We start from the raw sequence: 55,563 nt of genomic DNA on the forward strand, positions 1-55,563 counted from the left end.
AGCCGCGTGCCGATACGGGCCCGGAACCGGGTCTGCGGGAACTGCTGCTGGAGCCGGACGAGATCCTCGGCCTTGAGGTGGCTGACGAACATCGTGTGCAGCGGCAGCCGGGCCGCGCGCAGCCGATCCATCCAGCCGATGACCTCCTCGACCGCGTCCGACCCGTCGGTGCGATCCAGGGGCAGGTGGAGGGCGAAACCCTCCAGCCGGACGTTCTCGATGGCGGCGTGCAGCTGGGCCAGGTCCTCCTCGCCGATGCCGTGCCGCTTCATCGAGGACATCACCTCGATCACCACACGGGCGCCGACGAGGCCGTACACACCGTCTATCGACGAGACCGAGCGGATCACCCGGTCCGGCAGCGGCACCGGCTCCTCGCCGCGCCGGTAGGGCGTCAGCACCAGCAGGTCCCCGCTGAACCAGTCCTTGATCCGGGCGGCTTCGTACGTCGTGCCGACGGCCAGGACGTCCGAGCCCAGCCGCGTGGCCTCCTCCGCCAGCCGCTCGTGCCCGAAACCGTAGCCGTTGCCCTTGCAGACCGGCACGAGGCCGGGGAACTGCTCCTGCACGTGCTTGTGGTGCGCCCGCCAGCGCGCGGTGTCGACGTAGAGCGTGAGCGCCATGGCCGGACCTGGAACCTTTCTCGTGGTCGCCGTGAATCAGCGTTGCGGTGGAACAGCGGTTGCCGTGTGTCAGAGGTATCGAAGCACTGAACGGGACATCAACGGCGCGACATGTAGATGTCGAGCGCCTTGTGCAGCAGCTTGTTGAGCGGGAAGTCCCACTCGCCGAGGTACTCGGCCGCCTGGCCGCCGGTGCCCACCTTGAACTGGATCAGGCCGAAGAGGTGGTCGGTCTCGTCCAGCGAGTCCGAGATGCCGCGCAGGTCGTAGACGGTCGCGCCGAGCGCGTAGGCGTCGCGCAGCATCCGCCACTGCATGGCGTTCGACGGCCGGACCTCGCGGCCGATGTTGTCGGAGGCGCCGTAGGAGTACCAGACGTGGCCGCCGACGATCAGCATCGTCGCCGCCGACAGGTTCACGCCGTTGTGCCGCGCGAAGTACAGCCGCATGCGGTTGGGGTCCTCGGAGTTGAGGGCCGTCCACATACGCTGGAAGTACGACAGCGGGCGCGGCCGGAAGTGGTCGCGCACGGCCGTGATCTCGTACAGCCGCTGCCATTCCTCGAGGTCCTGGTAGCCGCCCTGGACGACCTCGACGCCGGCCTTCTCGGCCTTCTTGATGTTGCGGCGCCACAGCTGGTTGAAGTTCTTGTGGACCTCTTCCAGGGAACGGTTCGCCAGCGGCACCTGGTAGACGTAGCGCGGCTGGACGTCGCCGAAGCCGGCACCGCCGTCCTCGCCCTGCTGCCAGCCCATGCGGCGCAGCTTGTCGGCCACCTCGAACGCGCGCGGCTCGATGTGGTCGGCCTCGATGTCGCGCAGCCGCTTCACGTCCGGGTTCTGGATGCCCGCCTTGATGGACGTGGCCTCCCAGCGCCGGATGATCACCGGCGGGCCCATCTTCACGGAGAAGGCGCCCTGCTGCTTCAGGTGCGCCAGCATCGGCTCGATCCACTCCTGCAGATTCGGCGCGAACCAGTTGATGACGGGGCCCTCGGGCAGGTACGCGAGGTAGCGCTTGATCTTGGGGAGCTGCCGGTAGAGGACGAGACCCACGCCGACCAGCTCGCCGGTGCGCTCGTCGAACCAGCCGAGGTTCTCGGAGCGCCACTCCGCCTTGACGTCAGCCCAGGCCGGGACCTGCATGTGGCTCGCCGACGGCAGGCTCTGGATGTAGGCCAGATGCTGCTCTCGACTGATGGTCCTCAGGGTCAGGCTCATTCGGGGCGCTCCTCGGGCTGGTGTGTCCCCATGGGTTCAGGGGCTCCGGCTCTCGCGCGAAGCCTACTGCGCCGTGGGAGCGCGCCGGTTGGGCGTACGGCACCTGCGCCCCGGCCCGAGGACGGCCGGGGTGCCGTCCGTTGTGCGAGAAGGGGTGCTCCGGCGTCAGCCGATGAGGCCGCCGTGCATCATGCCCAGGAAGAATCCGACGCCCGAGGTGCCCAGGCCCAGGATCAGGCCGAAGCGCTCACGCGTCGTCTCCGAGATCCACTGGCCGTAGGCGCCCGTGAGAATGCCCACCAGGCCGGCCCAGGAACTGAGCACGTGCAGGTCGTCGCTGATGATCGCCGTGAGGAACGAGGTGAGGCCCAGCACCAGGGTCACCGCGAGCAGCGTGTCCTGGAGGGGGTGGGGCTTGCCGTCCGTGGCGAAGAGGCCGCCGGCGGTGTTGGGTCGCAATGCCTGTGCCATAGGGCACCTCCTGCGAAAGTCGGCGCATCGTAGCGCCATACACACCCGATGTGTACAGATTGGCTGCCCTCGCGACCGGATTTCAACCGGAAGCCACCGTGCGGGTACTCTGTACCGTCCGCACCGGTGTCTGCCCATGTCATGGCACGGGCTTCTCCACAGAACCCCTGACTGTCAGTGGTGGCCGATACCGTTGCCTACGCATCACAACCCTCCTGCCACGGAACGACCGTGGCCGCTGAGTCCAAAGGAGGTGGGTTCCACATGCGTCACTACGAGGTGATGGTCATCCTCGACCCCGACGTCGAGGAGCGCGCTGTCTCCCCGCTGATCGAGAACTTCCTTTCTGTCGTCCGTGACGGCGGCGGAAAGGTCGAGAAGGTCGACACCTGGGGTCGTCGTCGTCTCGCGTACGAGATCAAGAAGAAGCCCGAGGGCATCTACTCGGTCATCGACCTGCAGGCCGAGCCTGCGGTCGTCAAGGAGCTCGACCGCCAGATGAACCTGAACGAGTCGGTCCTCCGGACCAAGGTCCTCCGTCCCGAGATGCACTGAGCTTCCACGCTCAGCTGATCCCGGGATTCGAGTAGCAAGCAGCCAGAGCAAACCCGCCGAGAGGTTCCCCCATGGCAGGCGAGACCGTCATCACGGTGGTCGGCAATCTTGTCGACGACCCCGAGCTGCGCTTCACCCCCTCCGGTGCGGCCGTCGCGAAGTTCCGTGTCGCGTCCACTCCCCGCACCTTCGACCGCCAGACGAACGAGTGGAAGGACGGCGAGAGCCTGTTCCTGACCTGCTCGGTCTGGCGTCAGGCGGCGGAGAACGTCGCGGAGTCGCTCCAGCGAGGCATGCGCGTCATCGTGCAGGGCCGGCTGAAGCAGCGGTCCTACGAGGACCGTGAGGGTGTCAAGCGCACGGTCTACGAGCTGGACGTCGAGGAAGTCGGCGCCAGCCTGCGCAACGCCACGGCCAAGGTCACCAAGACCAGCGGCCGAGGTGGCCAGGGCGGTTACGGCGGCGGCGGTGGCGGCGGCCAGGGTGGCGGCGGCTGGGGCGGCGGCCCCGGCGGCGGCCAGCAAGGCGGCGGAGCTCCTGCCGACGACCCGTGGGCGACCGGTGCTCCCGCCGGTGGCAACCAGGGCGGTGGCGGCGGCTGGGGTGGAAACTCCGGCGGCGGCGGTGGCGGCGGCTACTCGGACGAGCCCCCCTTCTAAGGGCGGGCTCGCACCCACACTTCTTGATCACACAGGAGAAACACCATGGCGAAGCCGCCTGTGCGCAAGCCTAAGAAGAAGGTCTGCGCTTTCTGCAAGGACAAGGTCACGTACGTGGACTACAAGGACACGAACATGCTGCGGAAGTTCATTTCCGACCGCGGCAAGATCCGTGCCCGCCGCGTGACCGGCAACTGCACGCAGCACCAGCGTGACGTCGCCACGGCCGTCAAGAACAGCCGTGAGATGGCGCTGCTGCCCTACACGTCCACCGCGCGATAAGGGAAGGGTGACCGACTCATGAAGATCATCCTCACCCACGAGGTCTCCGGCCTCGGCGCCGCGGGCGACGTCGTCGACGTCAAGGACGGCTACGCTCGCAACTACCTGATCCCGCGGAAGTTCGCGATCCGCTGGACCAAGGGTGGCGAGAAGGACGTCGAGCAGATCCGTCGTGCTCGCAAGATCCACGAGATCCAGACCATCGAGCAGGCCAACCAGGTGAAGGCCCAGCTCGAAGGCGTCAAGGTCCGTCTGGCCGTCCGCTCCGGCGACGCCGGTCGTCTCTTCGGTTCCGTCACCCCGGCCGACATCGCGTCCGCGATCAAGGCTTCCGGTGGCCCCGAGGTCGACAAGCGCCGCATCGAGCTGGGCTCGCCGATCAAGACGCTGGGCGCTCACGAGACGTCCGTGCGTCTGCACCCCGAGGTTGCCGCCAAGGTCAACGTCGAGGTCGTCGCGGCCTGAGTGCTGCGCTCGCTGAAGCAGTGAGCGATGGGGTCGTGCCCTGCGGGGTACGGCCCCATCGTCGTGTCCGGCGCCGGTTGGCCTGCCCGGCTCCCGGCTGTCCGGACGGGTTTCACGTGAAACAGCGCGTTCTGTGGAGCAACCCCTGTTTCACGTGAAACCGTCGATGTTTCACGTGAAACGGTCAGCGCGTCGCGCCCGTCACGATCCAGCGTCCCGAGCGGCTACGGAGCCACAGGGTCAGCATCCGCACGGTCATCATCAGCGTCATCGTGGCCCACAGCGCGGTGAGCCCACCGCCCAGCACCGGTACCAGCAGCGCTGCCGGGGTGAACACCGCGAGAGTGAGCAGCATCGCCCAGGCGAGATAGGGGCCGTCGCCGGCGCCCATCAGCACGCCGTCCAGGACGAAGACGATGCCGGAGATCGGCTGGGAGAGGGCGACGATGACCAGCGCGGGCAGAGCCACGTCCATGACCGCGGGGTCGCTGCTGAAGAGGGGCAGGAACACCGGGCGGGTGATGACCACCAGGATGCCGAGAACGACTCCGACGGCGATGCCCCACTCCACCATCCGGCGGCAGGCGTCGCGGGCGCCCTGGGCGTCACCGGCTCCGAGGTACCGGCCGATGATGGCCTGCCCCGCGATGGCGATGGCGTCGAGGGCGAAGGCGAGCAGGCTCCACAGGGACAGGATGATCTGGTGGGCGGCGATGTCGGCGTCCCCGAGCCGGGCGGCGACCGCCGTGGCGATCATCAGAATCGCCCTCAGGGAGAGGGTCCGCACCAGCAAGGGCACTCCCGCCTGAGCCGAGGCCCTGATCCCGACGGCGTCCGGGCGCAAGGAGGCGCCGTGCTTGCGGGCGCCCCGGAGGACCACGACGAGATAGACCGCGGCCATGCCGCACTGCGCGATGACCGTGCCCCAGGCGGAGCCGGCGATCCCCAGGTCGGCGCCGTAGACGAGCCCGGCGTTGAGGGCGCCGTTCGCGACGAATCCGGCGATGGCGACGTAGAGCGGGGTCTTGGTGTCCTGCAGGCCGCGCAGGACTCCGGTCGCGGCGAGGACGACGAGCATGGCGGGGATGCCGAGCACGGAGATGCGCAGATAGGTGGTGGCGTAGGGGGCCGCCGCCTCCGACGCCCCGAAGACGTCCACGAGGTGGGGTGCCGTGGGCAGAGCGACGGCCACGACGGCGGCGCCGAGGAGCAGCGCCAGCCAGATGCCGTCCATGCCCTGCCGGATGGCGGCCTGGAGATCACCCGCACCCACTCGGCGGGCGACCGCCGCCGTGGTGGCGTAGGCGAGGAAGACGAAGACGCTGACGGCGGTCATCAGCAAGGCCGAGGCGACGCCGAGACCGGCGAGCTGGGCCGTGCCCAGATGGCCGACGATGGCGGTGTCGGCCAGCAGGAAGAGGGGCTCGGCGACGAGTGCGCCGAAGGCCGGCACGGCCAGCGCGACGATCTCTCGGTCGTGCTGTCTCCGGCCGTCTCGACGGCGCGCGGGGGCCTGTGTCATGTGCACCAATCTAATCGTCCACAGGTAAGAGATGCAAAGCCTTTGGGACCCTTACTTTGCGTTCCGGGACGCGCACTGCTGTGCACCTTTCGAAGCGATCTTGCGCCGGTTGGGGAAGTTTTTCTTCTGCACAGCCGGTGGATGGCAAAGGTGCAGGTCAGAAAGGTCTCGCTGGGTGAGGGCGCTGCTTGTTCACAGGGCTGTCCACCGGGTCGTGCACAGGTTTCGCCGAGTTCTCCACAGCATCTGGGCCGTCGTCCACATGGCCTGTGGATAACCAGATTGGCTGACGGTGCCGAGAGGCCTACCGTGGTCCGGCGCCCGCTCCGTCCGCCGGTTTTCAAAACGCCGCAAAACCGGCGCCGACCAACCGGAGTTGGGCCTCTCATTTGTCAGTGCCGTGCCGTAGAACAGAGAGGCACGGCGAGGTCTGCTGCGGCGGACGGGAGGAGGTGGCTCGGTGAGCATTTCCGAGCCCTTGGACGACCCGTGGGCCGACAGCGGGCCCAGTGATCGTCTGCCCTCCTCCCGCCGCCGGGGCGACGGCGGCCGGTCCCGTGACGAACAGCACGAGCGCGGTCCGGACAACGGGGCGTGGGACGGCGGTTCGAGCCCGGCGTTCGAGCGGGTGCCCCCGCAGGACATCGAGGCGGAGCAGTCCGTCCTCGGCGGCATGCTGCTGTCCAAGGACGCGATCGCCGACGTCGTCGAGATCCTCAAGGGCCACGACTTCTACAAACCGGCCCACGAGACGATCTACCAGGCCGTCCTGGACGTCTACGCCAAGGGCGAGCCGGCCGACCCCATCACGATCGCCGCCGAGCTCACCAAGCGCGGCGAGATCAACAAGGTCGGCGGGGCCTCCTATCTGCACACCCTCGTCCAGACGGTGCCCACGGCGGCCAACGCGGCCTACTACGCGGAGATCGTCCACGAGCGCGCGGTCCTGCGCCGCCTGGTCGAGGCGGGCACGCGCATCACGCAGATGGGATACGCGGCCGACGACGACGTGGACGAGATCGTCAACCGCGCCCAGGCCGAGATCTACGCGGTCACCGAGCAGCGCACCAGCGAGGACTACCTGCCGCTCGGCGACATCATGGAGGGCGCCCTCGACGAGATCGAGGCGATCGGCTCGCGCAGCGGCGAGATGACCGGCGTGCCCACGGGGTTCACGGACTTCGACTCGCTCACCAACGGCCTGCACCCCGGCCAGATGATCGTCATCGCCGCCCGTCCCGCCATGGGCAAGTCCACGCTCGCGCTCGACTTCGCCCGAGCGGCCTCGATCAAGAACAACCTGCCGAGCGTGATCTTCTCCCTCGAGATGGGGCGCAACGAGATCGCGATGCGCCTGCTGTCCGCCGAGGCACGGGTCGCCCTGCACCACATGCGCTCCGGCACGATGACGGACGACGACTGGACGCGTCTGGCCCGGCGCATGCCGGACGTCTCCGCCGCCCCGCTCTACATCGACGACTCCCCGAACCTGTCGATGATGGAGATCCGCGCGAAGTGCCGCCGCCTCAAGCAGCGCAACGACCTGCGGCTGGTCGTCATCGACTACCTCCAGCTGATGCAGTCCGGCGGGTCCAAGCGGGCCGAGAGCCGTCAGCAGGAGGTCTCGGACATGTCCCGTAACCTCAAGCTGCTCGCCAAGGAGCTGGAGATCCCGGTCATCGCGCTCTCCCAGCTGAACCGTGGACCCGAGCAGCGCACGGACAAGAAGCCGATGGTCTCCGACCTGCGTGAGTCCGGTTCCATCGAGCAGGACGCCGACATGGTCATCCTGCTGCACCGCGAGGACGCCTACGAGAAGGAGTCGCCCCGCGCGGGTGAGGCGGACCTGATCGTGGCCAAGCACCGAAACGGCCCGACGGCGACGATCACCGTCGCCTTCCAGGGTCACTACTCGCGGTTCGTGGACATGGCGCAGACCTGATCCGTCCGCCCACCGGCAGGACGCGCCGGTGAAAAGGAGTCGACTCCCGCGAGCGGGCCGGATGGACTGGGCCCATGACGACACCTCAGGAAGAGCTGCTTCCCGCCACGCGTCGCGCGCTGGTGCACCGGATCGCCGTGGCACAGGCGGAAGGACGAGCGCCGTCGCTGGTCGCGGCCGTCGTCCGGGACGGCAGGGCGGTGTGGCACGGCGCCCGGCCATCGGTGGAGGGGCACGAGCCCGATCACACCGTGCAGTACCGGATCGGCTCGATCACCAAGACCTTCACCGCCGTCCTCGTGATGCGGCTGCGTGACGAAGGGCTGCTCGGGCTCGGTGATCCGCTGGAGAAGCATCTGCCGGGTACGGGCGCGGGGGAGGCCACGATCGCCGAACTGCTCGCGCACACGGCGGGGTTGGCGGCCGAGACGCCCGGGCCCTGGTGGGAGCGCACCTCGGGAACCCTGCGGCCGGAGCTGTCCGACGTGCTCGGCGAGCAGCCCTTCCTGCACCCCGTCGGCCGGCGCCACCACTACTCGAACCCCGGCTACACGCTGCTGGGCGCGCTCGTGGAACAACTGCGCGGCACCTCCTGGGAGGAGGCACTGCGGCGCGAAGTGCTCGAACCCCTGGGGCTGGACCGGACGAGCGTACGGCCGAGTGCCCCGCACGCGGGCGGGTGGGCGGTGCATCCCTGGGCCGACGTCCTGCTGCCCGAGCCCGCCGAGGACCTCGGCCGTATGGCACCCGCCGGGCAACTCTGGTCGACCACCGCGGACCTGGCCCGGTTCGCGGCCTTCCTCGTGCGGGGCGACGAGCGGGTGCTGAGCTCCGCATCGCTGCGCGAGATGCGGACCCCGGCGGCGCCCGCGGAGGCCGTGGACGTCCTGTCCGGTGACGCCTACGGCCTCGGTCTGCAGCTCCAGCGCCGGCACGGCCGCCTGCTGGTGGGGCACAGCGGATCCCTGCCGGGCTTCCTGGCGAACGTCAGCATCAGTGTGGCGGACGACGTGGCGGCGGTCGTGCTGGCCAACTGCACCTCGGGCCCTTCGGTGTCGGCGGTCGCCGCCGACCTCGTCCGGATCGTCGCCGAGGCCGAGCCGCGCATCCCCGCTGCGTGGAGGCCCATGCGCGAGGTGGAGCCGGCCGCGCTGGAGCTGGCGGGCCCGTGGTACTGGGGGACCTACCCCTTCGCCCTGCGGCTCACGGCCGACGGGCTCGCCTCCCTGGAGCCGCTGTCCGGCAACGGGCGCCGCTCGCGCTTCCGCCCGAACGGGGACGGCACCTGGACCGGCCTGGAGGGCTACTACGCCGGAGAGCTGCTCAAGGCCGTACGGAGGCCGGACGGGTCCGTGAGCCATCTGGACCTCGGCTCGTTCGTGTTCACGCGTCAGCCGTACGACGAGACGGCTCCCGTGCCGGGAGGAGTCGACCCCGAGGGCTGGCGCGGGATCGGCTGAGCGAGAAAGGACGGGGTGCCCGTGTTTCACGTGAAACACGGGCACCTGCGACTGCCGGTCAGAGCTGGAGCTTGAAGCCGGTGTGGGAGGCCGTGAAGCCGAGCCGCTCGTAGAAGCGGTGGGCGTCGGTGCGGGACTTGTCGGAGGTCAGCTGGACCAACTGACAGCCCGCCGCACGGGATTCGTCGACGGCCCACTCGATGAGCCGGGACCCCAGACCGCTGCCGCGCTCCTCGGCGTGGATGCGGACGCCTTCGATGATCGACCTGGTCGCGCCGCGCCGGGACAGCCCGGGGATGATCGTGAGCTGAAGCGTGCCGACCACGCGACCCTCGCGGACCGCCACGACCAGGCGCTGGTTCGGATCGGCACGAAGCCGCTCCAGCGCGGTCAGGTACGGCGTGAGGTCGTCCGGTGACTCGCGCTGTGCGCCCAGCGGGTCGTCCGCCAGCAGGGCGACGATCGCCGGGACGTCGTCGGCGCCGGCGGTGCGTATTTCAAGATCTCCCATGGGAGCACCGTACGCAGGCCGGCGCCGGGGCGGGCTATACGGGCACCGGGGCCGTCAGGGTCTCGACGACCTGGACCAGCGGGGCCAGCTCGGGCTTCTTCGCCGCCTCGTCGAGGGCTTCGCGCAGGGCGGCGTCATTGGTCGGCCGTGCCTCCGTCAGCAGCTTCAGGCCCGCCTCGGTGACGTTCGTGTAGATGCCCCGGCGGTCGGTGGGGCACAGGTAGCGCTCCAGGAGCCCGCGGTCCTCCAGGCGCGTCACCAGGCGTGTGGTGGCGCTCTGGCTGAGAACGACCGCGTCGGCGACCTGCTTCATCTGCAGATGGCCTCCTTCGCCGTCGTGCTGCCGGCTGAGCACGTCCAGCAGGGAGTACTCGCGCGCGCTGAGGCCGTGCTTGGCCTGCAGAGCCCGCTCGATGTGGGACTCGATCCTCCCGTGCAGCAGGGAGAGGGCGCACCAGCCCTGGGTGAGGGCGGTGAGCGCGGGGTCCGTCGCAGTCATGGGCGTTTCCTCCGTCCCGGGGCGGCTGACTCCCAGGATAGAGCAATGACGCAATAGACGGCGTTTGCATATAGCCCGCGTCTGCAATTATTGTGGACGCACGCAAAGCGCTCCTGCAATCGTTTGGGAAGGTTACCCCTCCATGCCTCTCGCGCTTCTGGCCCTCGCGATCGGGGCCTTCGGGATCGGAACGACAGAGTTCGTGATCATGGGCTTGCTGCCCGAGGTCGCGGGCGACTACGGGGTCTCCATCCCCACCGCCGGCTACCTGGTCACCGGCTACGCGCTCGGCGTCATGTTCGGCGCCCCGCTGATGACCGTCCTCGGCACCAAGATCTCGCGCAAGCGGATGCTGATGCTGCTGATGGGCCTGTTCATCGCCGGCAACCTGCTGTCGGCGCTCGCCCCCGCTTTCGGCGTCATGCTGATCGGCCGGATCGTCGCCTCGCTGGCCCACGGTGCCTTCTTCGGCATCGGCTCGGTCGTCGCCGCCGATCTGGTCGCCCCGGACAAGAAGGCCGGAGCCATCGCGATGATGTTCACCGGACTGACCGTCGCCAACGTCGTCGGCGTCCCGCTGGGCACGCTCGTCGGGCAGTCCGTCGGCTGGCGGGTCACCTTCGGCATCGTCGCCGCGCTCGGTGTCATCGGCCTGGCCGGCATCGCCCGGCTCGTCCCCGACATGCCCAAGCCGGAGGGCGTGCGGCTGCGGCACGAACTGGCCGCCTTCAAGAACGTGCAGGTCCTGCTCGCGATGGCGATGACCGTCCTCGGCTTCGGCGGTGTCTTCGCCGCCATCACCTACATCGCGCCGATGATGACGCACGTCGCCGGCTTCGCCGACGGCTCGGTCACCTGGCTGCTGGTCCTCTTCGGTCTCGGCATGGTGGGCGGCAACCTCGTCGGCGGCAGGTTCGCCGACCGTGCCCTGATGCCCATGCTGTACGTCTCCCTGGGCGCCCTGGCCGTCGTCCTGGCGCTGTTCACCCTCACCGCGCACGACAAGGTCCTGTCGGCCGTCACGATCGCGCTGATCGGTGCCCTGGGCTTCGCCACCGTCCCCCCGCTCCAGAAGCGGGTCCTCGACCAGGCGCACGGCGCGCCCACCCTGGCCTCCGCCGTGAACATCGGGGCCTTCAACCTCGGCAACGCCCTGTCCGCCTGGCTCGGTGGCCTCGTGATCGCGGCGGGCCTCGGTTACACCGCGCCCAACTGGGTCGGTGCCGCCCTCGCCGCCGGTGCCCTGCTCCTGGCCGTTGCCTCGGCCGCCCTGGAGCGCCGCGCCGGTGCGCCGAGCACGCTCGTCACCGGGTCCGCACCCGCCGAACAGCGGGCCGCCGTCCACCACTGAGCGGTCGGACCACTCCGACCCGTCCCCTCCGCACCATCTCCAGGAGAACCACCCCCATGAGCACCACCACCGCTGTCGCCCCGCTGACCACCCAGGACGCCGACGCCCTCGTCGCCGCCGCGAGCCGTGCCGCCGAAGCCGCCGGGGTCACCGTCAGCGTCACCGTCCTGGACGCGGGCGGGCACCTGCTCGCCTTCCGGCGGGACGACCGCGCCGTGCTGATCTCCGGTGAGACCAGCACCCGCAAGGCCTACACGGCGCTCCAGCTGAACGCGCCCACCGCCGACCTCGTCGACGCCGTGCAGCCCGGAGGCCTCTTCCACACGCTCCCCACCGCGCTCGACCGGCCGCTGCTGTTCATCGCCGGCGGCGTGCCGGTGCACCGCGACGGCCGCCTCATCGGCGCGATCGGCGTCGGTGGCGGAGCCCCCGAGCAGGACCACGCCTTCGCCACGGCCGCCGTGGAAACCCTCGCCTGACCCGGCCGGCCCCCTCGGGGCGCCACGACGCCGGTTCCCCGCCGCTCGGGGAGCCGGCGTTCGGCGTGCCGAGGGCCGTCAGCCCGCCGCGACCGTGACCGGCGCGAAGCGCCGGCTCCAGTCTCCGGGCAACTCGGTGATGCCGTAGGTCATCACCGAATTGAACGCGACGGAGGCCAGACCGCGCTCCTTCACCCAGGCGAGCAGCTCCTCGTGCCGCACGTCGATGTCGGTGCGCAGCGGGCGGTCGGTGTGGGCGGCGAGAGACGCGATGAGAGCCTGGGCCACGGCCGTGTCCCGGGCGATGAGCGGGCCGACGACGTGTGTCGCCATGTTGGGCCAGGCGGCCGCGTAGCCGACGATCCGCCCGCCCTCCTCGGCCACGCGCAACTGGTCCGCGAACGCGGGCAGTCGGGTGACGATGTGGGTGCGGTCGGTCCCGAAGACCTGCTCGTCCAGCCGGAGGATCGCCGCGAGATCCTCGGCGGTCGCGGCACGGGTGGCGACCGCCGGCTCCGGTCCTCCGGCGATGAAGCGCCCCATCACCATCTCCGCCCGTCCAGTGACCTTGAAGCCGAGTTCCTCGTAGAGCGGGCGGCCGTTCGGGGTCGCGTGCAGGGTGAGGGGCGTGGTGCCCATCGCGGAGACCACGTGGCGCATCAGCCGCCGTCCGACGCCCTGCCGGGCGTGCCGTCCGGCGACCAGGACCATGCCGATCGCGGCGAGGGCCGGGCGTTCATGCGGTCCGTACTCGGTGACGACGCAGGCGCTGACCAAGCCACCCTCGGGATCGTCGATGCCCCACCCCTTCCCGGCCGTGAGGAGGAAGCCCCACTTGTGCTCCTCCCGTGGCCACCCCCGGTCCTCGGACAAGTCGGCGCAGGCGGCGAGATCGCGCAGCGTCAGGCGGCGGATGGGAAGAGCGGCAAGGGAAGGAGTCGACACGCAGGTCAGGCTGTCCGACAGGAGCCCCCGGCGTCCACCTGTTTCGGCAGAGTCATACGAGCTTTTGGCCAGTTGCAGTCGCATGCGGAGCGCGCCCTCACGACGTCGCTGTTTCACGTGAAACACGCAAGAACAGCAGGTGGCCGACCGGGAGGGCCAATGCGTCTATTCCGCGCACCAGTTGGCCGGTCGGCGATTCGCGTCGTGCCCTCATTCGTGACGGGGGGAGGGGGGACTTGTGTGCGCCGAGACGGCCGGTAGGGTCGACTCCGGTTCGCGTCAGGGACGGGTGACCCGTTTCCCGCGGACCGCGTGCAAGGCAATGCAGCCTAAAGGGACGGAGAGATCGAAGACCCGCGTTTCCGGTAATGCGACGAGAACCGCCCAGGCGAGTGGGACGCTCGAAGAGAGTGCTGCGGGCAATGTCACACTCTCGCCTTACTTGTCCGTACGGAACCGGATCAACGATTGAATGTGGCCGCATTGGCCGAGACAGGGATGGGCACACAGCCCGTCCACGGGGGAAAGCAGGCACCTTCCGACCAGGAAGTGCGCAGACCGACCGAAAGATGCTCGAGGCGAGGCACACCATGGACGCTCCGACCACCACGCCGGCCGACAACGGCACTTCTGGCGGCGGGGGCGAATGGTTCACGCCCCGCAAGAAGCCGGAGCCTGCCGGCGAGTCCGGCCCGGCGCAACGCACCGGTCCCGCGGCAGGGCGCCGCCCGGCGGCGATACGCCCGGTGGGCCGGCCCACCGCCCCGTCGACGGGTCCCGCGCCCACGGCGCTCACCCCGGCGCCCTTCACCGCGACCCCTGCCGCCGCACCCCAAGCGCCCGCACAGCGGCCCGCACCGGCACCGTCCCCCTCTGCCCCCGAGGCCTCCCCGGACGCCCTCCTCGTCCGCCGTGCCATGGCCGAGATCGCCCCCGTGGCCGACAAGGTCACCTCGTACTTCTACGCCCTGCTCTTCGTCCGCCACCCCGATCTGCGGTCACTGTTCCCCGCATCGATGGACACCCAGCGGGACCGGCTGCTCCGGGCGCTGCTCACGGCCGCCGAGCACATCGACAACACCGACGTCCTCGTCGACTACCTCCAGAACCTCGGCCGGGGCCACCGCAAGTACGGCACCCGGCCCGAGCACTACCCGGCCGTCGGCGAGTGCCTCATCGGCGCGCTGAGCAAGTACGCCGCGGAAGTCTGGGACGAGGAGATGGAGGCCGCCTGGGTCCGGGCCTACACCACCATCTCGCAGATCATGATCGACGCCGCGGCCGCCGACGAACTGCGGGCACCGGCCTGGTGGTACGCGGAGGTCGTCAGCCACGAACTCAGAACCCCGGACATCGCGGTCGTCACCGTCCGGCCCGACCAGCCGTATCCCTTCCTCGCGGGGCAGTACACCAGTGTGGAGACCCCCTGGTGGCCGCGGATCTGGCGGCACTACTCCTTCGCCTCGGCGCCGCGCTCGGACGGTCTGCTGTCGTTCCACGTGAAGGCCGTGCCGGCCGGCTGGGTCTCCAACGCCCTGGTGCACCGGGCACGCCCCGGCGACATCATCCGGCTGGGCCCGCCCGCCGGTTCGATGACCGTCGACCACACCACGGACAGCGGGCTGCTGTGCCTGGGCGGCGGCACCGGCATCGCCCCCATCAAGGCCCTGGTCGAGGACGTCGCCGAGCACGGGGAGCGCCGTCCGGTCGAGGTCTTCTACGGCGCCCGCACCGACCACGACCTGTACGACATCGACACCATGCTCCGCCTCCAGCAGATCCACCCCTGGCTCTCGGTCCGCGCGATCATCGACCAGCAGGCGCACCAGCAGCTCCCGGACGCCGTACGGGCCTACGGACCGTGGAACGAGTACGACGCCTACCTCTCGGGCCCGCCGGGAATGATCCGCAGCGGGGTGCACGCCCTGAGGGACAGCGGCATCCCGTCGGACCGCATACGGCACGACTCGGTCGAGGAACTGGTCTCCGCGGGGGACTGACCCATCGCGGCCTCACCCCAGGTCGGGAGCGTGCATGGCCCGTACGCCCTCGATGTTGCCGTCGAGGTAGTGCCGCAGCGACAGCGGCACGAGATGCACGGAGGCGATGCCGACCCGGGTGAAGGGCACGCGCACGATCTCGTACGTGCCGATGGGCTCGTCGACCTCGGGGCCGTGGCGGAGGGAGGTGTCCATGGACTCCAGCCGGCAGACGAAGAAGTGCTGCACCTTCACCCCGGTCGCGCCGCCGTCCTCCCCGATGTGCTCCACGGTGTCCACGAAACAGGGCACCACATCGGCGATCTTCGCGCCGAGCTCCTCGTACACCTCCCGGTGGAGGGCGTGGACGACGGTCGGATCGTCGGGCTCGACCCCGCCGCCGGGCGTCACCCAGTAGGGATCGATGCCCGGCTTGGTGCGCTTGATCAGGATCAGGTCGTCACCGTCCAGGAGAACGGCGCGGGCGGTGCGCTTGACCACGGGTCGGACGGTCATGGGGGAAATGTGGCCCGGCTGGTTCCACGTGAAACATCGCGACATGTCACCGGCCGGGTGCCCCGCGTGAAGGGTCGCCCCCAGGCGGCCCGGCGCCCCGGAAACCCCCGCACACGAGTCCCGGCCCGCCTGCCTTCGCGACCCTGCCGTGCCCGCTCGCCACGCCCTCAGCACCACTCGCTCGCCGCCCGCTGCAACCACTCGTGGGCCCGCGCGATGTGCGGCATCGCCATGGTCCCGGTCCGGACGACCAGGAAGTACGTCCGCAGGGGCGGAACCGCCGGCTCGTGCAGCGCGACGACGTCACCCCGCTCCAGCGCCTCCGCGCACAGGTAGCGCGGCAGCACCGCCAGGCCCGCGCCCGCGGTCGCACAGGCGAGGACCGCGCGCAGGTCGGGGACGACGACCGTGCCCGGGGCGGCCGGGCGGGAGTCGAAGACCGAGGCCCAATAGCGGGAGACGAAGGGCAGCGACTCGTGCACCTCCACCACGGGCACCTGCTCCAGGGACGGCTCCGGCTTGCGGTCCGGCTCCCCGGCGCCGATCCGCTCGGCCCAGCGCGGGGCGGCGACCAGGACGTGCTCCTCGTCGCAGAGCGCAGTCGCCGTGAGCAGGGAACCCCGCGGACGGGCCGTGCTGATGGCCAGATCATGATGCCCGGCAGAAAGCCCTTCCAGGGTCTCCTCGGCGTTCCCGAAGGAGACGCGCAGCGCGAAGCCCTGCCCGTCCTCGCCGGTGAGTTCCGTGAGCGCGGGCAGGGCTCGTTCGGCGGTGAACTCCGGGGGCCCCGCGAGGTGCAGCGTCCGTAAGGAGGAGTCGTCGTGGAGACCGGTCTGGGCGATCTCCACCAGGGCGTCGAGGTGCGGCGCGGCCTTGTGGGCGAGCTCGTCACCGATGCTGGTCGGGGTCACACCGCGCGCCTGCCGCAGGAACAGGGGGCGGCCGAGCTGCCGTTCCAGGGTCCTGATCTGCGAGGTGACGGCCGGCTGGGAGAGGCCGAGCAGGGCGGCGGCGCGAGTGAAGGAGCCGGCCCGGTGCACGGTCACGAAGGTCCGCAGCAAGGCCAGGTCCACCGGCACTCTCCCCTCGTCGGCCCCCGCTCCCGGCCCCCCGGCCGCGCCCAACTATAAATAAGTCGATAGGCCCCTGTCGCTACGGTGATTGGACACTGACAGAGAGTCAACTAGCCTTGGTCAGGCGGTTCTTGCGCGCGGAACCGGAGGGCGGTCCGAGCCACGAGGGGGGAGGCCCGGACCGCCCGCGGGGGTGGTCAGCCGGCCGACGCGTCCAGGGCGCGCAGCAGGTCCGCCACCAGGTCGTCCGGGTCCTCGGCCCCCACCGACAGGCGGACGAAACCCTCCGGAACGGCGTCCCCGCCCCAGCGTCCGCGCCGTTCGGCCGTGGAGCGCACACCGCCGAAGCTCGTCGCGTCGTCCACCAGCCGCAGGGCGTCGAGGAAACGGTCGGCACGCGCGCGCGTGGGCAGCGTGAACGACACCACGCAGCCGAAGCGCCGCATCTGCTGCGCGGCGACCTTGTGCGAGGGGTCCTCGGGGAGCCCGGGGTAGCGCAGCCCGGTCACCTCGGGACGGGCGCGCAGCGCTTCGGCGACCGTCAGGGCCGTGGCGCACTGCCGGTCGACGCGCATCTGGAGCGTCGCGATCGAGCGGTGGGCCAGCCAGGCCTCCATGGGCCCCGGGATCGCGCCGACGATCTTGCGCCAGCGGCGGACGGCGGCCATGGCCCCGGCGTCACGCCCCACCACGTAGCCGAGGAGGATGTCGCCGTGGCCGGTGAGCTGCTTGGTGCCGCTGGCCACCGTGAAGTCGGCGCCGAGGTCCAGGGGGCGCTGACCGAGCGGGGTCGCGAGCGTGTTGTCGACGGCGACCAGCGCTCCACGCGCGTGTGCCGCCTCGGCGAGCCGCCTGATGTCGCACACGTCGAGCCCCGGGTTCGAGGGCGTCTCGATCCACAGCAGCTTGGCGCCGTCCAGCACGTCGAGCTGGGCGTCGCCCCCGGTCGGCGCGGTGCGCACCTCGATGCCGAAGGCCTCCAGCTGGGCGCGGACCAGCGGCAGCGCCTGGTAGCCGTCGTCGGGCAGGACGCACGTGTCACCGGCGCGCAGCTGGGAGAAGAGCACCGCCGAGATCGCGGCCATGCCCGAGGCGAAGACGAGCGTCTCGGCATCGTCCGCGCCCGGCGCCTCCAGTTCGCCGATGGCCCGCTCCAGCAGCGTCCAGGTCGGGTTCTCGTCCCGGCCGTAGGTGTAGGGGCCGGTCGGGTCGCCCGGCAGGTGGAAGTGGGCGGCGAAGACGGGCCCGGGCAGGGTGGGCTCGTGCTTGACCGCCTCGGGCAGTCCCGCCCGCACCGCGCGCGTGCCGTCGCCGGCGCCCGCGGCCGTGCGGCCCGCGTCGTCCGTCGTTCCGCCCTGGTCACCCGTCACGGAATCGTTCATGCCGCACGTCCCTCCATGTTCTCGCGCACCGCGGCGAGCAGACCGGTGCTCGCCGCCTCCACCATCTCAAGACACTCCTCGAAGCCCTCCGGGCCCCCGTAGTACGGGTCCGGCACGTCGAGGTCGTCACCGGCGGCGGGGTCGTAGGAGCGCAGCAGCTTGACCTTGCGCGCGTCCTGTTCCGTGGGCGCCAGGCGGCGCAGGGCTCCGAGGTGGCCGGAATCGAGCGCGATCACCAGGTCCAGGCGGGAGAACCACGACGGCTGGAACTGCCGGGCCGTGTGGCTCGTGGTGTAGCCGTTCTCCTCCAGGACGGCCACCGTGCGCGGATCGGCGCCGTCGCCCTCGTGCCAGCCGCCCGTGCCGGCGCTGTCCACCTCGACCAGGCCGTCGAGTCCGGCCTCCGCGACCCGCGCGCGGAAGACGACCTCGGCCATCGGGGAGCGGCAGATGTTGCCCGTGCAGACGAAACAGACGCGGTACGTCATGGCGGCTCAGTCCTCGTCGGGCAGGACGACGTGCAGCGCCCAGGAGACGACCGAGATGATCAGGCCGCCCAGGACGGCCGTCCAGAAGCCCTCCACGTGGAAACTCAGGTCGAGCTTGTCGGCCAGCCACGAGGTGAGCAGCAGCATCAGGGCGTTGACGACCAGGGTGAACAGGCCCAGCGTCAGGATCAGCAGCGGCAGACTGAGAAGCTTGACGACCGGCTTGACCAGGAAGTTCACCAGGCCGAAGAGCAGCGCGACGACGATCAGGGTGCCGATCTTCCTGCCCGTGCTGTCACCGGTCAGGGTGATCTTGTCGAGCAGCCAGACGGCGACCGCCAGGGCACCCGCGTTGGCGATCGTCTTGACTAGGAAATTCTTCATGTGTCTGATCGTGGCAGACCTGATCGGACACGGGCACAAGAGGCAGGGGCGGACAAGGCGATGAAGGCATTCCGGCTGGATGAACTGGAGGCGGAGCGCGCCGCCAACGATGGCGCCTACCTGCAGTTTCTGCGGGAGCGGAACATGTCGGTCGGTCTGTACGCGCTGGACGCGGGCGAGCAGGATCCACAGAAACCGCACGATCAGGACGAGGTCTACTTCGTGGTGAGCGGCCGCGCGGCGATCACCGTGGGCATGGAGACCACGCAGGTGGCACGCGGCAGCGTGGTCTATGTACCGGCCGGCGTCGCACACAAGTTCCACCACATCACCGAGGACCTGCGGGTCATGGTGGTCTTCTCCCCGCCGGAGAGCTGAGGGGCCGCCCCCGGGTTCCCTAGGGGATCGGTCAGGGGAGGACAAGGGGTGCGAGGGCCCCGTCGCACCCCGTCCCGGACCTAGCATCGAGTGCAGCACAGCAAGGACCGACAGGACCCGGCACTCGAACGGGCGGAGAGGTAAGGACGAGGGCGATGCGAGAGATCTTCACGGGACTGCCGTGGTGGGTGAAGTGGATCGCGGTGCCGGTCATCGCTCTCGTCGTGTTCGGAGGGCTGATCGCCAGCGTGGTGGGCTTCGTCATCGGACTGCTCTTCAAGCTGCTGGTCTTCGTGGCACTGGTGGGCGGACTGATCTACGTCGTACGGAAGTTCACCGCGGGGTCCTCGTCGCGCAGCGACTGGTGAGACCGGTGGGAAACCGGTGGGGGTAGCGGGAAACGCCTGGAATCACCGGTTCCCTCGGCCGGGGGAAGTTTCCCCTCCGGGCCGTCTGCGTGCGGTGACAGGCGAATAGAGTCCGGAACTCGACGCGGGGACATCCCCGCGAGCGGCGTACACCCCCACCCGTGTTCCCCGCACGGGCTGCCCCCTCGCGCCTCGGGAGTGACCCTTGGTCCCGGCTGACACCGCCCCTGTCCACCTCCACACCGTTCCCGCGCAACCCCGTTCGGCGGCCTCCCCACCCGCGTCCCCGCCACCGGCGACCCTCATCGGATCCGTCCAGCGCGCGATGCGCCTGCTGGAGACGGTCGCCCGGCACGAACACGGCGCCCCGGCCAAGCAACTGGCCCGCGAGACCGGGCTGGCGCTGCCCACGACGTACCACCTGCTGCGCACCCTCGTGCACGAGGGCTATCTGCGCCGGGACAAGGGCCTGTTCTTCCTCGGTGAGGCCGTCGAGCTGCTGAGCAGCAGCGGAGCGCGGCAGAAACGTCGCAGCACGGTGGCCGACGCCCTGGCGCGCTGGCGGGACGCGCTCGGCGTGCCCGTGTACTACGCGGTGTACCGCGAGGGCGAGATCGAGGTCATGTGCGTCTCCGACACCCCCGGCAATCCGGCGGTCGAGGAGTGGGCCGGCTTCCGCGAGACGGGCCACGCGCACGCCATCGGCCAGTGCCTGCTGTCCCAGCTGGACGAGGAGGCCCGCCGCGATCACCTCGACCGCTACCCCGTGCAGCCCCTCACGCCGTACACGGTGCGGGACAACCACAGCCTGCTGAGACGCCTGGAGCGGATCCGCCGGATGGAACCGGTGATCGAGCGTCAGGAGTACGCGCTGGGCACGGTGTGCGCCGCGATCCCGCTGACCCTGGGCACCACGGCCGCGACGGTGGCCATCTCCCTGCCCGCCCACCAGTCGGACCGACTGCTGCCCGCGGCCCGGCAGTTGCAGCACGAGATCGGGCGGCTGCTCGGCTCGCTCGCGCTCTCTATCAGTATGTGAAAACTCACTCCTTGTGATCTGCTGTGTACGTTCAGCAAGATTCCACCAGATGTCAGAGGTTCGTACCCGGCCAGTCGACGGCGAATGACGGGGTTATCGATGCGCGAGTCCGTGCAAGCAGAGGTCATGATGAGCTTTCTCGTGTCGGAGGAGCTCTCCTTCCGCATTCCGGTGGAGCTGCGCTATGAGACCAGTGATCCCTATGCCGTGCGGCTGACCTTTCACTTGCCCGGTGATGCCCCGGTGACCTGGGCTTTCGGGCGGGAGTTGCTGATCGACGGGGTCGGCCGGCCGTGCGGCGAGGGCGATGTGCGGGTCACGCCGGTCGAACCGGACTCCCTGGGCGAGGTGCTGATCAGGCTTCAGGTGGGCAGCGACCAGGCGCTGTTCCGGTCGTCCACGGCGCCGCTGGTCGCCTTCCTCGACCGCACGGACAAGCTGGTCCCGCTGGGCCAGGAGGGTTCGCTCGCCGACTTCGACGCCCATCTCGACGAGGCACTCGACCGCATCCTCGCGGAGCAGGGCGCCGGGTGAGACCTCGCCCGGCGGCACGGTGGAGGAACGCTTCACCGGGTGCCGCCGGGCTGTGCAGGAACGCTTCTCCGTTGCCGCTCCACGCCCCGGGGGATCAGCGCTTGCGGCGCCGGCCCTTGCCCCCGCGCACCGCGACGGGTTCCGCGGCGGACTCCGTGCCCGGGCGGTCGGCCGAGACCACCAGTGCGGCCAGGGCCGTGGTGACCGGCACCGACGCCACCAGGCCGATCGAACCGATCAGCGTGCGCACGATCTCCTCCGCGACCAGTTCGCTGTTGGCGACGGTGCCCACACTGCTCTGCGCGATCGAGAACAGCAGGAGCAGCGGCAGCGCGGCACCCGCGTAGGCGAGGACGAGCGTGTTGACGACCGAGGCGATGTGGTCGCGGCCGATCCGGATGCCCGCGCGGTAGAGCCCGCGCCAGCCCATCGACGGGTTGGCCTCGTGCAGCTCCCAGACCGCGGAGGTCTGGGTGACCGTCACATCGTCGAGCACACCGAGCGAGCCGATGATGACGCCCGCGAGGAGCAGACCGCTCATGTCGATCGTCGGGTAGAGCCCGTGGATCAGACCGGTGTTGTCGTCGGTGTTGCCGGTGAGCGCGGCCCAGCCGATGAACACCGATCCCAGGACGCCGATCAGCAGCAGGGAGACGAGGGTGCCCAGTACCGCCACGGACGTCCGCGCGGACAGGCCGTGACACAGGTACAGGGCGATCAGCATGATGGCGCTCGCGCCCACCACCGCCACGACCAGCGGGTTCGAGCCCTGGAGGATCGCGGGCAGGATGAACAGGTTCAGGACCAGGAAGCTGATGGCCAGCGCGACCAGGGCCATCACCCCGCGCAGCCGGCCGACGGCGACCACCGCGAGCGCGAAGATGCCGGCGAGCAGCGCGAGGGGCATCCGCCGGTTCACGTCCGTGACGGAGTACTGCAGGTCCCGGGGCGCCGAGGGCTCGTAGGCGACCACGACCTCCTGGCCCTCGCGCAGTTGGCGGGACTGGTCAGGCTGGACGATCTCCGTGAACGTGCGGCCCTTGTCCTTGCCGCTGTCGACCCGGATGGTGGCCCGCTTGCAGGTGCCGTTCTCCTGCTGTACCGCGGAGGATCCCTCGGCGGTGGAGGTGTCGCCCGTCGGCGGGACGCCCGAGGCACCGGCCTCCTTGCAGCTGATGTCCACGACCTCGGTGACCGTGGCCTGCTGGGTCTGCCGGTCGAAACCGACGCCGGTGCGCTCGTGCGGCGGGGCGCCGCCGGGCCACAGCACGGCGAGACCGACCAGCACCGCTGCCGCGAACGGGATCAGGATCGCCGCGATGACCTTGCGCAGATGCATCGAGACGGGCGAGGCCGGACCGTGGCTGTGCGCGTGCCCATGTCCGCCGCCGGACGCGGAGCCGTGGCCGTGCCCGTCGCCTCCGCCGGCGCCGTGACCACCGCCGCCCGGACCGGGGCCCTGCCCACCGCCCCCGGGGCCGGAACCCGGTCCCGGGGAGCCCGGGCCGTAGCCGCCACCGGCACCGTCGCCCTGGCGGTCACCGGGGCCCGGACGGAATCGGCCACCGCCACCGTGGCCGTGACCGTAACCGCCACCGGCCGATCCGTAGTCACCGCCGTCGGCCGACCCGTACTCGCCACCGCCACCGCCGCCGGGCGTGGAACGCCTGCCGTCGCCCGGCCCGTAGCGACCATCGTCGCCCGCCCGGAACGGGCCACCGTCGCGCGGCGCGTACCCGCCGTTCTCTCGCCCGGAGGCCGTACCGGAAGGGGTACCGGTAGCCGTGCCGGTAGTCGTACGGGAAGCCGCACCGGAGGCCGCGGCGCCGAAACGGTCATCACCGAAAGCCGAGTCCGGCCCGTACCCGCGCTCCTGACCCCGGGCAGGCCCGCGGGCCGCCCCCTGGGCAGGCCCGTGCCCGGCGGCGGCCTCTCGGCCGTCACCAGGGCCGTTGCCGTGTCCGGCGCCGGATCCGCGGGGCGGTTCGGGCGAAGGGTACGGGGGACGCTGTGTCGTGGTCACCGACCGATCATCGCAAGAACGACGGGGGCCCTCTGTTCACCGCGCCAAGATTGCCGCTAGCGTGGAGGCACCTTTTTGTACACGCGGGAGCTCGGAGCACCGGGCTGAGAGGGCGCTGACCTCCGTCCCAGCGATGTTTCACATGAAACATCACCGAAGTCGAGTGATGTTTCACACGGAACGTCGGCAGACGGAAGCCGCTGCGTCGACCGCCGAACCTGTTACCGGGTAATGCCGGCGTAGGGAGTAGGTCTCATGACCAACAAGGACGTACGCACGCCTGCCTCCATCCAGGACGGACAGTCCGCGGAGGCCGGGAAGTCCATCGGCTGGCACAAGGCATACGTCGAGGGCACCCGCCCCGACCTGCGCGTGCCGGTCCGTCAGGTGCATCTCACCAACGGGCAGTCGGTCACGCTGTACGACACATCCGGCCCGTACACCGATCCACTCGTCGAGACCGACGTCCGCAGGGGCCTGCCGCCGCTGCGCGAGAACTGGATCATCGCCCGCGGCGACACCGAGGAGTACGCGGGCCGCCCCGTCCGCCCCGAGGACGACGGCATCAAGCACACCTCACCCCGTGGCGGCCTGCGCAACCTCGACGCCGTCTTCCCGGGACGGCCGCGCCAGCCGCGCCGCAGCCGGGACGGCAAGGCCGTCACCCAGCTCGCGTACGCCCGCCGCGGCGAGATCACCCCCGAGATGGAGTACGTGGCCATCCGGGAGAACGTCTCCCCGGAAGTCGTGCGCGACGAGATCGCGGCGGGCCGGGCGGTGCTCCCGGCCAACGTCAACCACCCCGAGATCGAGCCGATGATCATCGGCAAGCGGTTCCTGGTGAAGGTCAACGCCAACATCGGCAACTCGGCCGTGACGTCCTCCATCGAGGAGGAGGTCGAGAAGATGACCTGGGCGACCCGCTGGGGCGCCGACACGGTCATGGACCTGTCCACCGGCCGCAACATCCACACCACGCGCGAGTGGGTGCTGCGCAACTCCCCCGTCCCCATCGGCACCGTGCCGCTCTACCAGGCCCTGGAGAAGGTGGACGGCCGGGCCGAGGAGCTGACCTGGGAGATCTACAAGGACACCGTCATCGAACAGGCCGAGCAGGGCGTGGACTACATGACCGTCCACGCGGGCGTGCGCCTGGCGTACGTGCCGCTGACGGCGAACCGCAAGACCGGCATCGTCTCGCGCGGCGGCTCGATCATGGCCGCCTGGTGCCTCGCGCACCACAAGGAGTCGTTCCTCTACGAGAACTTCGAGGAACTCTGCGAGATCCTCGCCGCCTACGACGTCACCTACTCCCTCGGTGACGGCCTCAGGCCCGGCTCGATCGCGGACGCCAACGACGAGGCGCAGTTCGCGGAGTTGAGGACGCTCGGGGAACTCAACCGGATCGCGAAGCGTTTCCACGTGCAGACGATGATCGAGGGCCCGGGCCACGTCCCGATGCACAAGATCAAGGAGAACATCGACCTTCAGCAGGAGATCTGCGATGAAGCCCCGTTCTATACGCTCGGCCCGCTGACCACGGACGTCGCGCCGGCGTACGACCACATCACCTCCGGCATCGGCGCCGCGATGATCGCCTGGTGGGGCACGGCGATGCTCTGCTACGTCACGCCCAAGGAGCACCTGGGCCTGCCGAACCGCGACGACGTCAAGACCGGCGTCATCACCTACAAGATCGCCGCCCACGCCGCCGACCTGGCCAAGGGACACCCGGGGGCGCAGGAGTGGGACGACGCCCTGTCCGACGCCCGCTTCGAGTTCCGGTGGGAGGACCAGTTCAACCTGGCCCTCGACCCGGACACGGCCCGGGAGTTCCACGACGAGACCCTGCCGGCGGAACCCGCCAAGACGGCCCACTTCTGCTCGATGTGCGGCCCGAAGTTCTGCAGCATGAAGATCTCGCAGGACATCCGCCGTGAACACGGCGGCAGCCGGAGCGAGATCGAGGAGGGCATGGCCCAGAAGTCGAAGGAGTTCGCGGCGAGCGGCAACCGCGTGTACTTGCCGATCGCCGACTGACCGGGGCCTGACGACCGCGGCACGGACAACAGCACGGCGGAGCCCGGCCCGGCCCGAGATCCCTGGGGTCACAGCCGGATGGGATCGATGTGGTCGACGGCGTCATGGGCGCCACGCCCGGCATGGTCTCCGCCGTGCTGTTCCAGCAGCCCTTGCCTCCGGCCGCCGTACGGTCGAGCGGGTCGAGGCTCAGGTCCTCCGACGCCGATGAGGACCGGGCTGCCGGGATGACCGGCTCGCGCCTCCGGACAGCTCGCCCCCGCTGGGCAAGCGCAAGCCGCGGGCGCCGGCCCCGGCGGCTACTCCGGCTGGTGCTCCGGTCCTCCGAAGTCCGGGCTGGTGTAGTCCGGGCTGCTGAAGCTCGGCCGCGAGCCGTGGCTGCCCTCGTCCGGGCTGGTGAAGCCCGGACGGTCGTAGCCGAGGTGCGGCATGCGGCTGACCGGCGCGGGGGCGGGCGTGGGGTGCAGCGCGGCGGCCGCGCCCGGATCGGCGAGGGCCTCCCGCAGGAAGGGCAGGATGCCGCGCTCCAGCAGCGCGTCCCGCCAGGCCTGCCTGGCCTGTTCCACCTCCCGCCGCAGTGCGTCGTGCGGACCGTTCTCGGCCGTCGGCTTGTTGCGCAGGGCCGTGAGCAGCAGTCCCACGGCGGCGACGAGGATCGCCACCGCGGTCACGGCGCCGAACACCCAGCCCGTGGTGAGCATGGTCCGGGCGAACCCCTGCTCCGGGTCGAGCATCTGCAGGATGTAGCCGACGAGCAGGAAGATCGCCGCGGCGGTCCCGGCCAGGACCGGCGCGAGAACGGCCACGACGGCGACGGCGCCCGCGCCGGCGGTCTCGGCGGCGACCTCCCCCATGGTGGCGGCGAGCCCGGAGCCGCTCGCGCCCGGCTCGCCGGAACCGGACTCGCGCACGGACGGTGAGCTCGACGACGCCGGCTGGCGGAGTTCGTCGCGGACCTTGACGTAGTGCTGGTACTCGGCCGACGCGGCGGCCGTGATGAGCGCGGTGGCGTTCAGCGCCATGGTGCGCAGCTGTTCGGAGTTGAGCCGCTGTCCGACGGCGGCCAGGTCCGGGCGGTGTGGTGCGGAGCGCAGCGCCTCATCGAGGACCCGCTCGTATTCCTGGCGGTCCTCGCTCAGCAGGTGCTGCGGAACGCTGTTCATCTGCATCCCCCGATGCTCCGTAGGGCTTGTGGCTCGGCATGCTGACGAGCCGTCGGGCAGAAACGGAGGGGAGCCTGCTACGGATAAGCCGATGGTAGAGCGGTGACGGTGGGCGGTGACAGGGGGTTTACCGAAATTGGCCCGTCACCGGTTCGGTCCGGTGACGGGACGCACCTGCCCGGTGAACGTTCACGTGGGGAGCGGCAGTTGCTGGACCAGGAGTTTTCCGGCCATGGTCACGCCGCCGTCCATCGCGATGGCGAGTCCGTCGGCGTAGACGTGCGGTCCCTCGACGACGGGGTCGGTGCGCTCCTCGTCCTCCTCCGAGCCGACCTCGCCCAGCAGATACGGGATGGGGCTGTGGCCGTGAACGATCCGGGTGCCCCCGTACGTATCGAGCAGGGTGCGCACGGCGTCCGCGCCGCCCTCGTCACGGAAGGAGAACCGCTTGGTGAACTTGCGGAACAGGTCCCACACCTCGTCCGCGTCGTTGCGCGTGAGCGTCTCGCGGACGGTGTCGTTGACCTCCTCGATGGAGCGGCCGTAGTCGAGGTAGGCGGTGGTGTCGGAGTGCACGAGCAGGTGGCCGTCGACCTCTTCGACGGCGTCGAGGCGGGCCATCCACTGCAGGTGGTGGTCCTGGAGGCGGTCCATGTCGGTCTTCTGGCCGCCGTTGAGCAGCCAGGCCGCCTGGAAGGTGGCGGTACCGGCGCCGGAGTTGACGGGTGTGTCGCCGAACCGCTTCGCGCCGAGGAGCAGCAGCTCGTGGTTGCCCATGAGCGCCTTGCAGTAGCCGCCGGCCGCGGCGGCCTCGGCGGACAGCCGCATCACGAGGTCGATGACGCCGATGCCGTCCGGGCCGCGGTCGGTGAAGTCGCCGAGGAACCACAGCCGGGCGGTGCCCGCGCACCAGTTCCCGGCGGCGTCCAGCAGGCCCTTCTCCTGGAGGGCGGCCACCAGCTGGTCGAGGTAGCCGTGCACGTCACCCACCACGTACAGCGGGCCCTGCCCGGTGGAGGGCTGTGGGGTGGCGGTGGTCTCGGGGTCGACGGTCACCTGGACAGTGTCGCCCCGGTTGATGACGGGGAGGTCACGCTCGGTCGGCGTGTATCCCTCGGGATAGGTCTCCTCGGGCGGCGGGGTGACGTCACCGGGGTGGACGCTGTGGACGTACGGACCGGTCTCGTGGACGTACGCGGGCACCCGGAAGTCGCGCAACGTCGCCGTCCGCTCCACCTCGGGTCCCTGACCGGCCCCCTGAGTCATCGACCCCTCCACCATCGCGCCGCATCTGCACCGCATCGGACTGCCTGGTCGTAGCGGTCCGCCGGTGTCGTGGGCCCATCATAGGAATGCGGATCGCGCCATGTGATGACCCAGGGGTGGTGAATCGGAGCAAGACTCCGGTTCACCGCGGCTTTCGCCCCGATTGGGCCGGGCTTCGACCACCGTGTGACCGTCCTCGCTCGCCTTCTCTTCGCGAGAACGGTGCCGTCTCTCCGGGGGACCGGCCCCGTTTCTCCCCAGGAGGACGGCCTTTACCCGGCCCGGGCGCGGGTGCTAGGTGCCCTCGGGGGAGCGCGGCGGGCTGACCGTCGTGCGCGGCGGGCGCCGCTGGGACGACGTGCGCACGATCAGCTCCGTCGGTATCACCTGCTCCACCGGATGGTCGGATTCCACACCCTCGATGGCGTCGATCAGCAGCTGGACCACCGCTGTGCCGATGCGGCGCGGCTTCAGGGAGAGCGTGGTGATCGGCGGCTCGGTGTTGGCGTAGACGGTGGACTCGCTGCAGCAGACCAGCAGCAGGTCGTCGGGGACGCGCAGGCCGTAGCGGCGGGCGGCGGCGAGCAGATCGGTGCCGTTCGGGTCGAACAGACCGTAGACCGCGTCGGGGCGGTCCGGCCGGGCGAGCAGCCGGTCGGCGGCGACGGCGCCCGCGCACGGATCGTGCGCCGGGTAGGCCTCGTACACCGGGTCCTGGCCGACGCGCTCGCACCAGCGCAGGTACGCCGTGGTCGACAGGTGGGTGTACGTGTCCGTGGTCGTGCCGGTCAGCAGGCCGATGCGGCGGGCGCCGGCGTCGGCCAGGTGGTCGAGGATGCCGAGGACCGCGGCCTCGTGGTCGTTGTCCACCCAGGCCGTGACGGGCAGCGCGCCGGCCGGACGGCCGTCGGAGACGACCGGGAGGCCCTGCCGGACGAGTTCGCTGACGACCGGGTCCTGGTCGGAGGGGTCGATGACGACCGTGCCGTCCAGGGCGACGTTCGACCACACGTCGTGGCGGGAGGTGGCGGGCAGGATGACCAGGGCGTAGCCGCGGGCGAGCGCGGCGGAGGTGGCGGCGCGCGCCATCTCGGCGAAGTACGCGAACTCCGTGAAGGTGAAAGGTTCATCCCCGTACGTGGTCACGGTCAGGCCGATGAGGCCCGACTTGCCCGTGCGGAGCGTCCGGGCGGCGGCCGAGGGCCGGTAGCCCAGTCGGTCGGCGACCTCGCGGACGTGGCGCCGGGTGGCGTCCGGGAGCCGGCCCTTGCCGTTGAGGGCGTCGGAGACGGTCGTGATGGAGACTCCGGCGGCGGCGGCCACGTCTCTGATACCCGCCCGACCCGGCCGGCTGCCTCGCCGTGAGGTTTCCGCGCGGCTCACCTGGTGCTTCCCTGCTGCTGTCATGGCGAGCCGATAGTAGGGCTCATGCGGTGGGGTAGTGCGGACGCATATGCACGCGTTGACAGGCACGTTTCTGCATGATCATTAAGGCTCAATTGCCTTGGAAAACAAGGGTGTTGAGCGCTTTCATGCCAGGACGTGACGTGTCGGCCCGCACGGGCCTGCCGAGGCGCCGAGGTTGCGAAGAGGTCTCAACTCACCTGCACGGGGGATGCGCGCCACGGCGTGAACCACCGGCGCGTAGATATATGTGAGGCGCTCCCCTGGATTCGTACGCCTTCGTACGGTGATGCCCTTGATGCCGGTGGGGCGCGGGGGGCCGGCGTCCGCCGGTTCGTCGTGGCTATACGCAGCGGCGCCGAATCCTCATAAGGTGAGGAGTATTGGATGTCGGCGGCGGTCAGGGGCCGCCGGTCTTCGCGAGGAGGACTGCGGTGAGCGAGACGAGCCCGAAGCTGCGCGCCGAGCTGGAGGGGATCCCCACCTACAAGCCGGGCAAGCCGGCTGCGGCCGGCGGGCCGGTGGCCTACAAGCTGTCCTCCAACGAGAACCCCTATCCGCCGCTGCCCGGTGTGCTGGAGACCGTGACGGCGGCGGCCTGCTCCTTCAACCGCTACCCGGACATGGCCTGCACGGGGCTGATGAACGAGCTGTCGGAGCGGTTCGGTGTGCCGCTGTCCCACCTGGCCACCGGCACCGGGTCGGTCGGCGTCGCCCAGCAGCTCGTCCAGGCGACCTCCGGCCCCGGCGACGAGGTGATCTACGCCTGGCGGTCCTTCGAGGCCTACCCGATCATCACCCAGATCAGCGGCGCGACCTCGGTGCAGGTGCCGCTGACCGACGGTGACGTGCACGATCTGGACGCGATGGCCGACGCGATCACCGACCGGACCCGGCTGATCTTCGTCTGCAACCCCAACAACCCGACCGGCACGGTGGTCCGGCGGGCGGAGCTGGAGCGCTTCCTCGACCGCGTTCCCCGTGACGTGCTGGTGGTGCTCGACGAGGCCTACCGGGAGTTCATCCGCGACCCCGAGGTGCCGGACGGTGTCGAGCTGTACCGGAACCGGCCCAACGTCTGCGTCCTGCGGACCTTCTCCAAGGCGTACGGCCTGGCCGGGCTGCGGGTCGGCTTCGCCATCGCCCACGATCCGGTCGCGGCGGCGCTGCGCAAGACGGCCGTGCCGTTCGGTGTGACGCAGCTCGCGCAGGAGGCGGCGATCGCCTCGCTGCGGGCCGAGGACGAGCTGCTGGGGCGGGTCGGCTCGCTGGTGTGCGAGCGCACGCGCGTGGTGGACGGGCTCCGCGCCCAGGGCTGGACGGTGCCGGAGACCCAGGCCAACTTCGTATGGCTGCGGCTGGGGGAGCGCACGGTGGCCTTCGCGGAGGTGTGCGAGCAGGCCGGTGTGGTGATCCGCCCGTTCCCGGGCGAGGGCGTGCGGGTGACGGTCGGGGAGGCCGAGGCGAACGACATCTTCCTGAAGGTGGCGGAAGGGTTCCGCAAGGAGCTCTAGCGGCTGAGCGCGGGACGTGAGGGGAGCCGGTCGGCGCTGGGCGCCGGCCGGCTCGCTGCGTAGCGGGCCTCTGTTTCACGTGAAACCGGCGCCCTCGGGCCCGCACGCCGGGGTTGACGAGCGTCACACAGGCCCCCCTCCGCCCGTCGAAAGTACGTGCTGCATAATGGCTTGTGAATGTGAACGCTTTCACAAGCGTAGGTAAGGAGCGGCGACGTGGACCTGGCTTTGGCGCCGGAGACCCTGGCGCGATGGCAGTTCGGCATCACCACCGTCTATCACTTCCTGTTCGTCCCCCTGACGATCTCGCTGGCCGCGCTCACGGCCGGGCTGCAGACCGCCTGGGTGCGGACGGAGAAGGAGAAGTACCTCCGGGCGACCAAGTTCTGGGGCAAGCTGTTCCTGATCAACATCGCCATGGGTGTGGTCACCGGCATCGTGCAGGAGTTCCAGTTCGGCATGAACTGGTCGGACTACTCGCGCTTCGTCGGTGACGTCTTCGGTGCGCCGCTCGCCTTCGAGGCCCTGATCGCCTTCTTCTTCGAGTCCACCTTCATCGGCCTGTGGATCTTCGGCTGGGACAAGCTGCCGAAGAAGATCCACCTGGCCTGCATCTGGATGGTCTCCATCGGCACGCTGCTGTCGGCGTACTTCATCCTCGCCGCGAACTCGTGGATGCAGCACCCGGTCGGCTACCGGATCAACGGCGAGAAGGGCCGGGCCGAGCTCACCGACTTCTGGCTGGTGCTGACCCAGAACACCACGCTCAACCAGGTCTTCCACAGCTTCTCCGCGGCGTTCCTGACCGGCGGCGCCTTCATGGTGGGGATCGCCGCCTTCCACCTGCTGCGCAAGAAGCACATCCCGGTCATGCGGACCTCGCTGCGGCTCGGCCTGGTCACCGTCGCCGTCGGCGGCCTGCTCACCGCGGTCAGCGGCGACACCCTGGGCAAGGTCATGTACGAGCAGCAGCCGATGAAGATGGCCGCTGCCGAGGCCCTGTGGGACGGCGAGAAGCCGGCGCCCTTCTCGGTGTTCGCGTACGGCGACGTCGACGAGGGCCACAACAAGGTCGCCCTGGAGATACCCGGCCTGCTGTCCTTCCTGGCCCACAGCGACTTCGAGTCGTACGTGCCGGGCATCAACGACACCAACAAGGCGCTCCAGGAGAAGTTCGGCCCCGGCGACTACAAGCCCATCGTCCCCGTCGCCTACTGGGGCTTCCGCTGGATGATCGGCTTCGGCATGGCGTCGTTCTCGATCGGCCTGCTGGGACTGTGGCTCACCCGGAAGAAGTTCCTGCTACCGGCGGCGTACCGGACCGGGGACGACGAGGTGCCGCACCTGGTCCTGCTCCGCGAGCCGCTGCGGCCCCGCCTGACCCGCCTGTACTGGCTGGTGGCGGTCTGGACGATGGCCTTCCCGCTGATCGCCAACTCCTGGGGCTGGATCTTCACCGAGATGGGCCGCCAGCCGTGGGTCGTCTACGGACTGTTCCAGACGCGGGACGCGGTCTCCCCCGGCGTCTCCCAGGCCGAGGTCCTCACCTCGATGATCGTCTTCACCGTGCTGTACGCGATCCTCGCCGTCATCGAGGTCAAGCTGCTGGTCAAGTACGTCAAGGCGGGCCCGCCCGAGCTCACCGAGACCGACCTGAACCCGCCCACGAAGATCGGCGGCGACCTCCGTGACGCCGACAAGCCGATGGCCTTCTCCTACTAGGCCGAGGGAGCCGCACCGTCATGGAACTGCACGACGTCTGGTTCGTTCTGATCGCCGTCCTGTGGACCGGCTACTTCTTCCTGGAGGGCTTCGACTTCGGTGTCGGAGTGCTCACCAAGCTGCTCGCCCGCGACCGGCCCGAGAAGCGGGTGCTGATCAACACGATCGGGCCCGTCTGGGACGGCAACGAGGTGTGGCTGCTCACGGCCGGCGGCGCGACCTTCGCCGCCTTCCCGGAGTGGTACGCGACGCTGTTCTCCGGCTTCTACCTGCCCCTGCTGCTCATCCTGGTCTGCCTGATCATCCGGGGTGTCGCCTTCGAGTACCGCGTCAAGCGGCCCGAGGAGAACTGGCAGCGCAACTGGGAGACGGCGATCTTCTGGACCTCGCTGCTGCCCGCCTTCCTGTGGGGCGTGGCCTTCGGCAACATCGTGCGCGGCGTGAAGATCGACCAGGACTTCAACTACGCCGGTGGCGTCCTGGACCTGCTCAATCCGTACGCGCTGCTGGGCGGCCTGGTGACGCTGGCGCTGTTCACCTTCCACGGGACGGTGTTCGTCGGGCTCAAGACCGTCGGTGACATCCGGGAGCGGGCGCGGAAGCTGGCGCTGCGCGTCGGAGCGGCGACCGCCGTGCTGGCTCTCGCCTTCCTGCTGTGGACGCAGTCCGACCGGGGTGACGGGGCATCACTCGTCGCCGTGGTCGTGGCCGTGGCGTCGCTGCTCCTGGCGCTGGTCGCGGCCCGGGCCGGGCGCGAGGGCTGGGCGTTCACCCTGTCCGGCCTCACCATCGTGGCCACGGTGGCGGTGCTGTTCCTGACGCTGTTCCCGAACGTCATGCCGTCCACGCTGAACCCGGACTGGAGCCTGACGGTCACCAACGCCTCGTCCAGCCCGTACACGCTGAAGATCATGACGTGGTGCGCGGCGGTCGCCACGCCGCTCGTGATGGTCTACCAGGGCTGGACCTACTGGGTCTTCCGCAAGCGGATCGGTACGCAGCACATCGCCGATCCCGTGCACTGAGGTGTGTTTCACGTGAAACCAATCGATCCGCGTCTGCTCCGCTACGCCCGTGCCACCCGGGGATTCCTGGTGGCGGTCGTCGCCCTGGGAGCGCTCGGGGCCGGGCTGGTCATCGCGCAGGCGATGCTCATCGCCGAGGTGGTGGTCGGTGCTTTCCAGCACGGCAGGGCGGTCTCCGCGCTCGGTACTCCCCTGCTGCTCCTGGTCGCCGTCGCGGCCGGGCGGGCGCTGGTCGGCTGGCTCACCGAACTCGCCGCACACCGGGCGAGCGCGGCGGTCAAGTCGGAACTGCGGGGGCGGCTGCTGGAGCGTGCCACCCGGCTGGGCCCGGGCTGGCTGAGCGGGCAGCGGACCGGATCGCTGGTCGCCCTGGCCACCCGGGGCGTCGACGCGCTCGACGACTACTTCTCGCGGTACCTGCCCCAGCTGGGGCTCGCGGTGGTCGTGCCGGTGGCGGTGCTGGCGCGGATCGTCACCGAGGACTGGGTCTCGGCGGCCATCATCGTGGGCACCCTGCCGCTCATCCCGGTCTTCATGATGCTGATCGGCTGGGCCACCCAGGCGCGGATGGATCGTCAGTGGCGGCTGCTGTCACGGCTGTCCGGGCATTTCCTGGACGTCGTCGCCGGGCTGCCGACGCTGAAGGTCTTCGGCCGGGCCAAGGCGCAGGCCGAGTCGATCCGGCGGATCACCGGCGAGTACCGGCGGGCGACCATGCGCACGCTGCGGATCGCCTTCATCTCCTCCTTCGCGCTGGAGCTGCTCGCGACGATCTCGGTGGCGCTGGTCGCCGTGACGATCGGCATGCGGCTGGTGCACGGCGAGATGGACCTGTACATCGGCCTGGTCATCCTGATCCTGGCACCGGAGGCCTATCTGCCGTTGCGGCAGGTCGGGGCGCAGTACCACGCGGCGGCGGAAGGGCTCGCCGCGGCCGAGGAGATCTTCGAGGTCCTGGAGACGCCTGTGCCGGTGTCCGGCTCCCGGGCCGTGCCCGAGGGTCCGCTGGCCTTCGAGGGCGTGACCGTCCGGTACCCGGGCCGCTCCGGTGACGCCGTTCGTGCGGTGACGTTCCGGGTCGAGCCCGGGGAGACGGTCGCGCTGGTCGGTCCGAGCGGTGCCGGCAAGTCGACGCTGCTCGCCGCCCTGCTCGGCTTCGTCGGCCCGGCCGAGGGGCGGGTGCTGGCCGGGGGAGTCGATCTGGCCGACGCGGACCTGGACCAGTGGCGGTCCCGGATCGCCTGGGTCCCGCAGCGGCCGCACCTGTTCGCCGGGACCATCGCCGAGAACGTAAGGCTGGCGCGGCCCGGCGCGGACGACGAGGCTGTGCGGCGGGCACTGCGGGACGCCGGGGCGCTGGAGTTCGTGGACGCGCTGCCCGAGGGCGCCGACACCGTGCTCGGCGAGGACGGGGCGGGCCTGTCCGCCGGACAGCGGCAGCGGCTCGCGCTGGCCCGGGCGTTCCTCGCGGACCGGCCCGTGCTGCTGCTCGACGAGCCGACGGCGGCGCTGGACGGCGCCACCGAGGCCGAGGTCGTGGCGGCGGTGCGGCGGCTGGCGGCCGGGCGGACCGTGCTGCTGGTGGTGCACCGGCCGGCGCTGCTGGCGGTGGCGGACCGGGTGGTGCGACTGGCGGAGCCTGAGACGTCCGGGACGCCCGTCGCGCCTGCCGCGATCCGTGGAGCGCGGTCGGCCGAAGCCGGCCCGTCGGTGCCCGCTGCCGCGGCCGAGCCGGTCGGCGTGCCGGCTTCCGGGGGTGTCCTCGCACGGGTCCGTGCCCTGTCCGGTGCCCGGCGCGGACGGCTCGGACTGGCGCTGCTGCTGGGCAGCCTCGCGCTCGGCAGCGCCGTGGGGCTGATGGCCACCTCGGGGTGGCTGATCTCCCGCGCCTCCCAGCAACCGCCCGTGCTGTACCTGATGGTGGCCGTGACGGCGACGCGGGCCTTCGGTATCGGGCGGGCCGTGTTCCGCTACGCCGAGCGGCTGGTGTCGCACGACGCCGTGCTGCGGATGCTGGCGGACACCAGGGTCGCGGTGTTCCGGAGGCTGGAGCGGCTCGCGCCCGCCGGGCTGCGCCGGACCCGCCGGGGTGATCTGCTCTCGCGGCTCGTGGCGGACGTGGACGCGCTGCAGGACTACTGGCTGCGGTGGCTGCTCCCGGCCGGGGCGGCCGTCGTGGTCTCGGCCGCGTCCGTCGGCTTCACGGCCTGGCTGCTGCCCGAGGCCGGGGCCCTGCTCGCGGCCGGGCTGCTGGCCGCGGGCGTGGGCGTGCCGCTGCTCACCGGAGCCGTCGCCCGGCGGGTCGAGCACCGGCTGGCCCCGGCCCGCGGGGAGCTGGCGACACGGGTGGCCGATCTGCTCACCGGCACCGCGGAGCTGACGGTCGCCGGTGCCCTGCCCGCGCGGACCGCTCAGGCCCGTGAGGCCGACGGGGCATTGACCCGGATCGCCTCGCGCGCCGCCACGGCCACGGCCCTGGGCGACGGGCTCACCGCGCTGATCTCCGGCCTGACCGTCACGGCCGCGGCCCTGGCCGGGGCGCAGGCCGTCGCCGCCGGGCGGCTGGACGGTGTCGCGATGGCCGTCGTGGTGCTGACCCCGCTCGCCGCGTTCGAAGCCGTGCTGGGACTGCCGCTCGCCGTGCAGTACCGGCAGCGGGTGCGGCGCAGTGCCGAGCGGGTCTTCGAGGTGCTCGACGCGCCGGAGCCCGTGGCCGAACCGGAGCGGCCCCGGCAGGCGCCCGCGTCGCCGTTCCCGGTGGTCGTCACGGGGCTGGCCGCGCGGCACGCGGGGCAGGACCGGGACGCGCTCGCCGGGCTGGATCTGACCCTCGGCGAGGGCCGCCGGATCGCCGTGGTCGGCCCCTCCGGTTCCGGCAAGACGACGCTGGCCCAGGTGCTGCTGCGGTTCCTCGACGCGCGCACGGGCGGGTACACGCTCGCGGGCGTGGCCGCGTACGCGCTGGACGGTGACGACGTCCGCGCGCTCGTCGGGTTGTGCGCGCAGGACGCGCACCTCTTCGACAGCTCGCTGCGCGAGAACCTGCTGCTGGCCCGGAAGGACGCCGGCGAGGACGACCTGCGTGCCGCGCTCGGCCGCGCGCGGCTGCTGGACTGGGCGGACAGCCTGCCCGAGGGGCTGGACACCCTGGTCGGCGAGCACGGGGCACGCCTGTCCGGCGGGCAGCGCCAGCGTCTTGCCCTGGCCCGGGCGCTGCTCGCCGACTTCCCCGTCCTGGTGCTCGACGAGCCCGCCGAGCACCTCGACCTGCCGACGGCCGACGCGCTCACCGCAGATCTGCTGGCCGCCACCGAGGGCCGCACGACGCTGCTCATCACCCATCGGCTGGCGGGCCTCGAGGCGGTGGACGAGGTGATCGTGCTGGACCGGGGACGGGTGGTGCAGCGCGGGCGGTACGCGGAGCTGGTGGCGGTGGACGGACCCCTGCGGGAGATGGCCGAGCGCGAGGCGGCGTCGGAGTCGCTCGTCGCCGTGCCTTAGAGGAAGCCGCCCTGCCTTGGACGGAGCCGCCGTGCCCCGGACGGAGCCGCCGTGTCCAGGGGGAGCGGGGGGGGGGGGGGGGGGCCCCCCCCCCCCCCCCCGCCCCCCCGCGCCCCCCCCGGGCCCCCCCCGGGGGGGCCCCCCCCGGCCAGCCCCCCCCGAGGCCCCCCCCCCGGGGGGGGGCGGGGCGGGGGGCGGGGGGGGGGGGGGGGGGGGGGGGGGGGGGGGGGGGGGGGGGGGGGCGCGCCCCCCCCCCCCCCCCCCCCGGCCGTACGACATGAGCGCGACCGGGCCCCACCCGTGGGTGACGATCACTGACATGCGCTCACTTCGCCGCCACCGCGTGGTCGTTCCGGTCCTGCTGTGCGTGCTGGCGGTCCTCGGAGCCCGGCCCATGGCCGGGGACGAGGAAGCCGCCGACCCCGCCGCCGGCCCCGGCATGCACAGCGGTGGCGGGGCCACGGGCCTCAGCGCCGAGGTGATGCGGCTGTACGAGGAGGCCGCGGTGGCGACGCAGGTGTACGAGACCGGCCGCGAGGAGGCCGAGGAGCAACGGGCCAAGGCCCGGCGGGCGGAGGAACTCCTCGGCATCCAGCGGCGGCACATCGCGGCCCTGCGCGAGGACCTGGGCCGCATCGCACGCGCCCAGTACCGCACGAGCGGAGGCCTGCCGGTGGCCGCGCAGATGATCCTGGCCGGCAGTCCCGACGGCCTGATGCGCGGTCACCACGCGTTCGCCCAGGCCGATCTCGCCGTGAACAACGCGATCTCCAAGAACCGCCGGGCCGAGGCCCGGCTCGCCGAGGACGAGGCGAGGGCCGCGGCCGAATGGCAGGCGCTGGAGAAGCGGAACACACAACTGGCCGCGCTGAAGGCGGACATCGAGCAGAAGCTGGAGTCGGCCCGCTCACAGCTCCAGGGACAGGCGGACGCCGTCGTCGCCGCCGGGGCCTGCCGGGGAGCCGTCCGGCTCGACCAGCCGGAGACGGCGTTCACGAGCGCGTGGGTCGCTCCCGTGGAGACGTACACGCTGTCCTCGTCCTACGGCAGCGGCGGTGCCCGGTGGGCGAACCGGCACACCGGGCAGGACTTCGCGGTGCCGATCGGCACGCCGGTGCGGGCCGTCGGGGCGGGGCGGGTGGTGAGGGTGTCCTGCGGCGGGCCCTTCGGCATCGAGATCGTGCTGCGGCACGCGGGCGGCTACTACACGCAGTACGCCCACCTCGCGTCCGTCGCGGTCGATCAGGGCGAGCACGTCGAACCGGGCCAGTGGATCGGCCAGTCGGGCACCACGGGCAACTCCACGGGGCCGCACCTGCACTTCGAGACGCGGGTCACGCCGGAGTCGGGTTCGGCGGTGAACCCGGTCTCCTGGCTCGCGGCGCGTGGCGTGTCGCTCTGAGCGGTCAGCCCCGCGGCCGGAGCCGCTCGGCCACCAGCCGCTCGATCACGACCGCCACCCCGTCCTCGTTGTTCGCGACGGTCCGCCCCGAAGCGGCGGCGATGACGTCCGGGTGGGCGTTGCCCATGGCGAACGACCGGCCCGCCCAGGTGAGCATCTCCACGTCGTTGGGCATGTCGCCGAAGGCGACGACCTCCTCGTGCGAGATGCCGCGCTCGGCGCAGCACAGGGCGAGGGTGCTGGCCTTGGAGACCTCGGGGCCGCTGATCTCCAGCAGGGCGCTGGGGCTGGAGCGGGTCACGTTGGCGCGCTCCCCGATGGCGAGCCGGGCCAGGGTCAGGAAGGCGTCGGGGTCGAGTTCGGGGTGGTAGGCGAGGATCTTCAGCACGGGCTCGCCGGCCGCCGGGTGATCCGCGGAGAGCAGTTCCTCGGCGGGGGCGAGGCTGTCGGGTATCTCCATGTGCAGCTTCGGGTACGCCGGTTCCTGGTAGAAGCCGTACGTCTGCTCCACCGCGTACACCGTGCCCGGCGCCGCCTCGCGCAGCAGCCGCACGGCGTCGAGGGCGTTCTCCCGGGCCAGCTCGCGCACCTTGACGAAGCGGTGGGCCCCGGGGCCGCCGTGCAGGTCGACGACGGCGGCGCCGTTGCCGCAGATGGCCAGGCCGTGGCCGTGCACATGGTCGCTGACGACGTCCATCCAGCGGGCCGGCCGGCCGGTGACGAAGAAGACCTCGATGCCCGCCTCCTCGGCGGCGGCCAGGGCGGCGACCGTGCGCGGGGACACCGACTTGTCGTCGCGCAGCAGGGTGCCGTCGAGGTCGGTGGCGATCAGCCGCGGGGGCAGGGTCTCGGCCGCGGTCTCGTGCTGTCGGGTCGCTGAGGTCACCCGGCCATTGTCCCGCATATGCCTGCACGGGCGTGCGGGGCCGTGCACAGGTGAGTGGATGCCGTTCGTCACCAGGCCTTCCTGCCCCCCGGGGCTGCGCCGGTGAGATCAGCGCAACTGCGCCGGTGCCTCCATGGCGATCTGCTCGAAGACCTTCTCGTCGGCCGCGAAGTCGGAGTCGGGGATCGGCCAGTGGATCACGAGCTCCGTGAAGCCCAGCGCGGCGTACCGTCCGGCGAAGTCGACGAAGGCGTCCAGCGACCGCAGCGGTCCGGTGCGTTCCGGGGTGAACCCGGTGAGCAGGATCCGCTCGAGGCCGGTCATGTCGCGGCCGGTCTCGGCGCAGATGTCGGCGAGCCGGTCGGCCTGGGCGCGGATGGCCCGAACCGACTGTTCGGGAGTGCCGTTCTCGTAGAGCTTGGGGTCGCCGGTGGTCACCCAGGCCTGTGCGTACCGGGCGGCGAGGCGCATCCCGCGCGGCCCGGTCGCCGCCACCGCGAAGGGCAGCCTGGGGCGCTGCACACAGCCGGGGATGTTGCGGGCCTCGTGGGCCGCGTAGAAGTCACCCTCGAAGGACACCGCGTCCTCGCTGAGCAGCCGGTCGAGGAGCGGGACGAACTCGGCGAAGCGGTCGGCGCGCTCACGCGGCGTCCACGGTTCCTGGCCGAGCGCGGTGGCGTCGAAGCCGGAGCCGCCCGCGCCGATGCCCAAGGTGACCCGGCCGCCGGAGATGTCGTCCAGCGAGATCAGTTCCTTGGCGAGGGTCACGGGGTGCCGGAAGTTCGGCGAGGTCACCAGCGTGCCCAGGCGCAGCCGGTCGGTGACGGTCGCGGCGGCGGTGAGGGTGGGCACGGCACCGAACCACGGGCCGTCGCGGAAGGTGCGCCAGGAGAGGTGGTCGTAGGTGTACGCGGTGTGGAAGCCGAGCTGCTCGGCACGGGTCCAGGCCGCACGGCCGCCTTCGTGCCAGCGGCGGTACGGGAGGATCACGGTGCTCAGACGCAGACTCATGCCCACGAGCCTAAGCGAGCCCGGCGCCTCCCCGGTGTTTCACGTGAAACGGTCACCGTGGGCAGCCGCAAGGAAACGGCAGGTCAGTGGCGCTCGGAGAAGCGGAGATAGCGCGGCGGCACGGTCTCGGTCAGCCATACGCCGTTCGGGCTGACGTGGAAGACGTGACCGTCGCGGTGCATGGCGCCCGCGTCGACGGTCAGCACGACCGGCCGGCCGCGGCGGGCGCCGACACGGGTCGCCGTCTCACGGTCGGGTGAGAGATGCACGGCATGCCGGTCCATCGGCCGCAGCCCCTCGGCGCGGATCGCGTCCAGATGACGGGCGACCGTGCCGTGGTAGAGCCACGCGGGCGGCTCGGCCGGCGGCAGCCCGAGGTCGACGTCGATGCTGTGGCCCTGGCTGGCACGGATCCGGGTCCCGTCGACGGCGAAGCGCCGTTTGTCGTTGGTGGCGACCACATGGTTGAGTTCCTCGCGGGTGAACCCGAAGCCGTGGGCGGCGGCCGCGGCGATCAGGGTGTCGATCTCCACCCAGCCGGCCTCGTCGAGAGCGATCCCGATCCGTTCCGGCTGGTGGCGCAGATGCTTCGACAGGTACTTCGACACCTTCACGGTGCGTCTCTCGTCCATCCCACCAGGGTGAGGGAGAGACGTGAATCACGCGATCGAGTTTCACTCCTCGGGTTTGATCCACAACCAAGGGGTGTTATCCACAGGAAGAAGGACCCGCTCTGTGGACAACTGGCCGTCCGCGCAGGGACTTTGGTGCCGCGTCACAGCGGAGGCCTGACCCGGGCGATTCTGCGCAGCACCCCCGGCGCGAGCCGCGCCAGCGCCCGGGCGGCTCGGGCCTCGGGCGTCACCGCAACCACCGGCTCGTCACGCGCGACCGCCCGGAGGAGGGCCCGCGCGACCTTCTCCGGCGGATAGCCGCGCAGCCCGTACAGCCGGGCGGCACGCTGCTGGAGCCGCTTCTCCTCCGGCCCCTCCACCCCGGCGAAGTGCGCCGTCGACGTGATGGCGGTGTTGACGAAGCCGGGGCAGACCGCCGTCACGCCGATCCCCTGTCCGGCGAGTTCCGCGCGCAGGCACTCGCTGAGCATCAGCACGGCCGCCTTGGAGGTGCTGTAGGCGGGCAGCGCCCGGGACGGCTGAAAGGCCGCGGCGGAGGCGACGTTGACGATGTGGCCGCCCTGCCCCCGCTCGGTCATCCGCCGGCCGAAGAGCCGGCAGCCGTGGATCACGCCCCACAGGTTGACGTCGAGGACCTTTCTCCAGTCCTCCGTCGTGGTGTCGAAGAAGGAGCCGGACAGCCCGATCCCGGCGTTGTTGACCAGGACGTCCAGCACGCCGTGCGTGCCGGTGACCCGCTCGGCGAGCGCCTCCATGGCCTGCTCGTCGGAGACGTCGGCCGTCTCCGCCCAGGCCCCGGGCGCACCGGCCCGGCGGCACGCTTCGGCGGTGCGGGCCGCGGCCTCGGCGTTCCGGTCGACGGCGACCACCCGTGCGCCCGCCCCGGCGAAGGCCAGTGCCGTGGCCCGCCCGATGCCGCTGCCCGCGCCGGTGACCAGCACCAGCTGGCCGGAGAACCGCTCGGTGTGCCTCCCGCCGGCCGTCTCCGGCGCGTCTCCGCGCTCCACGGACGTCACGAACTCCCCGATCCACGCGGCCAGCCGGTCCGGCCGGGTCCGCGGGATCCAGTGCCCGGCCTGGATCGTCCTGCGGGTCAGCCGCGGAACCCAGTGCTCCAGCTCCTCGTCGAGCCGCTCCGACAGGAACCGGTCCTCCAGCGGCGTGATGACCTGCACGGGCGCGTGCGCGTACGCGTCGGTGCGCGGGCTGCGCATCCGGGGCCGGACGTTGTCGCGGTACAGCCACGCCCCGTGGGCGGCGTCCGAGGGCAGGGACGAGGTGGGGTAGTCGCCCCGGGGCACCTTCTCCACCCGCTCCAGGACCTTCGGCCAGCGCCTGCCCAGCGGACCGCGCCAGGCCAGCTCGGGCAGCACGGGCGTGTGCAGCAGATACACGTACCAGGAGCGGGCGCCCTGCCCGAGGAGCTGGCCGACCCGGCGCGGGGTGGGGCGCTTCACGCGCCGGTCGATCCAGTGGGCGAAGTGATCGAGGGACGGCCCGGACATCGACGTGAAGGAGGCGATGCGGCCCTCGGTGCGCCGGACGGTGGTGAACTCCCAGGCCTGCACCGACCCCCAGTCGTGCCCGACCAGGTGCACCGGCCGGTCCGGGCTCACGGCGTCCGCCACGGCCAGGAAGTCGTCCGTCAGCTTCTCCAGGGTGAACCCTCCGCGCAGGGGCCGCGGGGCGGTGGACCGGCCGTGGCCGCGGACGTCGTAGGCGACCACGTGGAAGTCCGCGGCGAGCCGGGCGGCGACCTGTGACCACACTTCCTTGCTGTCGGGGTAGCCGTGCACGAGGACGACGGTCGGCCGCTCCGGATCACCCAGCTCGGCCACGCACAGCTCGACTCCGCCGGTCCGCACCCGGCGCTCTCGCGCACCCGTGAGCAACGTCATCCGGCGAATCTGGCAGTTGTTAGAGAGTTCGTCAATAGCGGCTCCCCGGCCGTGGTAACTCTCGAGAACCAGGTCCCCTAAGGGCACGTAATACTCGAGGCTGATCCCAAGACAGCTCTGCGGAGTGACGACCGCCACGCCTGCGGCCCCTACCTTCGAAGCGTGACTGTGATCGCGACCGAAAGCCTGAGCAAGCGGTTCCCCCGGGTGACCGCGCTTGACCGGCTCTCCGTGGACGTCGGGCCCGGTGTGACCGGACTCGTCGGATCCAACGGGGCCGGCAAGTCCACACTGATCAAGATCCTGCTGGGTCTGTCCCCCGCCACCGAGGGCCGTGCCGAAGTGCTCGGCCTGGACGTCGCCACCGAGGGCGCCGCCATCCGCGAGCGGGTCGGGTACATGCCCGAGCACGACTGCCTGCCGCCGGACGTCTCGGCCACCGAGTTCGTCGTCCACATGGCGCGCATGTCCGGCCTGCCGCCCACGGCCGCGCGCGAGCGCACCGCCGACACCCTGCGCCACGTCGGCCTGTACGAGGAGCGCTACCGCCCGATCGGCGGCTACTCGACCGGCATGAAGCAGCGCGTGAAGCTCGCGCAGGCCCTCGTCCACGACCCGCAGCTGGTCTTCCTCGACGAGCCGACCAACGGCCTCGACCCGGTCGGCCGCGACGAGATGCTCGGCCTGATCCGCCGCATCCACACCGACTTCGGCATCTCGGTCCTGGTCACCTCGCACCTCCTGGGCGAACTGGAGCGCACCTGCGACCACGTCGTCGTCATCGACGGCGGCAAGCTCCTGCGCTCCAGCTCCACCACGGACTTCACGCAGATCACCACGACCCTCGCGATCGAGGTCACCGACACCGACGAGCACCCGGACGGCACCCGCGCGGTCCGCGAGGCGCTGCACGCGCGCGGGGTGAGCGTCGAGGACGGCAGCGGCCTGCCCGGCGCGGGCCACGTCCTGCACCTGACCGCGCAGGGCGAGGAGACCTACGACCTGGTCAGAGACGTGATCGCCGACCTCGGCCTGGGCCTGGTGCGCATGGAGCAGCGCCGGCACCACATCTCCGAGGTCTTCACGGCCGACGACCGCAACGAGCAGCGGAAGGAGGCGGTCGGCCATGGCGGTTGAGCACTCCCCGGGCATTCCCGCCCCGGCACCGGGCGACCAGACCCGAATCCACAACATCGGCTACCGCAGCTACGACGGCCCCCGCCTCGGCCGCGCCTACGCCCGCCGCTCCCTGTACTCGCAGTCCCTGCGCGGCGCCTACGGCCTCGGCCGCTCGGTGAAGTCCAAGGTCCTGCCGATGCTGCTGTTCGTGGTGATGTGCGTGCCCGCGGCCATCATGGTCGCCGTCGCGGTCGCCACCAAGGCCAAGGAACTGCCGCTGGACTACACGCGCTACGCGATCGTCATGCAGGCGGTCATCAGCCTGTACGTCGCCTCGCAGGCACCCCAGTCGGTCTCGCGCGACCTGCGCTTCAAGACGGTGCCCCTGTACTTCTCGCGTCCGATCGAGACCGCCGACTACGTCCGCGCCAAGTTCGCGGCGCTGGCCTCGGCGCTGTTCGTCCTCACGGCCGCTCCCCTGCTCGTGCTCTACGTCGGCGCCCTGCTGGCCAAGCTCGACTTCGCCGACCAGACCAAGGGATTCGCACAGGGACTCGTCTCCGTGGCACTGCTCTCACTGCTCTTCGCCGGCATCGGCCTGGTCATCGCCTCCTTCACCCCGCGCCGCGGGTTCGGCATCGCGGCCGTGATCGCCGTGCTGACCATCAGCTACGGCGCGGTGTCCACCCTCCAGGCCATCGCCGACGCCCAGGGCAGCTCCGACGCCGTGCCGTGGATCGGGCTGTTCTCGCCGATCACCCTGGTCGACGGGGTGCAGTCGGCGTTCCTGGGCGCGACCTCGGCCTTCCCCGGCGGGGTGGGCCCGGGCACCGCCGAGGGCGTCGTCTTCGTCCTCGTCGCCCTCGGCCTGATCGCGGCGAGCTACGGCCTCCTGATGCGCCGCTACAAGAAGGTGGGACTGTGACCACGCTCTCCATCGACCACGTCTCCCGCTGGTTCGGCAACGTGGTCGCCGTCAACGACATCACCATGACCATCGGCCCCGGCGTCACGGGCCTGCTCGGCCCCAACGGCGCCGGGAAGTCCACCCTCATCAACATGATGGGCGGCTTCCTGGCCCCCTCCACCGGCACGGTCACCCTCGACGGGCAGCCGGTCTGGCGCAACGAGGAGATCTACAAGCACATCGGCGTCGTCCCCGAACGGGAGGCGATGTACGACTTCCTCACCGGCAAGGAGTTCGTCCTCGCCAACGCCGAGCTGCACGGCCTGGGCGCCAAGGCCGCCCAGAAGGCCCTGGCCACGGTCGAGATGGAGTACGCGCAGGACCGCAAGATCCAGACGTACTCCAAGGGCATGCGCCAGCGCGTGAAGATGGCCTCCGCCCTCGTGCACGACCCGTCGCTGCTGCTGCTCGACGAGCCCTTCAACGGCATGGACCCGCGCCAGCGCATGCAGCTGATGGACCTGCTGCGCCGCATGGGCGACGAGGGTCGCACGGTGCTGTTCTCGTCGCACATCCTCGAAGAGGTCGAGCAACTCGCCTGGCACATCGAGGTCGTCGTCGCCGGGCGGCACGCCGCCAGCGGCGACTTCCGCAAGATCCGCCGCCTGATGACCGACCGGCCGCACCGCTACCTGGTGCGCTCCAGCGACGACCGGGCCCTCGCGGCCGCGCTGATCGCCGACCCGTCGACGTCCGGCATCGAGGTCGACCACGCCGAGGGCGCGCTGCGCATCCAGGCCGTCGACTTCGGCCGCTTCACCGCGCTGCTGCCCAGGGTCGCCAGGGACCACGGCATCCGGCTGCTCACGGTCTCGCCGTCCGACGAGTCCCTCGAGTCCGTCTTCTCGTACCTGGTCGCGGCGTAGGAGGCCCTGATGTACGACCCCACAGTCGCCCGGCTCACCTACCGGGCCCTGCTCGGCCGGCGCCGGGCCCTCATCCTCGGCGCGCTGCCGCTGCTGCTCATCGTGATCGCCGTGGCCGTGCGCGCCCTGGCCGGAGCGGACGACCAGACGGCGTCCGACCTGCTCGGCGGCCTCGCCCTGGCCACCATGGTGCCGATCATCGGCGTCATCGCCGGCACCGGCGCCATCGGCCCGGAGATCGACGACGGCTCGGTGGTGTACCTGCTGTCCAAGCCGATCAAGCGGCCGACCATCATCTTCACCAAGCTGATCGTGGCCATCGCGGTGACCATGGTGTTCTCCGCGGTGCCGACACTGATCGCCGGCTTCATCCTCAACGGCAACGGCCAGCAGATCGCCGTGGCCTACACGGTGGCGGCCCTGGTCGCCTCCATCGCCTACGCGGCCCTGTTCCTGCTGCTCGGCACGGTCTCGCGGCACGCCGTGGTGTTCGGCCTCGTCTACGCCCTGGTCTGGGAGGCGCTGTTCGGCTCCCTGGTGCCGGGCGCGCGCACGCTGAGCGTCCAGCAGTGGTCGCTGGCGGTGGCTCAGAAGGTGGCCGGCGGGGAGCTGGTGACCTCGGACGTGGGCCTGACCACGGCGACGGTGCTGCTGGTCGCCGTCACGGTGCTGGCCACCTGGTACGCCGGTCAGAAGCTGCGCTCGCTCACGCTGGCCGGCGAGGAGTGACGTGCCCCGGCCTTGACGGGGGCTTCACCCCCGTCGAGGCACACTGGGCGAACAGGACATAGCACCACCGCACGGGAGTCGGACGGCCGGGAGGGACGCACATGGCGGGCGAGAGGGCTCGGTACGACGACCGCGGGCAGCCGGGATCCGGGTCCGGGGACGACACCTGGGACGGCCTCGTCCTGGACGACGACTTCATACGCTCCGCCGAGACCTCCGAGCCGTCGGCCCGGGCCCGGATGCTGGCCGCGCGCTGGCGCCGGGAGGATCCACAGCCGCAGCCCTGGCGCTCCGACGAGCCGCCCGCGGGCTGGTTCTTCGGCACGGCGCGGCGGCGCAGGTGGCGCAGGCGCCAGGACCACCGACCGGTGGGCCGGCCGGCCCACCAGTAGCCCTCACGCGTCGATTTAATCGGTGGCGTCCCCTTCGCCCGGCAGGCAGAGTGGTCGTGTCCCCGCCGGGCGAGAGACCCGGCGGCACGGTCTGGGAGAGGAGCGGGACGATGCCCATGCACGGCAGTACGTCCAGCTCCCTTCAGGGCAGCCCGCGGCGGGTTCCGGAGTAGTCGCCACCACTCCGTGGAGCCTCGCCCCACACGGGGAGCTGCCCGGGGCGGCCGCTTCGAGCACGCGACGCGCACATCGCGTGGGCCGCCCACCCGGAGGATTGGCCGAGGGGTAAGGCACTGGCTTGCTGAGCCATGGTCGGGCTGGAAGGCCCGCGCACGTTCGATCCGTGCATCCTCCGCCGCACACGCGACACGAAGGTTCAGCCCAGCAACCGCTCCAGCACCACCGCGATCCCGTCCTCCTCGTTGGAGGACGTCACCTCGTCGGCCACCGCCTTCAGCTCCTCGTGGGCGTCGGCCATGGCGACACCGTAGGAGGCCCAGGCGAACATCGGGATGTCGTTGGGCATGTCGCCGAAGGCGATCGTGTCGGCCGCCTTCAGCTTGAGCCGGCGGGCCGCCAGCGACAGGCCGGTGGCCTTGGACAAGCCCAGGGGGAGGAGCTCGACGATGCCCGGGCCCGCCATCGTGACGGTGACGAAACCGCCGGCGGTCCGGGTGGCCGCCTCGCACAACTCGTCGTCCGACAGAGTCGGGTGCTGGATGTAGAGCTTGTTCAGGGGCGCGGTCCACAGGTCCGACGCGTCCGTGAAGGGGGTCGCGGGCAGCTTGCCGTGCGCCGCGTAGCCCGGGCCCACCAGCACCTCGCCGTCCAGGCCGTCGCGGCTCGCGGCCAGGTACAGCGGGCCGACCTCCGCCTCGATCTTGGCCAGGGCCACCCCGGCGAGCTGCCGGTCCAGCGTGACGGAGGTCAAAAGGCGGCGGGCGCCGGCGTCGTACACCTGCGCGCCCTGGCCGCAGACGGCCAGACCCTCGTACCCCAGGTCGTCGAGGATGTGCCGGGTCCAGGGGACGGCGCGGCCGGTGACGACGATGTGCGCCGCGCCCGCCGCGGTGGCGGCGGCGAGCGCGTCACGGGTGCGCTGCGACACCGTGTCGTCGGAACGCAGCAGCGTGCCGTCGAGGTCGGTGGCGACGAGCTTGTAGGGGAAGCCGCCCGCGGGGGCCGTGTCGCTCACGTGGCCACCGGCTCCAGGACCTCCCGGCCGCCCAGGTACGGGCGCAGCACCTCGGGCACGCGCACCGAGCCGTCGGGCTGCTGGTGGTTCTCCAGGATCGCCACGATCGTGCGCGGGACGGCGCAGAGCGTGCCGTTCAGCGTGGCCAGCGGGCGGACCTGCTTGCCGTCACGGACGCGGATCGACAGGCGGCGGGACTGGAACTCGGTGCAGTCCGAGGTCGAGGTCAGCTCGCGGTACTTGCCCTGGGTCGGGATCCACGCCTCGCAGTCGAACTTGCGGGCGGCCGAGGAGCCGAGATCGGCGGAGGCGACGTCGATGACCCGGAACGGCAGCTCGAGCGAGGTCAGCCACTGCTTCTCCCACTCCAGCAGCCGCTGGTGCTCGGCCTGCGAGTCCTCCGGGGCGACGTAGGAGAACATCTCGACCTTGTCGAACTGGTGCACGCGGAAGATGCCGCGGGTGTCCTTGCCGTGCGAGCCGGCCTCGCGGCGGAAGCAGGGCGAGAAGCCCGCGTAGCGCAGCGGGAGGCGGTCGGCGTCGAGGATCTCGTCCATGTGGTACGCCGCGAGCGCGACCTCGGAGGTGCCGACCAGGTAGAGGTCGTCGTCCTGGAGGTGGTAGACGTCCTGGGCGGCCTGGCCGAGGAAGCCCGTGCCCGCCATGGACTGGGGGCGGACCAGGGCCGGGGTCAGCATCGGCGTGAAGCCGGCCGCCGTGGCCTGGGCCATCGCCGCGTTCACCAGGGCGAGCTCCAGCAGGGCGCCCACCCCGGTGAGGAAGTAGAAGCGCGAGCCGGAGACCTTGGCGCCGCGCTCGACGTCGATCGCGCCGAGGAGGTGGCCGAGTTCCAGGTGGTCGCGGGGCTCGAAGCCCTCGGCGGCGAAGTCACGGATCGTGCCGTGCGTCTCCAGCGTGACGAAGTCCTCCTCGCCGCCCACGGGCACGTCGGGGTGGACGAGGTTGCCGAGCTTCTGCAGCAGCTCCTGGGTCTCGGTGGCCGCGGCGTCGCGTTCCGCGTCGGCCGCCTTGACGTCGGCGGCGAGCTGGCTCGCCTTCTTCAGCAGCTCGGCCTTCTCGTCCCCGGACGCCTTGGGGATCAGCTTGCCGAGCGCCTTCTGCTCGGCGCGCAGCTCGTCGAAGCGGACGCCGGACGACCTGCGCCGCTCGTCGGCAGACAGGAGGGAGTCGACGAGCGCGACGTCCTCTCCACGGGCACGCTGGGAGGCGCGCACACGGTCGGGGTCCTCACGGAGCAGGCGAAGGTCAATCACGCGCTCCAGGCTACCGGTGTGGGATGACCGCCCACGACTCACTATTCCCGTCGCGCCTTACGTACCGTTATGAGTGAATTGCGCGCAGTGTCAATAAAGGGGACGCCTCTCCCCGGAACGAGGCATCCGGCGGGCGCCGCATTGACTCGAATCCCTTGTGGGGAGCGGGACTTGGGCTTCGGTTGTCCACAGGAATCCACACCCGCCCAAGAGTTATCCACAGGCTGTGTGGAAGATCTGTGGACTCCGGAATTGATCTCTCCGCAAGACGGGGCCGCCCGGGAGAATTCCCACCGCAAACCCGCTCTACCCTCACTTTCGAGTGGAAACGGGTCACCCCGAAGGGTGACGCAAGGGGAAACGGTGGACGAAGGGTGACCTGCCCCTTGATGGACGTATCAGGGGCCTGTAGGGCGATTTGTCGACTGGCTCACGGTTCGTTGTCGACTTGTCCCCAGGTCGAGAAGCGGACCTGTGGATAACTTCTGTGGATAACGACGGTCGGCAGGTACGACCGGCCTAGAAGCGGCCGTCCTGGCACCGCGCGACCCAGTCCGCCGCTGCCACGAACTCCTCGTCCGACGTCCCCGGCCGCGGCTGCCGCACCTGCGCCGGCTGCACATCGGCGCGCGGATACGAGCCCAGGTAGCGCACCTGGAGGCAGATCCGCTTCAGCCCCATCAGGGCCTCGGCCACCCGGCGGTCGGAGATGTGGCCCTCGGCGTCGATGCAGAAGCAGTAGTTGCCGATACCGGCACCCGTCGGCCGGGACTGGAGCAGCATCAGGTTGATGCCCCGGGTGGCGAACTCGCCGAGCAGGTCGCGCAGGCCGCCGGGGTGGTCGTCGCGCTGCCACAGCACGACGGAGGTCTTGTCCGCGCCGGTCGGGGCGGCGGGCCGGGCGGGCCGGCCGACCAGCACGAACCGGGTCTGGGCGTTCTCGGCGTCGTGGATGCCGGTCTCCAGGGCTTCCAGGCCGTAGCGGGCGGCCGCGAACTCCCCGGCGAAGGCGGCGTCGTACTGCCCCTCCTGGACCAGCCGGGCGGCGTCCGCGTTCGAGGCGGCCGACTCCCAGTGCGCGTCCGGCAGGTGTTTCCTCAGCCAGTTGCGCACCTGCGGCTGGGCGGCCGGGTGCGCGGAGACGGTCTTGATGTCCGACAGCTTCGTGCCCGGGCGGACGAGGAGCGCGAAGGTGATGGAGAGCAGCACCTCGCGGTAGATCATCAGCGGGGCCCCGGCGACGAGTTCGTCGAGCGTGGTCGTGATGCCGCCCTCGACGGAGTTCTCGATGGGCACGAACGCGGCCTCGGCCTCGCCGGCGCGTACCGCGTCGAGTGCGGACTGGACGGACACGTACGGGATGAGCTCCCGGGTGGCGGCCTCGGGAAGCGTGCGCAGGGCGACTTCGGTGAAGGTGCCCTCGGGGCCGAGATACGCATAGCTCGCTGGCATGACCTCACCCTAATGGGCCCGCGGAAGCGCTCTCCGCACCTTCCCGTACCTGAAACGACTCTCACCCCTCCAGCAACTTCTGTCCCACGTACTCCCCTTCCGCCGCCCCGCCGGGCACCGCGAACAGCCCGCTCGACTCGTGCCGGATGAACGGCGACAGGGCGTCGCCGCGGTCGAGCTTGCGCTGCACCGGGACGAAGCCGCGCAGCGGGTCGGCCTGCCAGCAGATGAAGAGCAGGCCCGCGTCGGGCACCCCGTCGGCGTCGATGCCGTCGTGGAAGGAGAACGGGCGGCGCAGCATCGCGGCACCGCCGTTCTGGTCGGGCCGGGTGATGCGGGCGTGGGCGTTGACCGGGACGACGAGGTTGCCCTCGGCGTCGGTCTTCTCCAGGTCCATCGCGGTCGTCTCGGTACCGCCGGACAGCGCGGCCCCGTCGGACTTGCGGCGCCCGATGACCTCCTCCTGGGCCTTGACGGAGAGCTTCTCCCAGTCGTCGAGGAGCATGCGGATCCTGCGGACGACGGCGTAGGAGCCGTGCGCCATCCACGCCGGTTCGCCGTTCTCCGGGACGAAGATCCGCCGGTCGAAGTCGGGCTCGTCCGGCTTCGGGTTGCGGGTGCCGTCGATCTGGCCCATGAGGTTGCGAGCCGTCATCGGGTGGGCGGTGGCGCCGGGCGAGCGGTTGAAGCCGTTCATCTGCCACCGCACCCGGGCGGCACGGCCCGCGTCCTTCTGGATCGCGCGCAGGGCGTGGAAGGCGACGAGGGCGTCGTTGGCACCGATCTGCACCCACAGGTCGCCGTTGCTGCGCTTCGGGTCGAGGCGGTCGGAGGAGAACGCGGGCAACGGGTCCAGCGCCACCGGGCGCTGCTTCTCCAGGCCCGTCCGGGCGAAGAAGCTGTGCCCGAAGCCGAAGGTGACCGTCAGCGACGAAGGGCCGGCGTCGCGGGCCACGTCGGTGTCGCCGTGGGCGCTCGGCTCGCCCGCCATCAGCCGCCGGGCCGTCTCCGACCAGCGGCGGAGCAGGGCCGCGGCCTCCTTGCGGCCGGCGCCCGGCGCCAGGTCGAAGGCGACGAGATGGCCGCGGGCCTGGAGGCCGTCGGTGATGCCGGGCTGATGTTTCCCGTGAAACATCGCCCGGTCGGTGCCGAGCGAGGTGAGCGGAGCGGCCGCCTCGGAAGGGGCGGCGGCGTAGCCCGCGGCGGTGCCGGCCGTGCCGAGCACCAGTCCGGTGGCGCCGGCGGTGCCGAGCAGCCGCCGCCGGGAGATGCCCTCGTGGGCGGTGGCCGCCTCGGTGTGCTCCGGGGCGGCTTCGGGGATGCGGGCCTGGGGGAGGGACGGGTCGGGCATGGTCGTTCAGCCGATCTGCGCGTTCTTGGTGACGGTCACCTCGTCGATGTCGGAGGTCCGCACGGTCACGTCGACCTGCCAGTCGCCGGCCATGGGGATCTGCACTCCGTTCGCCGACCAGTGTCCGGTAGCGAGGTGGTCGGGGACGACGGGCAGGGGCCCGATGTCCTTGGCCTTGAGGGTGAACTCGACCTTGACCTCCGGGATGTCGAAGGCCTGGCCGTCGGGCCGCTCCACGTAGACGTGCATCTCGTTGGCGCCGACGCGGGCGGGGTCGAGGTCGACGGTGACGACGCCCTTGCCGTTCCGGCCGCCGGTGTCGAAGGGCATGTTCAGGGTGAGCGCCCCGGAGGTCGCCGTGTCGGCGGCGGAGGACGACGAGGACGACGAAGAGGACGAGGAGGCCGCCTCGGCCTCCTGCTCCGTACGCCCCGGCTCGGTCTGCGTCAGCACGGTGGTGACGGCGAGCAGGACGACCGCGACACCGGCCTCGGCCAGCACCGAGCGGCGCAGCCCGAAGCGGTTCGGGTCGGCGTCCCGCAGCCGTTTCCGCCGGGCGGCGTCCCGGGCGGCCCGCTGCCGGGCGAGCTGAGCGGCACGCTCGGCGTCGGCGGGTTCGTCGGCGGGCTTGCCGGTGGGTTCGCCGGCGGGCACGCCCGTGGGCTCGGCTGCGGACTCGTCTGCGGGTTCGGCGGCGGACTTCTCGGTCTCGCCGGACCTCTCGGACCTGTCGGTCCTCTCGGATCCCCCCTCGTCCACGGCGGACGCCACGGCAGGTTCGGCGCCTGCCTCGCTGCCCGCCTCGCCGGAGGCCTCCGCACCGGCCGGTACCTTCTCCCGATCCGCCGTGGCCGGCGCTGCCTCGGTCAGCCGGCCGGTCCACCGGCGCGAGATCCAGGCGACGCCGACGAGGACGGCGATGAGGACGATCTTGGCCAGGAGGAGCAGACCGTACCGGGTGTCGGTGAAGGCCGACCAGGAGCCGAGCTGCCGCCACGACTGGTACGTGCCGGTCGCGATCAGCGCGAGCACGCTGCCGAAGGCGACCCGCGAGAAGCGGCGTACGGCGGACGCGTCGACGAGGGCGTCGGCGGGCGCCCGGTACAGGGCGACCAGGAGCGCGCCGAGTCCGCCGAGCCAGGCGGCGACGGCCAGCAGGTGGAGGACGTCGACCGGCATGGCGATACCCGCCTGGATGCCGACCGAGGCGTGCTCGGACATCGCCCAGCTCGCGGCGAGCCCCGCGGCCACGACGACACCGCCGATGGCGAGCCCGAAGGTCAGGTCCCGCTTCTCCTGGGGGTCCTCACGCTTGTCGTACGCGCCGAACAGCACGGCGATGAACAGCGCGGCGGCCGCCAGCAGCAGCAGCCGGGAGACCAGGGCCGCGCCGGTCTTGGTCTGCAGCACCTGCCCCAGCAGGGACAGGTCGAAGATGTCGGTGACCTTCCCGGAGCCGGTGAAGGAGCCGCGCAGCAGGAGCAGGGCGAGGGTGGCGGCGGTGAGCGCGAGCCACCCGGAGACGACGAACCGCTGCACCGGCCGCACCCCGGACCCGCTCGGCCAGCAGGCCAGCACGAAGGCGGCGCCGCCGGCCATCACGATGAAACCGGCGTACGACACGTACCGCCCGAAGCCGTACAGCCAGCCGACGACCCCGTCGTCGGCTCCCTGCCCGGACACGGCCACGCTCGTCTTGGAGGGGGCGCCGATGGAGAAGGTGTAGGCGCCGGCGACGGGGTGGCTGTCCGCCGAGACGACCTGGTAGGCCACCGTGTAGGTGCCGTCGGACAGGTCCGGCTGCAGGCGCACGGCGTACGTCGTGCCGCCGACGGCGGAGGGCTTGCCGGTGTCGACGCGCTTGCCGTCGGGGTCGAGCACGCGCAGCGAGTCGTCGGAGAGCGCGACCTGCTCGGAGAAGGTGAGCGAGATCCGGGACGGGGCCTGGTCGACCACCGCCCCCTGCGCGGGGTCGCTGCCGGTCACCGCGGCGTGCGCCGAGACCGGGCCGGCCCCGGCGAGCAGGGCGCAGACCGCGGCCAGGAGCAGCAGCACCAGGGTCCGGACGCGGGGGGCGATGGTCGGGGTCACAGGGGTCCCTCCGTCAGTGTCCGGTCGTCGGGGTGTAGGTGGCGGCCTTCACCGGCATCTCCACCTCGACGGGGTCGGAGTGGGCGAAGCGCAGTTCGACGGAGACGGTCTGGCCTTCCTTCGGCTTGCGCTTGAGCTGCTCGAACATCAGGTGGTCGCCGCCGGTCCTCAGCACCAGTTCCCCGTGGGCGGGGACGGTGAGGCTCTCGACCTCCCGCATGGCACCGCCGGTGGTCTCGTGCACGGTGACCCGTCCGGCGATGTCGCTGCTGACCGACGTCAGTGCGTCGGCGGTGCCGCCCTTGTTGGTGACGGTGAGGAAACCGGCCGCCATCTCGTCGGAGACCGGCTGCGGCATGTACGCGGAGCCGACGGACAGCTCGGCCGCACCGCCCGAGCCGCCGTCGCCCTCTCCGCAGCCCGCCAGGGCCAGCGATCCGGCTATGACGAGGGCCGCCGGGGCGAGCCGCCGCCTCACGGGGTCTCCCCCTTGACGATCCTGGGCAGGTCCTTGGTGTAGTCCTGGACCGTGGCGTCCTCGCCGTAGAGCACGTAGCCGCCGTCGGTCTTCGGCGAGAACGCGATGACCTGGGTGCCGTGCTCGGAGACGACCTTGCCGTTCTTGTCCTTGCGCGGCGGGTCGATGGAGATGCCGAGGGTGCGGGCGCCGGCCTGCACGGTGGCGAAGTCACCGGTGAGGCCGACGAACCGGGAGTCGATGCCCTTGAGCCACTTGCCCAGCTCGGCCGGGGTGTCGCGCTCGGGGTCGGTGGTGACGAAGACGACGCGCAGGTCGTCCTGCTCGGCCTTCGGGAGCTGCTTGGTGGCGACGGCGATGTTGTTCATCGTCAGCGGGCAGACGTCGGGGCAGTGCGTGTAGCCGAAGTAGATCAGCGTCGGCTTGCCCGCGGTCTCCTTGCGGAGGTCGTACTTCTCGCCCCGGGTGTCGGTGAGGACCAGGTCCGGCTTCTCGAAGGGCTTGTCGAGGACCGTGGCGGCCTTGTCGGTGCCGGCCTCCTCCGACACCACGGCGACGGGCTTGTTGCTGTCGTCGCCGCTGCCGCAGGCGGTCAGGGTCAGGGATGCGGCGGCGAGCAGTGCGGCCGCCGCGAAGGTCTTGGTGCGCATAGAGAAATGTCCCAGATGTCGGTGGCCCGGCGCGCACCGGGGTGCCCCAGGGAACCGGGGGCGTGCCCCCGTGGACCGGGGTGTGCCCCGTGGATCCGGGCGTGTGCCCCCGGTGCGCGCCGTGCGAGGAAGCGGCGTCAGGCGTTGCTGCGCCGGCGCCCGGCGAGCACGCCGTAGGCGACACCGGCCGCGCCGACGACGATGCCGACGACGCCCAGGACGCGGGCGGTGGTGTCGGTGCCGCCGGAGGAGTCGGAGTCGTCCGCGGCGGTCTCGGCGGAGGCCTTCTCGGCCGACTCGGAGTCGGCGTCGTCATCGGCGGCCGCGTCGTGGTGCCCGTCCTCGGAGGCGGCGGACAGCTTCAGCACGGGGGCCGGGTTGTCG

Annotated in this window: 52 protein-coding genes, 1 tRNA gene and 1 riboswitch (2 of these 54 running past the window's edge); of the genes, 25 read left to right on the forward strand and 28 right to left on the reverse strand. The window is 71.2% G+C overall.

Annotation, left to right across the window (positions count from 1 at the left end):
* The 3 genes from ACIGAN_RS10805 to ACIGAN_RS10815 form a co-directional block, all read right to left on the reverse strand.
* Positions 1–623, reverse strand: partial view of an alanine racemase gene (locus ACIGAN_RS10805; RefSeq protein ID WP_399856714.1) — the 5' portion only. 409 nt of this gene lie to the left of the window's left edge; the window shows 623 of its 1,032 coding nt (coding positions 1–623); it begins with the start codon at positions 621–623; the stop codon falls past the left edge of the window.
* Positions 624–721: 98 nt separating this feature from the next.
* Positions 722–1,843 carry a peptidoglycan bridge formation glycyltransferase FemX gene (gene femX, locus ACIGAN_RS10810; protein WP_309093684.1) on the reverse strand — a complete coding sequence of 374 codons (1,122 nt, stop codon included), beginning with the start codon at positions 1,841–1,843 and terminating at the stop codon, positions 722–724.
* Positions 1,844–2,008: 165 nt separating this feature from the next.
* Positions 2,009–2,314, reverse strand: a complete 306-nt coding sequence (locus ACIGAN_RS10815; RefSeq protein WP_399856717.1) for a hypothetical protein — start codon at positions 2,312–2,314, stop codon at positions 2,009–2,011.
* Between the two features lie 264 nt (positions 2,315–2,578).
* Here ACIGAN_RS10815 and rpsF point away from each other — a divergent pair, with 264 nt between their 5' ends.
* From rpsF to rplI, 4 genes are all read left to right on the forward strand, one after another.
* Positions 2,579–2,869 carry a 30S ribosomal protein S6 gene (gene rpsF / locus ACIGAN_RS10820; RefSeq protein ID WP_030237450.1) on the forward strand — a complete coding sequence of 97 codons (291 nt, stop codon included), beginning with the start codon at positions 2,579–2,581 and terminating at the stop codon, positions 2,867–2,869.
* Between the two features lie 71 nt (positions 2,870–2,940).
* Positions 2,941–3,528: a single-stranded DNA-binding protein gene (locus ACIGAN_RS10825; RefSeq protein WP_362275863.1), complete on the forward strand. Its 588-nt coding sequence runs from the start codon at positions 2,941–2,943 to the stop codon at positions 3,526–3,528.
* A gap of 45 nt (positions 3,529–3,573) precedes the next feature.
* Entirely contained in the window at positions 3,574–3,810 is a 237-nt protein-coding gene (gene rpsR, locus ACIGAN_RS10830; RefSeq protein WP_003949403.1) for a 30S ribosomal protein S18, read from the forward strand.
* Positions 3,811–3,828: 18 nt separating this feature from the next.
* Positions 3,829–4,275 (forward strand): 50S ribosomal protein L9, encoded by a 447-nt coding sequence (gene rplI / locus ACIGAN_RS10835; protein ID WP_094054815.1) that lies wholly within the window; start codon positions 3,829–3,831, stop codon positions 4,273–4,275.
* Between the two features lie 184 nt (positions 4,276–4,459).
* On the opposite strand, the gene ACIGAN_RS10840 is transcribed toward rplI, so the two are convergent.
* Positions 4,460–5,797: an MATE family efflux transporter gene (locus ACIGAN_RS10840; protein ID WP_399856719.1), complete on the reverse strand. Its 1,338-nt coding sequence runs from the start codon at positions 5,795–5,797 to the stop codon at positions 4,460–4,462.
* A gap of 460 nt (positions 5,798–6,257) precedes the next feature.
* Here ACIGAN_RS10840 and dnaB point away from each other — a divergent pair, with 460 nt between their 5' ends.
* Both dnaB and ACIGAN_RS10850 read left to right on the forward strand, forming a co-directional pair.
* Positions 6,258–7,739 carry a replicative DNA helicase gene (gene dnaB / locus ACIGAN_RS10845; protein ID WP_399856721.1) on the forward strand — a complete coding sequence of 494 codons (1,482 nt, stop codon included), beginning with the start codon at positions 6,258–6,260 and terminating at the stop codon, positions 7,737–7,739.
* A gap of 74 nt (positions 7,740–7,813) precedes the next feature.
* Positions 7,814–9,199, forward strand: coding sequence for a serine hydrolase domain-containing protein (locus tag ACIGAN_RS10850; RefSeq protein WP_399856723.1), 1,386 nt, complete (start codon positions 7,814–7,816; stop codon positions 9,197–9,199).
* 58 nt (positions 9,200–9,257) lie between these two features.
* On the opposite strand, the gene ACIGAN_RS10855 is transcribed toward ACIGAN_RS10850, so the two are convergent.
* Positions 9,258–9,710 carry a GNAT family N-acetyltransferase gene (locus tag ACIGAN_RS10855; RefSeq protein WP_399856725.1) on the reverse strand — a complete coding sequence of 151 codons (453 nt, stop codon included), beginning with the start codon at positions 9,708–9,710 and terminating at the stop codon, positions 9,258–9,260.
* A 34-nt stretch (positions 9,711–9,744) separates the two neighbouring features.
* Complete coding sequence (locus ACIGAN_RS10860) at positions 9,745–10,209, reverse strand: MarR family winged helix-turn-helix transcriptional regulator (RefSeq protein ID WP_365736473.1); 465 nt, start codon at positions 10,207–10,209, stop codon at positions 9,745–9,747.
* A 142-nt stretch (positions 10,210–10,351) separates the two neighbouring features.
* Between ACIGAN_RS10860 and ACIGAN_RS10865 the strand changes: the two genes are divergently transcribed.
* Positions 10,352–11,560: an MFS transporter gene (locus ACIGAN_RS10865; protein ID WP_365736475.1), complete on the forward strand. Its 1,209-nt coding sequence runs from the start codon at positions 10,352–10,354 to the stop codon at positions 11,558–11,560.
* Between the two features lie 56 nt (positions 11,561–11,616).
* On the forward strand, positions 11,617–12,039 hold the full coding sequence (locus ACIGAN_RS10870; protein WP_311682665.1) for a GlcG/HbpS family heme-binding protein: 423 nt from the start codon (positions 11,617–11,619) through the stop codon (positions 12,037–12,039).
* A gap of 78 nt (positions 12,040–12,117) precedes the next feature.
* Here ACIGAN_RS10870 and ACIGAN_RS10875 read toward each other — a convergent pair whose 3' ends face one another.
* A complete protein-coding gene (locus ACIGAN_RS10875; RefSeq protein WP_399856728.1) occupies positions 12,118–12,984 on the reverse strand; it encodes a GNAT family N-acetyltransferase in 867 nt (288 codons plus the stop codon).
* 590 nt (positions 12,985–13,574) lie between these two features.
* On the opposite strand from ACIGAN_RS10875, the gene ACIGAN_RS10880 reads away from it, so the two are divergent.
* The gene (locus ACIGAN_RS10880) at positions 13,575–14,984 is read left to right on the forward strand and encodes a globin domain-containing protein (RefSeq protein ID WP_399856730.1); all 1,410 of its coding nucleotides are present in this window, start codon (positions 13,575–13,577) and stop codon (positions 14,982–14,984) included.
* 12 nt (positions 14,985–14,996) lie between these two features.
* On the opposite strand, the gene ACIGAN_RS10885 is transcribed toward ACIGAN_RS10880, so the two are convergent.
* From ACIGAN_RS10885 to ACIGAN_RS10905, 5 genes are all read right to left on the reverse strand, one after another.
* A complete protein-coding gene (locus tag ACIGAN_RS10885) occupies positions 14,997–15,479 on the reverse strand; it encodes an NUDIX hydrolase (protein ID WP_365088533.1) in 483 nt (160 codons plus the stop codon).
* Between the two features lie 167 nt (positions 15,480–15,646).
* Entirely contained in the window at positions 15,647–16,552 is a 906-nt protein-coding gene (locus ACIGAN_RS10890) for a LysR family transcriptional regulator (protein WP_399856732.1), read from the reverse strand.
* Positions 16,553–16,749: 197 nt separating this feature from the next.
* Positions 16,750–17,934 (reverse strand): cystathionine gamma-lyase, encoded by a 1,185-nt coding sequence (locus ACIGAN_RS10895; protein WP_365736483.1) that lies wholly within the window; start codon positions 17,932–17,934, stop codon positions 16,750–16,752.
* The gene (locus ACIGAN_RS10900; protein ID WP_399856734.1) at positions 17,931–18,422 is read right to left on the reverse strand and encodes a low molecular weight protein-tyrosine-phosphatase; all 492 of its coding nucleotides are present in this window, start codon (positions 18,420–18,422) and stop codon (positions 17,931–17,933) included. The genes ACIGAN_RS10895 and ACIGAN_RS10900 overlap by 4 nt, the downstream gene beginning before the upstream one ends.
* A gap of 6 nt (positions 18,423–18,428) precedes the next feature.
* Positions 18,429–18,806, reverse strand: coding sequence for a phage holin family protein (locus ACIGAN_RS10905; RefSeq protein WP_365088529.1), 378 nt, complete (start codon positions 18,804–18,806; stop codon positions 18,429–18,431).
* 60 nt (positions 18,807–18,866) lie between these two features.
* Between ACIGAN_RS10905 and ACIGAN_RS10910 the strand changes: the two genes are divergently transcribed.
* The 4 genes from ACIGAN_RS10910 (at position 18,867) to ACIGAN_RS10925 (ending at position 21,125) form a co-directional block, all read left to right on the forward strand.
* Positions 18,867–19,184, forward strand: coding sequence for a cupin domain-containing protein (locus ACIGAN_RS10910; RefSeq protein ID WP_365088528.1), 318 nt, complete (start codon positions 18,867–18,869; stop codon positions 19,182–19,184).
* 155 nt (positions 19,185–19,339) lie between these two features.
* Entirely contained in the window at positions 19,340–19,552 is a 213-nt protein-coding gene (locus ACIGAN_RS10915; protein WP_094054830.1) for a DUF5326 family protein, read from the forward strand.
* A 304-nt stretch (positions 19,553–19,856) separates the two neighbouring features.
* Positions 19,857–20,591 carry an IclR family transcriptional regulator gene (locus tag ACIGAN_RS10920; RefSeq protein WP_365736587.1) on the forward strand — a complete coding sequence of 245 codons (735 nt, stop codon included), beginning with the start codon at positions 19,857–19,859 and terminating at the stop codon, positions 20,589–20,591.
* A gap of 99 nt (positions 20,592–20,690) precedes the next feature.
* Positions 20,691–21,125, forward strand: coding sequence for an SsgA family sporulation/cell division regulator (locus ACIGAN_RS10925; protein WP_020271172.1), 435 nt, complete (start codon positions 20,691–20,693; stop codon positions 21,123–21,125).
* 94 nt (positions 21,126–21,219) lie between these two features.
* Here the strand turns inward: ACIGAN_RS10925 and ACIGAN_RS10930 are convergent, their stop codons facing one another.
* Positions 21,220–22,464 carry a YibE/F family protein gene (locus tag ACIGAN_RS10930; protein WP_365088527.1) on the reverse strand — a complete coding sequence of 415 codons (1,245 nt, stop codon included), beginning with the start codon at positions 22,462–22,464 and terminating at the stop codon, positions 21,220–21,222.
* Between the two features lie 757 nt (positions 22,465–23,221).
* Positions 23,222–23,411, forward strand: a riboswitch (TPP riboswitch).
* On the opposite strand from ACIGAN_RS10930, the gene thiC reads away from it, so the two are divergent.
* Entirely contained in the window at positions 23,404–25,188 is a 1,785-nt protein-coding gene (gene thiC / locus ACIGAN_RS10935) for a phosphomethylpyrimidine synthase ThiC (RefSeq protein ID WP_365736489.1), read from the forward strand. It overlaps the preceding riboswitch by 8 nt.
* A 299-nt stretch (positions 25,189–25,487) precedes the next feature.
* Here the strand turns inward: thiC and ACIGAN_RS10940 are convergent, their stop codons facing one another.
* The 3 genes from ACIGAN_RS10940 to ACIGAN_RS10950 all read right to left on the reverse strand — a co-directional run bounded on the left by ACIGAN_RS10940 (position 25,488) and on the right by ACIGAN_RS10950 (position 29,024).
* Positions 25,488–26,357: a hypothetical protein gene (locus tag ACIGAN_RS10940; protein WP_399856738.1), complete on the reverse strand. Its 870-nt coding sequence runs from the start codon at positions 26,355–26,357 to the stop codon at positions 25,488–25,490.
* Positions 26,358–26,540: 183 nt separating this feature from the next.
* Positions 26,541–27,632, reverse strand: a complete 1,092-nt coding sequence (locus ACIGAN_RS10945) for a metallophosphoesterase family protein (protein WP_365736493.1) — start codon at positions 27,630–27,632, stop codon at positions 26,541–26,543.
* Positions 27,633–27,911: 279 nt separating this feature from the next.
* A complete protein-coding gene (locus ACIGAN_RS10950) occupies positions 27,912–29,024 on the reverse strand; it encodes a LacI family DNA-binding transcriptional regulator (RefSeq protein WP_365088523.1) in 1,113 nt (370 codons plus the stop codon).
* Between the two features lie 431 nt (positions 29,025–29,455).
* Between ACIGAN_RS10950 and hisC the strand changes: the two genes are divergently transcribed.
* The 5 genes from hisC to ACIGAN_RS10975 all read left to right on the forward strand — a co-directional run bounded on the left by hisC (position 29,456) and on the right by ACIGAN_RS10975 (position 38,185).
* Positions 29,456–30,535 carry a histidinol-phosphate transaminase gene (gene hisC, locus ACIGAN_RS10955; protein WP_399856741.1) on the forward strand — a complete coding sequence of 360 codons (1,080 nt, stop codon included), beginning with the start codon at positions 29,456–29,458 and terminating at the stop codon, positions 30,533–30,535.
* A gap of 216 nt (positions 30,536–30,751) precedes the next feature.
* A complete protein-coding gene (locus ACIGAN_RS10960; protein WP_365736496.1) occupies positions 30,752–32,257 on the forward strand; it encodes a cytochrome ubiquinol oxidase subunit I in 1,506 nt (501 codons plus the stop codon).
* A gap of 20 nt (positions 32,258–32,277) precedes the next feature.
* Complete coding sequence (gene cydB, locus ACIGAN_RS10965; RefSeq protein WP_399856743.1) at positions 32,278–33,282, forward strand: cytochrome d ubiquinol oxidase subunit II; 1,005 nt, start codon at positions 32,278–32,280, stop codon at positions 33,280–33,282.
* Positions 33,283–33,294: 12 nt separating this feature from the next.
* On the forward strand, positions 33,295–36,783 hold the full coding sequence (cydD, locus tag ACIGAN_RS10970; RefSeq protein ID WP_399856746.1) for a thiol reductant ABC exporter subunit CydD: 3,489 nt from the start codon (positions 33,295–33,297) through the stop codon (positions 36,781–36,783).
* Positions 36,784–37,102: 319 nt separating this feature from the next.
* Entirely contained in the window at positions 37,103–38,185 is a 1,083-nt protein-coding gene (locus ACIGAN_RS10975) for a M23 family metallopeptidase (protein ID WP_399856748.1), read from the forward strand.
* A 4-nt stretch (positions 38,186–38,189) separates the two neighbouring features.
* Here ACIGAN_RS10975 and ACIGAN_RS10980 read toward each other — a convergent pair whose 3' ends face one another.
* The 4 genes from ACIGAN_RS10980 to ACIGAN_RS10995 all read right to left on the reverse strand — a co-directional run bounded on the left by ACIGAN_RS10980 (position 38,190) and on the right by ACIGAN_RS10995 (position 42,615).
* Positions 38,190–39,089 carry an HAD family hydrolase gene (locus tag ACIGAN_RS10980; protein WP_399856750.1) on the reverse strand — a complete coding sequence of 300 codons (900 nt, stop codon included), beginning with the start codon at positions 39,087–39,089 and terminating at the stop codon, positions 38,190–38,192.
* Between the two features lie 90 nt (positions 39,090–39,179).
* Positions 39,180–40,082 (reverse strand): LLM class flavin-dependent oxidoreductase, encoded by a 903-nt coding sequence (locus ACIGAN_RS10985; protein ID WP_399856752.1) that lies wholly within the window; start codon positions 40,080–40,082, stop codon positions 39,180–39,182.
* 83 nt (positions 40,083–40,165) lie between these two features.
* Complete coding sequence (locus ACIGAN_RS10990) at positions 40,166–40,714, reverse strand: RNA 2'-phosphotransferase (RefSeq protein WP_399856754.1); 549 nt, start codon at positions 40,712–40,714, stop codon at positions 40,166–40,168.
* Between the two features lie 143 nt (positions 40,715–40,857).
* On the reverse strand, positions 40,858–42,615 hold the full coding sequence (locus ACIGAN_RS10995) for an SDR family oxidoreductase (protein ID WP_399856756.1): 1,758 nt from the start codon (positions 42,613–42,615) through the stop codon (positions 40,858–40,860).
* A gap of 168 nt (positions 42,616–42,783) precedes the next feature.
* On the opposite strand from ACIGAN_RS10995, the gene ACIGAN_RS11000 reads away from it, so the two are divergent.
* The 6 genes from ACIGAN_RS11000 (at position 42,784) to ACIGAN_RS11025 (ending at position 47,043) form a co-directional block, all read left to right on the forward strand.
* Positions 42,784–43,752, forward strand: coding sequence for an ABC transporter ATP-binding protein (locus ACIGAN_RS11000; RefSeq protein WP_365088609.1), 969 nt, complete (start codon positions 42,784–42,786; stop codon positions 43,750–43,752).
* Entirely contained in the window at positions 43,742–44,659 is a 918-nt protein-coding gene (locus ACIGAN_RS11005) for an ABC transporter permease (protein WP_399856758.1), read from the forward strand. Before ACIGAN_RS11000 ends, ACIGAN_RS11005 begins: the two co-directional genes overlap by 11 nt.
* Positions 44,656–45,567, forward strand: coding sequence for an ABC transporter ATP-binding protein (locus tag ACIGAN_RS11010; RefSeq protein WP_311682719.1), 912 nt, complete (start codon positions 44,656–44,658; stop codon positions 45,565–45,567). Before ACIGAN_RS11005 ends, ACIGAN_RS11010 begins: the two co-directional genes overlap by 4 nt.
* Before the next feature lie 9 nt (positions 45,568–45,576).
* On the forward strand, positions 45,577–46,296 hold the full coding sequence (locus ACIGAN_RS11015) for an ABC transporter permease (protein ID WP_309093650.1): 720 nt from the start codon (positions 45,577–45,579) through the stop codon (positions 46,294–46,296).
* 101 nt (positions 46,297–46,397) lie between these two features.
* Positions 46,398–46,688 carry an SGM_3592 family protein gene (locus ACIGAN_RS11020; RefSeq protein WP_399856760.1) on the forward strand — a complete coding sequence of 97 codons (291 nt, stop codon included), beginning with the start codon at positions 46,398–46,400 and terminating at the stop codon, positions 46,686–46,688.
* Between the two features lie 268 nt (positions 46,689–46,956).
* Positions 46,957–47,043, forward strand: a tRNA-Ser gene (locus tag ACIGAN_RS11025).
* Positions 47,044–47,064: 21 nt separating this feature from the next.
* Here ACIGAN_RS11025 and ACIGAN_RS11030 read toward each other — a convergent pair.
* The 8 genes from ACIGAN_RS11030 to ACIGAN_RS11065 form a co-directional block, all read right to left on the reverse strand.
* The gene (locus ACIGAN_RS11030) at positions 47,065–47,883 is read right to left on the reverse strand and encodes an HAD family hydrolase (protein ID WP_365088510.1); all 819 of its coding nucleotides are present in this window, start codon (positions 47,881–47,883) and stop codon (positions 47,065–47,067) included.
* Positions 47,880–49,157, reverse strand: a complete 1,278-nt coding sequence (gene serS / locus ACIGAN_RS11035) for a serine--tRNA ligase (protein WP_365736514.1) — start codon at positions 49,155–49,157, stop codon at positions 47,880–47,882. The genes ACIGAN_RS11030 and serS overlap by 4 nt, the downstream gene beginning before the upstream one ends.
* Positions 49,158–49,676: 519 nt before the next feature.
* Positions 49,677–50,609, reverse strand: coding sequence for a prephenate dehydratase (pheA, locus tag ACIGAN_RS11040; RefSeq protein ID WP_365088508.1), 933 nt, complete (start codon positions 50,607–50,609; stop codon positions 49,677–49,679).
* Positions 50,610–50,670: 61 nt separating this feature from the next.
* The gene (gene efeB / locus ACIGAN_RS11045; protein ID WP_399856763.1) at positions 50,671–51,960 is read right to left on the reverse strand and encodes an iron uptake transporter deferrochelatase/peroxidase subunit; all 1,290 of its coding nucleotides are present in this window, start codon (positions 51,958–51,960) and stop codon (positions 50,671–50,673) included.
* A 6-nt stretch (positions 51,961–51,966) separates the two neighbouring features.
* The gene (locus ACIGAN_RS11050; protein WP_399856765.1) at positions 51,967–54,051 is read right to left on the reverse strand and encodes a copper resistance protein CopC; all 2,085 of its coding nucleotides are present in this window, start codon (positions 54,049–54,051) and stop codon (positions 51,967–51,969) included.
* Between the two features lie 13 nt (positions 54,052–54,064).
* Positions 54,065–54,529: a copper chaperone PCu(A)C gene (locus tag ACIGAN_RS11055; protein WP_399856767.1), complete on the reverse strand. Its 465-nt coding sequence runs from the start codon at positions 54,527–54,529 to the stop codon at positions 54,065–54,067.
* A complete protein-coding gene (locus ACIGAN_RS11060; protein WP_365088504.1) occupies positions 54,526–55,179 on the reverse strand; it encodes an SCO family protein in 654 nt (217 codons plus the stop codon). The genes ACIGAN_RS11055 and ACIGAN_RS11060 overlap by 4 nt, the downstream gene beginning before the upstream one ends.
* Before the next feature lie 137 nt (positions 55,180–55,316).
* Positions 55,317–55,563, reverse strand: the final stretch of a protein-coding gene (locus ACIGAN_RS11065; protein ID WP_399856769.1) for a YcnI family protein. 497 nt of this gene lie beyond the right edge of the window; the window shows 247 of its 744 coding nt (coding positions 498–744); the start codon falls outside the window, past its right edge; the stop codon is at positions 55,317–55,319.

The organism is Streptomyces sp. NPDC085931, from assembly GCF_044540565.1.
GTDB lineage: Bacteria > Actinomycetota > Actinomycetes > Streptomycetales > Streptomycetaceae > Streptomyces.

Coding starts and splice junctions, on each gene's coding strand:
- ACIGAN_RS10985 (WP_399856752.1), bottom strand. CDS start 40,082: ATGAGTCTGCGTCTGAGCACCGTGATCCTCCCGTACCGCCGCTGGCAC.
- ACIGAN_RS10880 (WP_399856730.1), top strand. CDS start 13,575: ATGGACGCTCCGACCACCACGCCGGCCGACAACGGCACTTCTGGCGGC.
- ACIGAN_RS10815 (WP_399856717.1), bottom strand. CDS start 2,314: ATGGCACAGGCATTGCGACCCAACACCGCCGGCGGCCTCTTCGCCACG.
- thiC (WP_365736489.1), top strand. CDS start 23,404: ATGACCAACAAGGACGTACGCACGCCTGCCTCCATCCAGGACGGACAG.
- ACIGAN_RS10915 (WP_094054830.1), top strand. CDS start 19,340: ATGCGAGAGATCTTCACGGGACTGCCGTGGTGGGTGAAGTGGATCGCG.
- ACIGAN_RS10945 (WP_365736493.1), bottom strand. CDS start 27,632: ATGGTGGAGGGGTCGATGACTCAGGGGGCCGGTCAGGGACCCGAGGTG.
- ACIGAN_RS10855 (WP_399856725.1), bottom strand. CDS start 9,710: ATGGGAGATCTTGAAATACGCACCGCCGGCGCCGACGACGTCCCGGCG.
- ACIGAN_RS10900 (WP_399856734.1), bottom strand. CDS start 18,422: ATGACGTACCGCGTCTGTTTCGTCTGCACGGGCAACATCTGCCGCTCC.
- ACIGAN_RS10910 (WP_365088528.1), top strand. CDS start 18,867: ATGAAGGCATTCCGGCTGGATGAACTGGAGGCGGAGCGCGCCGCCAAC.
- ACIGAN_RS10850 (WP_399856723.1), top strand. CDS start 7,814: ATGACGACACCTCAGGAAGAGCTGCTTCCCGCCACGCGTCGCGCGCTG.
- ACIGAN_RS10930 (WP_365088527.1), bottom strand. CDS start 22,464: ATGCATCTGCGCAAGGTCATCGCGGCGATCCTGATCCCGTTCGCGGCA.
- ACIGAN_RS10995 (WP_399856756.1), bottom strand. CDS start 42,615: ATGACGTTGCTCACGGGTGCGCGAGAGCGCCGGGTGCGGACCGGCGGA.
- ACIGAN_RS11005 (WP_399856758.1), top strand. CDS start 43,742: ATGGCGGTTGAGCACTCCCCGGGCATTCCCGCCCCGGCACCGGGCGAC.
- ACIGAN_RS10825 (WP_362275863.1), top strand. CDS start 2,941: ATGGCAGGCGAGACCGTCATCACGGTGGTCGGCAATCTTGTCGACGAC.
- ACIGAN_RS10840 (WP_399856719.1), bottom strand. CDS start 5,797: ATGACACAGGCCCCCGCGCGCCGTCGAGACGGCCGGAGACAGCACGAC.
- rpsR (WP_003949403.1), top strand. CDS start 3,574: ATGGCGAAGCCGCCTGTGCGCAAGCCTAAGAAGAAGGTCTGCGCTTTC.
- ACIGAN_RS10975 (WP_399856748.1), top strand. CDS start 37,103: ATGCGCTCACTTCGCCGCCACCGCGTGGTCGTTCCGGTCCTGCTGTGC.
- ACIGAN_RS10860 (WP_365736473.1), bottom strand. CDS start 10,209: ATGACTGCGACGGACCCCGCGCTCACCGCCCTCACCCAGGGCTGGTGC.
- ACIGAN_RS10940 (WP_399856738.1), bottom strand. CDS start 26,357: ATGCAGATGAACAGCGTTCCGCAGCACCTGCTGAGCGAGGACCGCCAG.
- femX (WP_309093684.1), bottom strand. CDS start 1,843: ATGAGCCTGACCCTGAGGACCATCAGTCGAGAGCAGCATCTGGCCTAC.
- ACIGAN_RS10865 (WP_365736475.1), top strand. CDS start 10,352: ATGCCTCTCGCGCTTCTGGCCCTCGCGATCGGGGCCTTCGGGATCGGA.
- ACIGAN_RS10885 (WP_365088533.1), bottom strand. CDS start 15,479: ATGACCGTCCGACCCGTGGTCAAGCGCACCGCCCGCGCCGTTCTCCTG.
- ACIGAN_RS11020 (WP_399856760.1), top strand. CDS start 46,398: ATGGCGGGCGAGAGGGCTCGGTACGACGACCGCGGGCAGCCGGGATCC.
- ACIGAN_RS11060 (WP_365088504.1), bottom strand. CDS start 55,179: ATGCGCACCAAGACCTTCGCGGCGGCCGCACTGCTCGCCGCCGCATCC.
- ACIGAN_RS10870 (WP_311682665.1), top strand. CDS start 11,617: ATGAGCACCACCACCGCTGTCGCCCCGCTGACCACCCAGGACGCCGAC.
- ACIGAN_RS10925 (WP_020271172.1), top strand. CDS start 20,691: ATGCGCGAGTCCGTGCAAGCAGAGGTCATGATGAGCTTTCTCGTGTCG.
- ACIGAN_RS10905 (WP_365088529.1), bottom strand. CDS start 18,806: ATGAAGAATTTCCTAGTCAAGACGATCGCCAACGCGGGTGCCCTGGCG.
- pheA (WP_365088508.1), bottom strand. CDS start 50,609: ATGCCAGCGAGCTATGCGTATCTCGGCCCCGAGGGCACCTTCACCGAA.
- ACIGAN_RS10895 (WP_365736483.1), bottom strand. CDS start 17,934: ATGAACGATTCCGTGACGGGTGACCAGGGCGGAACGACGGACGACGCG.
- efeB (WP_399856763.1), bottom strand. CDS start 51,960: ATGCCCGACCCGTCCCTCCCCCAGGCCCGCATCCCCGAAGCCGCCCCG.
- ACIGAN_RS10990 (WP_399856754.1), bottom strand. CDS start 40,714: ATGGACGAGAGACGCACCGTGAAGGTGTCGAAGTACCTGTCGAAGCAT.
- rplI (WP_094054815.1), top strand. CDS start 3,829: ATGAAGATCATCCTCACCCACGAGGTCTCCGGCCTCGGCGCCGCGGGC.
- ACIGAN_RS11015 (WP_309093650.1), top strand. CDS start 45,577: ATGTACGACCCCACAGTCGCCCGGCTCACCTACCGGGCCCTGCTCGGC.
- rpsF (WP_030237450.1), top strand. CDS start 2,579: ATGCGTCACTACGAGGTGATGGTCATCCTCGACCCCGACGTCGAGGAG.
- ACIGAN_RS10980 (WP_399856750.1), bottom strand. CDS start 39,089: ATGCGGGACAATGGCCGGGTGACCTCAGCGACCCGACAGCACGAGACC.
- ACIGAN_RS10950 (WP_365088523.1), bottom strand. CDS start 29,024: ATGACAGCAGCAGGGAAGCACCAGGTGAGCCGCGCGGAAACCTCACGG.
- cydB (WP_399856743.1), top strand. CDS start 32,278: ATGGAACTGCACGACGTCTGGTTCGTTCTGATCGCCGTCCTGTGGACC.